Source organism: Campylobacter showae (assembly GCF_004803815.1).
GTDB lineage: Bacteria > Campylobacterota > Campylobacteria > Campylobacterales > Campylobacteraceae > Campylobacter_A > Campylobacter_A showae.
The window spans coordinates 574,107-631,777 of the sequence record NZ_CP012544.1 but is presented as its reverse complement, the minus strand read 5'-3'; the positions used below and the strand labels follow the sequence as shown (position 1 = coordinate 631,777).

The following is a 57,671-nucleotide window of genomic DNA, read 5'->3' as shown; positions in this document are numbered from 1 at the left end:
TAGCGGAGCTCGCTAAACGCGCGGGTTTTGAGTACAAGATCGTAAATATGAGCTTTGACGGCCTAATCCCAGCTCTAAAAACTGGCAAGATCGACGCCGTAGCAAGCGCGATGAGCGCGACAGACGATAGACGAAAGTCGGTTGATTTCACGCAGGCTTACTATGCGACCGAAAACATCTACTTGCGCGCTAAAGGTAACGACGCTCTCGCAAGCAAAGAGGCCCTAAACGGTAAAAGAGTAGGCGTACAGCAAGGCACGGTCCAAGAGATCGCCGCTAACGCTATCGCAGGCGCTAAAGTCGTGCCTGCCGAGGATCCGGTTCCGCTAATCATGGGACTAAAAAAAGGCAAGATAGACGCGGTCGTGCTAGATAGCTCGATCGGTTACGGCTTTTTAAAGAAAAACCCCGAGCTTGAGGAGTTTTTCAAAGAAAACGACGGTAGCGAGGGCTTTTCTATAGCATTTGATAAAGACAAACAAGCAGATCTAATCGCTAAAATAAACGCCGCGCTTGACGAAATAAAAAAAGACGGCAGCTACGATAAACTGCTAGAAAAATACGATCTAAAATAATGACAAAAAGCGCATTTTTTACTCTGATTAAATTTTGCGCTTTAGCCTTGCTGTCGGTAAATTCGGTTGCCGAGTTTACCGACATGCAAATCACCCAAACAACCAAATCCAAACGCGAAAAAGTCGCCAAAGAGGTCCTTTTTTTAGAAAAAATTTTAGACTACAATACCTTTGTCTTTAGGCTAAACGCCGCCGTGATCGCTCCTTGCAAGCTTGCAAACGTTAAATTTTACGACGGCTCAAAATGCATAAAAGATAATAAAGAGCTGGAAAATTTCACCAAATCCTACGACAAAGAGATAAAAAAGATATTTCGTCCGGAGCGCAACTACTACGTACTCACGCTAAAAAATCTAGGCGATAGATGGCTGTGCGAAGTAAGCGACGAAAGCAGAATCCTAAACAAAACCCTGGTCAAAAACGGCCTCGCCTTGCCTACTAGCAAAGAGTACCAAAAAATCGAGGTCAAAGAGGACTGGGCCGAGAAAAATCACGCGGAAATTTACGAGTGCCTAACCGGCAAAAAGCTAGAAGAACCGAAGAAAAAAAGTAAAAAAGCCGAAAATAACGCAACCAAAAACGTTCAAACCGAGCAAAACCCTACAAGCGAGCAACCTACTCAAACGCAGCCGCAAACTCCACCGCCGCCGATGGAGTCGCAAGGAAACGGCCCCGTAAATTTAAGAGAGCTTGGAGTCGAGTTCGGCAAGGATTTTGGCGACAAATAAATTCGCTCAAAGATAAATTTAACAACCGCTCAAGGTAAAACAATGAAAAATCCTAAAAAAAATATCCTAATCATCGCAGGCAGCGACAGCGTCGGGGGTGCCGGCGTGCAAGCCGACATAAAAACCTGCGAGGCCTACGGCTGCTACAGCGCGACTGCGATCACTGCACTAACTGCTCAAAACACGAGCGGCGTGAGTGCGGTGATGCCCGTAACGCCCGAGTTTTTAAACGCGCAACTAGAAGCAGTCTGCGCCGAGCTAAAATTTGACGCAGTAAAGATCGGCATGCTATTTAACGAACAGCTCATAGCCTGCGTCAAAGCCTGGCTGGAACAAAACCAGGGCATAAGCGCCGTGATAGATCCCGTCTGCGTGGCGAAATCCGGTGCAAAGCTGCTGCAAGAGGGCGCTATAAACGCGCTAAAAGAGCTTTTAAGCCTCGCCCGTATCGCGACGCCCAATTTAGACGAAGCGCGAATTTTGGGGTTAAATTTTGACGGCGAGCGGTTAAATTTAAGCGCCGATCTACCCTGCGACGTGGTACTCAAACGCACGCGAACGAGCAAGATTTGCGAGGACACGCTTTATAAAAAAAGCGGCGAGATAGTTAAATTTAATGAGCCGCTAGAGCAACCTACGATCATGCATGGCGCGGGATGTAGCTTTGCCACGGCTATCGCATGCGCCCTAGCGTGTGGTGCAGACGAGATAACGGCGATCAGACGCGCCAAAGCCTTCGTCGCAAACGCGATCAAAAACGCCCACGGCTCAAATTTCGGCGTGCGGCTGCTAGATCACAAAGCCGCAGGCGCAAACCGTGGCTGAAATTTACGCTATCACGGATGATATTCTAACGCCAGAGAGTAGCGTGCTAGCGCAGGCCGGGGAGCTGCTAGAGTGCGGCGTAAAGCTTTTACAGTACCGCACTAAAATCGAGCCAAAAAACGAGTGCGTAGCTTTTGCGCTAAAAGAGCTTTGCGAGCGTTACGGCGCAAGATTTATCGTAAACGACGACGTCAAATTCGCCGCCAAAATAGGCGCAAACGCCGTGCACATCGGCAAAGACGACGGCGGAGTAAAGGCCGCTAGAAAGATCCTGGGCGAGGATGCCTTTATCGGCGTTAGCTGCTACGACGATCTAAATTTAGCGCTAAGGGCGCAGGATGAGGGCGCTTCTTACGCGGCATTTGGCGCCTTGTTTGCGAGCCCGACCAAACCAAACGCCCCGCTTTGTAAATTTGAAACGATCAGGCGCGCAAAGGAAATTTTACGTATCCCGGTTTGCGTGATCGGCGGCATAAACGCGGCAAATATCGCGCAAATCGCCGCGCTAAACCCAGACTACGTCGCCGTTATCTCAGCGCTCTACCGCCCAGCATCCATAAAAGAAAATTTGCGAAATTTGCAAGCGTTTTTGTAAAAATGCGCTAAATTTGCGTCGCTAAACTGCGCAATGCTCCGCTCAAATTTAAGCCAAGTTTGCTAAAATTTGCTCCGATGGAGTTTGAAACGATGCATCCGAAGCGGCGCGTCGATAGGCAGCTGCGTATAAATTTACCACGTTGTAGTCTGAAACAGCGTATTTGCGAGCTTAAGGCGGCGCTTGCCGACAGTTAAAATTTACTCGATCAAAAAGGAGAAAAATGAAAACTCTAATCATCTTAGCCCACCCAGACATCAAAAACTCGGTCATAAACAAACGCCTGCTACAAGAGGCTCTCAAAGAGCCGCAGCGCTTTAGCGTTCATGATTTGACGCAGGTTTACGGGGGCGGCGATATCGACGCCGCGCGCGAGCAAGAGCTCATCAGAGCCCACGACGCCCTCGTTTTGCAGTTTCCGCTTCATAACTTCTCCTGCCCTCCGATTTTAAAATCGTGGATCGACGCGGTGATGACGCACGGCTTTGCCTACGGACGCGGCTCGGACGGCATAGCGGGTCGCAAGGTGGCTCTAGCCGTGACCGCGGGCATCAAAAAGAGCGACTACTGCCCGCAAGGACGCTATCATTTTAGCTTGCGCGAGGTTCTTACGCCGTTTGAGCTTGCGTTTAAATACTATTTTCACGCCGATTACCGCGACTTTTTCGCATTTTACGGCGCCGAGGAGACTCCGGGCGTGGACTACGTATCAAGCCAGGACGATTTAGAGCGCGGCGCTAGAGAATACGCGGAGTTTTTGCGAAATTTAGGCTAAATTTGACGGGCGCAGTTAGCCTTGCCGTGCGTACATTTACCTCGCTATAAACCACGGAGATCGCGCTAAATTTAAGCTTTATCGCCGTTATTTCCGCGATTTACCGCCCGGCAAAATTTGCAAGCGTTTTTGTAAGGCTTAAAATTTGACGAGTCTGCTTACGCTACTCAAATTTTAAGCCGAATTTTAGCGTCAAATTTACGGCGATCGAGCTCAAATTTGGAGTCTCTGCGCCAAATTTGCCAAGCCGCACCGAAGGCTAATCTTTTTTATAAAACACGTTAAAGCAGACCCCGCCGAGCAAGATTATCAAGCCGGCAATCCCCGCAAAAGGCGAAAACCAAAAATCCATCGTCCCCGCATAGAGCAAAACAAGCCCCGCGCAAAGGCTGATCGCGATATCGACATTAAACCAAAGCACTCTTTCAAAAAAGCCTTGCGACTTTTTCGCCGTCAGGTTTTTGCTGAGATTTCGTATCTTTATGACCCTGAAATTTTCGTATTTTACGCTCGCTTCGTCGCCGTTTTCTAGCTCCAGGGCGCGCTTTTTAGGGCTGCTACCCCACAAAAACGTATCGCCGATAGTGACGCTAAAATAATTTTTCTCTTTTGCCTCAAAAATCCTTAGGTCGCGCACCGCGCCGCTAGCCTCGCCGCTAGACTTGGGCTCTTTTGCGACGCCAAGCATCAACCTAACGCGCAAGCCCAAAGACGCCTCGCCGTGATATTTAAACCAAGCAAAGGCAAGAGAGCCGAAACCAAAAACTAGCAGCAAAGTGCCAAAAAGCGGCTGCCGTCCGTCAAATCCTGAGAAAATCGCCCAAACGCCGGCCGCGGCAAATAGCAAAAACAGCACGAAAAACAGAGCCGAAAAAAAGGAGCTAGGCTCGTAGGCGTACCAGACCGCGGAGTTTAAAGAGCGGTTTTTTAGCCCCAAAACCCGCCCCTTTTTATCGCAAACCGCCAGCATTTCGTCGCCAGCATTTACCGGCAAGAGCGGACTTTGCAGCGAGCGAACGTTTAAAATTTGTCCGTCCAAGCTAAAGCTATAATCAAATCCGCTTTTGTCTTTATAGACGCACTCAAGCAAGCCAGCGCGGCCGCCGAGCAGGTTTAAACCGTTTTGCGTTTCTTGCAAACTAAATCCCCTTTAAATTTTACGTTTTCGCGCCCGAAATTTGAGCGATATAGATTTGCGCGCCTATAAATTTGATCGCTCGTTTGCCCGTCAAATTTAAAAATAGGCGCCGGATTTGCCGCGTTTGGCAGCGTTTTTGGGCGGGCGAATTTGACGACGAACTACAAATCCGCTTCTTTTAAAAATTTTCTCAAAGCTAGATACGCATTTGCCTTGTCTGTCCGAGTTTTGCCGTCCAAATACAGCAAAGGCAACGATAAAAACAGGCAAATAATAAACGCAAACATAATGACTAAGTATCCAAAATCCGAAAGGTGGCGAGCTAGCCAAACTATCGGCAGAATCATAATAGCACCAAAAACGCTATTGGGCAAAAGCTCCATCACCGCCTCCTCAAAAATCATCAAATGCGCGCGCCAAGCGTAGTTTTTGAGCCACTTGTTTGAGGTTAAATTTTTAAAATTCCAAACCTCGTTTTTCTCGTCGTAAGCGATAGCTAAGCGGTCGTTTTCGCAGGGCACTAGTCGCTCTTTTGGGATTTTGGCGTTAAATTTCGCGCCCGCGATCTCAAAAACGCAGTCATCCGTCGCCGCACTCCATCTCACGTTTTTTACATCGCCCGCTAAAACCTGAAACTCGCGCGAATCTCGCATCTAAATTTTCTCCAAAGTTTTTGTAAATTCGTAAAAATTAACGCCGCGCAAATTTGAGCTGGACACAAAAATACGTCAAATTTGAGCGGGGCAAAACCCGCGCAGGCACGTAAATTTGACCGCGCGCATAAAGCACAAGCAAAGGCTCTAAGCCTGACGACCGAATTTGCTCGAACGCTAGCAAAATTTAGCAAATTTACGCCGTAAAGATAGCTGTAAAGCCCGCCAGGCAAAAACTCGCAAGCCGCAAAATGCCACCAGGAGAGAGCTAAATTTATCCGTAAAAAGCGGTCAAATTTGAGCAAAAGCAAATTATGCACCGCTGGATAAATTTACCCAAAATCGACCCAAATTTAAGCCTAGCAATTGCCGGCGCGTCAAATTTGAGCCAAGTAATCTAAATTTACATGAGACGCAAAGCCGCCCGCAAAAAGAAAAAAGCGCGGACGTTTAAATTTGACGGATCGCCTGGCCAAAAAAGCAAATCTACGCCGCAAAAGCCCGCAAATTTAGCGTGCCGCTAGTCCTTCCAGCTCCTTTGCCAGCGAGTTTACCTTCGAGTCGTCCATGCCGTTGCGCTCGACATCGCTCACGACGATGTCCTCCCACGTCTTGGCAAACTCAGCCTGCGATAGCCCCAGGCCGCCCTCGCCCTTTGGTAGCATACCGCTTATCACCAGCGCGCGGAAGCACACGTGGCGATCGCCCTTGTAGGCTTTGCACTGCTCCAGCGAGTTTTTAAACTCGGCTCCTAGGTGCTGCGTGACCTTATCGTCCGGGTATTTTTCCGCCGCGCGAGCTATGTCAAGTGCGGCTTCGTAGTACTGCGATATGGCCTTAAATTCGTCGTTTTTAGCGGCATACTCGAGTAGTTCGCCCGCCCTTTTGCTATCTCTTGGCGTGCCTAGACCCGTAACGTAGAGCAGCCCCAGATCGCCGCAGGCGTCTCTTAGACCCTCGTCGCAGTATTTTTTGCGAAGCTCGAATTCCTCTTTAAATTTACCGCTTTCAAAGTAGTTGTTCGCGCCCGCGACGGAGTTGTACTCGCGCAGTACTTTTGCGTACTGCTCGGGGCTAAATGGCTTTGCCTGCGTGCAAACGGCGCAAATGGCAAACAGGGCTGCGGCTAAAATTTTATTCATTTCTTTTCCTTTTTGGTTTTAAATTTTTTAATAGTTTTTTTGATCGCCTTTAGCAGATATGCGACGTCTTTTTGCGTATGCGAGTAGTGCAGACTCACGCGAACCCAGCCTGGCTTTTGATCAAATTTCTGATCGTCTTTTAGTCCGAGCAGATCGTGTCCGTACGGACCGGCACACGCACACCCAGCACGAGTCTGCACACCGTAGTCCTCGCTCAGCGCCTCGGCGAAATCATACGGCGAAACGCCCTTAACGTTAAACGCGAAAATCGGCAGTCTCGGCACTGCGCGCGGGCAGTAGCTCACGACCTCGGGGATATTATCCAGCCCCTCGCAAAATAGCCTCGCAAGCTCATCCTCGCGGCTTTTTATGACGTCTAGGCCGACCTCGTTTCGCAGCCTGTATGCTAGCGCGGCTCTTATAAGCCCCATCACGTGCTGGGTGCCGCCCTCCTCTGCGCGCTCGATACTAGGCGCAAAAAAGTGCGAACTACGGCTCACGTAGCTAACCGTCCCGCCCGCGGCGAAGGTCGGTTTGTCTGATTTTACGAGTTCTTTTCTTATCGCGAGCAGTCCGCAGCTACCCACGCCGCCTAAAAGCTTATGCGGCGAGAGAAATAGCGCGTCGAAATAGTCGGCGTCGAGGTTATCGTGCGAGCTAAAACTAGCCGCGTCAAAGGCCACCGTCGCGCCGTATCGCTTCATCATCACGTAGATTTTTTTGTAGTCGCTGATTATCCCCGTGACGTTTGACGCCGCGCTAAAAGAGCCGATGATCTCGCGCTTTGAGTTGATTTTGAGCAGTTGATCGAGTCTGCCGAAATTTATCTCCCCGCTCTTGCTTAGCGGTATGCGCACGACCTCGCACAGCCCCTCGCGTAGGCTAACCTCGTTTGAGTGGTGCTCGTAGGGCGAGACGATGACGAGGGGTAAATTTGCACCCTTTACCGCCTCTTCGCCTAGGCGGTTTGCGCTCATAGGCGGCAGGTAAAGCCCCATGATCTCTTGAAATTTCTTTATCGCTCCCGTCGCACCGCAACCGGCAGAGATCAGATAAAATCGCCCATCAAGCCCCAGCGCGTCTTTTAGGTTCTGCCTTGCTTTTTCGTAGCGTTTTTGCGTTTTTAGCGCGTTTGAGGCGCTTTCTGAGTGCGTGTTGGCGTAGGTTTTTAGGTATTTTGCGATCTTGCGCTCTATTGGCGCGTAGGCTAGACCTGAGGCCGTGTAGTCAAAGTAGCGCACGCCCTTTTTTAAAATAATATTTTTCCTGATTTCGTCGATGCTAACCAAAATTTTTCCTTATAAAAAAAGAGATTATAACCAAAGTTGTGCTAAAATGGGCTAAAAAGGAGCAAAAATCTACGCCTTAAAATCAAGCTACGCGCGCTTTAAGCACCTTGATATCTTGCAGCTTATTTACTTTCATCTAGTCTTTGACGCGCTAAAATTTGAGGCGAATTATTATGATATTTTCGAGGCGATCGAAAAGGAAATTTTAGATAAATTTGAAGATCTGTCGCTCAAATTTAGCTTTGACGCGCCTTTTGAGAGCGAGCTTAAATTTGCTCTTTGCAAGCTTGCTAAAAACGACCGCAAAAAATACGCTCTAAATAAATTTCTGCCCCGTCCTCTCATCCTAAAAATTTACGCCGCCGCGATAAACTCAGGCGTAGTCAGCATCGAAAAGACGCTAGAAAAACCGCGCGTAAAAAGCAAATATCAAAAATCCAAAAAGCTACCCGAGCGCGACAAGGCGCAGGATAAGGTGGTCTTTAACGACAATTTTACTAGATTTTGGTTTTATTTCATCGAGCCAAATTTGACCCTTTTAAAAAACGGCGAAAAGGCCGCGCTGATGGAGATTATCAGACGTGAGTTTGACTCGTACGCGGGCTTTGGCTTTGAGCTGCTTTGCCGCCAAGCACAAGTGCTAGGGCAAAGGAGAGCGCGTAGCCTGCAAATATACGCTTAAAGCTAATAACAGTGTGCGTGACGAGCTCACCGCTTTGTATCATGGATAACATCGTCTTAAAAGTCGTCACTGGGCTTGGCAAGATATATGGCGTGAAAATTTCTAGCTCGCAGACGACCTGCCAGAGGGCAAAGATCACCAAAACTAAAATGCTCTTTTTAAAGATTTCCTTCACAGCCCATCTCCGTTGTGACAGCCGTTTTCGCAGTATAAAAGCTCGATGATCCGGTAGTTTTTAAGCTCTCTAAATTTATACGAAAGAGCGTTTTGTATCTTTTCTTTATTGCCAAGGCTTAGGGTCTTTACGCCCAAATTTGTAAAAAATCCCGGCGGTACCGGGCTTGCTTCAAGCTTTTTTGTCTCTAAATTTATCTCATTTTGCTCTTTGAAGCTTTTCCATGTCAAAAATGTGGTTCGAGCTAAATTTAACTCCCTGCCAAGCTCGGCCAAGTCCTCACAGGGCGTCGTCACGTAGAGCCACTCGTTCTCTTTTAGCCTTGAGCTAAGCTCCATGGCGCTTTCAATCAAAATAGGGTTTAAATTTGAGATGAGAGCGGCCTGCTCTTTGAAATTTGCCCTGATGAAATTTGCAGCCCTAGGACAGCGACTATCAAAGATGAGTTTCTTTTGCGCGAGGTCATTTTTATATGCGTTTTTGACGCTATTAACGTGATCTTTTTCGCACTCCATTACGCTAAAGCCTTTGTCTTGCAAAATTTCTTTAAGCGCCGCAAAGTCGTAGATACTTTTTACAACAGGATTTAGCCAAACCAGTTTTTTCATGAGAGCTCCCGTCAAATTTAAAAGCTATAATTTAATAATTGAAATCAGAATTGTATCATTTGAAAGTAAAAAATGGCTTTGGAAGTTAAATTTATTAAGAAAACGGCTGGACTTTTACGTCCAGATTTTTCTTTTCTGCGGTTTTATCTATGGGTTTTAGTATATTTACGCCGTTTTTTCAAGCTTCATTAGCTTTTTTGGATGGGCAAATTTCTCAACTTTAAATTCAAAAAACAAGCCGTCAAATTTAAACGGCTTGTTTTAGCCCTAAAGCCCTCCCCTCAAACCCATCCCCCACGATAAACTCCGTCGTATAAACCAGCGCGCGGCCTTCCTGCACGTCTTTGATACGGATGATCAGGCGCTTGTTGTTTTTATCGGCTGCAGCGCGGTGTTCGCCGATGGCGGCGCGGTAAATTTGCGTGATGAGATCCTTGCCCGTTTCGTCCAAATTTAGTTCTAACACCAGATCCTCAAGCTCTCTTTTGCCTCTACTTTCGCTAGCGGCTGAGCTGTTTTGGTAGCTGCCGCTGCTACTTTCCTTACGCTGCCTAAAGCTTCTGCTTTGGAAATTCATATCGCGCGCGTCCTCTAGGCTCACGACGTCGATTAGATTTATGCGAGTGCCCTGATCGTCGCGCGAGTAGCGCACCTTAAAGGCTAGTGGAGCGTCCTTTTGCTCGCCCGTTAGGCTCTCGATGAGCCCTTTTTCGGAGTCAAACGCCGCAACCTTAAACGTGCCAAAAAGGTCCATGACGCTTAGCATCATAAACTCTTTGCCGGTTTTTTTACTAGGGATTTTAGCGATCTCGGCGATCTTGCCGACGACTAGGATCTCGCTGGTCTTATCTATCTTGCCAAAGTCCTTGCTAGGAGTGTGTTTTATCTGCTCGATTTGCTCTTTGTATTTTTCGAGCGGATGCGAAAAGTCCATGCCCATAGCCTCGTCAAGAGTTAAAATTTTATCCAAATTTATCCGCATAAACTGCCCGTCTTTGGAGTAGCGAACCTTAAACGCATGCGGTAGATCGCGCTCGTCCGCGCTCATCGACTCGACCGCGCCAAGGCCTCTGTCAAAGACCGCGATCTCGACCGTACCGTGAAAATCGAGCATCTCGATCGTACCCATTTTTTTGCCGTTTTTCTTGCTGATCCTTGTGGTGAGATCCTCTATCTTGCCGACTAACAGCATCTCGCCGTTTTCCGGTAGCTCGTCAAATTTATCACTTAGAGTGTATTTTATCTTTGAGATTTGCTCGCGGTACTCGTCTAACGGGTGGCCCGAGAGGTAGATACCCACGCTTTCTAGCTCAAATTTGAGCTTGGTTTTTAGCTCTAGTTCAGAGTCGTCGCGTACGAGACTAGTTTTAACCGTCGCCATGCTCTCGTCGTCGCCAAATAGGCTCTCGGCCGCGTTTTTCTTGATGGTAGCGGCGTTTTTGCACGCCTCTACGATGTTATCTAGGTTGTTTAGCATCATCTTGCGCGTTAGGCCAAAGCTATCAAATGAGCCAGATTTTATCAGGCTTTCAAAGACTTTTTTATTTACCTTAAAGTTATCCACGCGCGAGACGAAGTCGTCGATGTCCTTAAACTCGCCCTTGGCCTGCTCCTCTAAGATATTTTCTATCGCCGCGCCTCCGACGCCTTTTATCGCGCCTAGGCCGTAGATGATGGCGTCCTTACCCCCTTCGCTAACGACTGAGAATTCTTTGGCAGATTTATTGACCGATGGCGGCAGGATAGCGATATCTAGGCGCTTACACTCGTCGATGTAGCGCGAAATTTTATCGGCATTGGTCTCCTCGCTAGTGATGAGAGCCGCCATAAATTCGGCCGGATAGTAGGTCTTTAGATACGCCGTTTGAAAGGTCACGTAGGTGTAGGCTGCGGCGTGGGATTTGTTAAATCCGTACGAAGCGAAGTGCAAAATAAGCTCAAACAGCTCGTCGGCCTTTTTGCCGTCTAGTCCCTGCGCCTCGGCTCCCTCGATAAATTTGCCCTTTAGCCTATCCATCTCCTCTTTTATCTTTTTACCCATCGCGCGGCGCACGAGATCCGCACCTCCTAGCGAAAAGCCGCCGATAGTCTGCACGATTTGCATAACTTGCTCTTGATATACGATAACGCCGTAGGTGGGCTCTAGTATGGGCTGAAGCTCAGGGAAAATGTACGTGATAGGTTCCAGGCCGTGCTTGCGCTTGATGAAATCTGGTATAAGATCCATCGGGCCCGGGCGATAAAGCGAGATCATCGCGATGATATCCTCGAAGCAGTCGGGGCGCATATCGGCTCCGACTTTTTGCATGCCTTCGCTCTCTATCTGAAACAGCCCAAGCGTCTGGCCGCTACTGATCGTCTCGTAGGTTTTTGGGTCGTTTTTATTGACCTGCTCCCAGATTATCTCTTTACCGAATCTCTTTTTTACGAGCTTAACGGCGTTATCTATCACGGTTAGAGTCTTTAGCCCCAGGAAGTCAAATTTGATTAAGTCAACGTCCTCTAGGTACTTTAGGCTATACTGCGTGACGAAGTGATCCTCCTCGGCGTTTGGCTGGCGGAAAAGCGGTGTTTTGTTCCACAGCTCCTCGTTTGAGATGACTACGCCTGCGGCATGCATACCGGCGTTTCGGTTTAGACCCTCGAGGTCAAGGGCAAATTTCCAGATTCTATTTGCATTTGAGTTGCTTGCTATCAGCTCGCCGATCTTTGGCTCTTTTTCAAAGGCTTGTTCTAGTGTGATGCCTAGCTCGTCCGGGATGAGTTTTGCCATAGCGTCCGCCTCGGCGTAGGGCATATCGCATACGCGCGCGACGTCGCGGATGACGCCCTTTGCCAGCAACTTACCAAATGTAATAACCTGCGCGACGTTAAATTTACCGTACTTTTCGATGACGTAGTCGATGATCTCGCCACGGCGGTTTTGACAAAAGTCCACGTCGATATCGGGCATGCTAACGCGCTCCGGGTTCAAAAAACGCTCGAAAAGCAGGTTATAGGGTAGCGGATCAAGGTCGGTGATCTTTAGACTATACGCAACTAGGCTTCCCGCCGCAGAGCCGCGTCCCGGGCCTACCGGCACGCCGCGCTTTTTAGCTTCGTTGATAAAGTCCCAAACGATCATCATATAGCCAGGAAAGTTCATCTTGTTTATGATGTCTATCTCACGCTGCAGACGGGTGCGATACTCCTCGTGGCGCTCTGCGGTGACGAATTTCAGCCTCTCCTCTAGCCCCTGCCTGCACTCGTGCTCAAACAACACGCTGTCGTTTGGTATGCTGTATCGTTTATCAGGCTCGGGCAGGCTCAAATTTCGCTCGGCGGCGTACTCAAGCGTAAATTTAAAATTGGGCGGCGTAGCGTCGCCTAGCTTGATAGAGAGGTCGCATTTATCAACGATTTCCTGCGTGTTTGTAACGGCTTCTGGGATATCGGCGAAAAGCTCGCTCATCTGCGCAGGCGTCTTGACGTAAAACTCATGCACGCTGTGGCGCAGGCGGTTTGGATCGTCAAGCAGTTTGTTCATCGCGATACACATAAAAACCTCGTGCGCATCGGCTCTTTGCTTAAACGTGTAGTGCGTGTCGTTGGTTGCGATGACCTTGATATTTAGCTCCTTTGCCAGGCGCAAGATCTCATCGTCGATCCGCCTCTGATCGCCGATACCGTGGCGCATGATCTCGAGGTAAAAATCATCGCCGAAGACCTCTTTATACCATAGCGCGGCTTCCTTTGCCGCCTCGTATCCGCCAGCGCCGAAACGCAAATTTCGCTCGCTTTGGTTGAGGTTCCAGTTCACCTCGCCTTGCAGGCACGCCGATGAGCAGATGATGCCCTCGCTGTGCTCTTTTAGTATCTTTTTGTTGATACGCGGATAATAATAAAACCCCTCAATGTAGCTCATGGAGCTCAGATACATCAGGTTTTTGTAGCCGATTTCGTTTTTGGCGATGAGGCAGAGGTGAAAGCGCTGTTTGGTGCTTTTATCCCCGAGCTCCTCGCCGTTGTGGATGTAGGCTTCGATGCCGATGAGCGGCTTTATGCCTTCATTTTTCATCGTTTTATAAAAGTCTATAGCGCCAAACATATTGCCGTGGTCGGTGATGGCTGCGGCTTTGACGCCTTGTTTTTTTAGGGTTTTGGCTAGCTCTTTGATACGGTTGGCGCCGTCTAGCAGCGAATACTCCGTATGCAGGTGCAGGTGCGTAAAATCTGTAAAATCGCTCATTTTTTCGTCCTTTTTAATGTTTTTGATTTTACAAAAACTTTTCTTTTAGGCGGATAAATCGGCCTCGTTTAAATTTAGCTAGGCTCGGAAAATAGGCTGCTGGTGTGGGCTTTTCGTCAAATTTGAGCTTAAATTTGACCCCTGCGGTGCGGGCAGCTTGATTTAAATTTACGGCTCCAAATTTAGCCCAAATTTGAGCGGTAAATTTGACGCAACCTCGTATAAATAAAAATTTGAAGCGCGATTACGAGGAGATTAAGAAAATTTTAGATAGGGCGGATAAAATTTACCGCGCTCTTTAAATTTTAAAAATAATCCAAACAAGAGTGCAAAGCGCCTAAATTTATCGGCTAAATTTCTCTTCAAACATCTCAAGCAAATTTGACAAAGCGTCGCATTTTGACGCGTCGAGCCCGAGCTTAAGGGCGGCAAATTTATAGTGGATTTTGGCGCCGTCCGCTACACTAACCGCCGGTGCACTTGAGCTTTTGGATAGCTTTTTGCCGCCATGCGCTAGCAAGCCGTGATGGATGAAATTTGCGCCCGCAAAATCGTAGCCCAGCATCTGCGCCATATACTTTTGCGCCGCCGAGCACGCGAGCAGATCCTCGCCTCGCACGAGCAAATTTACGCCCAAAATCTCATCGTCCACGAGGCTAGCTAGATTATACGCGGGCGTATCGTCCTTTTTCCAAATGACGAAATCGCCCAGAATTTGCGCCAAATTTACGCTTTGAGCTTGCGCGAATTTTTCCGCCTCAAACGCCGTTTCGTCCGTCAAATTTAAGACGCCTAAATTTGCCGAATTTAAATTTTCCGTGGCATTAAAGCTAAATTTTTCACCGCCAGGTTTCGCTCCGCCCGAGTCGCCCAATTTTTCCAAATTTTTTAAACCGTTTGCCACGCCGTTTTGCGCTTTTTGCTCACTACCCCAAAGCCCGCCCGTCTGGTTTGCCGCTCCGTCTGGTTTGCCACACAAAGCATCAAAATTTATCAAATTTTGCCTGACGCAAATTTCCGCCACATCAAGGACGCGAAGTCGTATAGCCGTTTCGTCTTTTTTAAATTTAAGATTTTTATCCGCACAAACCCGCATGTAAATGCCGTTTTTAAATGAGTTTTTCATCGAATGCGAGCACTCGCAAGCATAGCAAACGCCTTTTTGCTCAAGCTTTTTAAGCGCATTTTGGTAGGCTCCAAGGCGAAATTTGGAGCTAAATTTGGTTTCAAATTCCCCCACTCCGCCAGGTCCGCCGTCAAAATCAATGCCCAGCATATCAAGCACGAGAAAGATATTTTCCACATACTGCCTGCGGTAGCGCGGTAGGTCGTAGTCATCGATCCTTAAGTACAATTTCCCGTCAAATGCGCGAGTAAAAAGATAGGTCAGCAAGAAGTTGTAAACATTGCCCGCGTGCAAAAAGCCGCTTGGAGTCGGAGCGATACGAGAGGTGATTTTTTGGTTCATTTGGAGCGAAAATTGATTAAAAAGCTTAAATTTAAAAATTAGTTAAAAGCCGTCAGATTTGACGGCCGGATTATTCTTTAGGTTTAGATTCGTTTACTCTTAGAGCTCTGCCGCCTACTTCCTTGTTGTTTAGCGCTTCAATCGCTTTTAGCGCGTCTGCGTCGTTTTCTATCTCGACGAATCCGAATCCTTTTGAGCGATTCGTGTCGCGATCTTTGACGATTTTCGCGCGTTTTACTTCGCCAAACGGCGCAAATGTATCCTTAAGCTCTGCCTCAGTCATGCGATATGACAAGTTACCGACGTAAATATTCACAGTAACGTTTCCTTAAATCAAATTCCCGATAAAATCGGTTAATAGATAATACCCGAATTTAAATAAAAAAGCTAGATAAAAATTGATATTTTTATAATTTTTTGTAAATTTAAATTTCGGCTGGCGTTTTTGGAAATTCATTTTTTATTCGGCTGTTTGGGATTGCGTAAAAATTTGCCGTAAATTTAAGATGCATTTGGCGCAAAACGTCGGTCGATCTGCGCAAATAAATTTAAACTAAAGCGCGGCCTTATCGGCAATTTTTTTAATTTCACAGCCGCAAATTTGATATTTGCAGCCTTAATAAAAATTTAAGCCGCACCTTCGCCAAAAACTGGCAAAACGTGCGGCATTTACCAAATTTAAACCCGCAAATCGTTATTTGACAAATAAAAGTCCGCTTTTTACTTCGTTATAAACTTGCTCGCCGTTTAAAATTTTAACAAGCTCCAAGGCAAACTCCATCGCGGTGGCAGGGCCTTTTGAGGTGATGATATTTCCGCTTTGCACGACGTTTTTGTCACTCACGTACGTTCCACCCTCGACGCTAGCCTCGCAGCTAGGGTAGCATGTATACTCGCCGCCCATCACCTCGGCCACCCCAAGAGCTATCGGCGCGGCACAAATGGCGGCTACGAATTTGCCTTTTTTAGCAAACTTTTTGATCGTCTCTCTCATTTTTAGGTTACCGGAGATATTCGTGACGCCCGTATATCCGCCCGGCAAAACCAGCATATCGTAGTCACCCTCCTCAAGGTCATAAAGCGTCATATCACAGACTAATTTCACTCCGTGTGCGCCCGTGATAGGTAGCTTATCAAGCCCGACTACATGGGCCTCCACGCCGCCTCGTCTAAGTACGTCCACGATACTAACGCCCTCTATCTCCTCAAACCCGTCGGCAAAAATCACGGCAACTTTTTTCATAATTTTCTCCTTAAATTTTTTGATAATTATACTGCTATTTGTTAAATTTACGCTATAATCGGCGTACTTTAAATTCGAAAGGAAGGAAAATGGAAGTAAAGATTACATATTGCAATTCTTGAAACTATAGACCGGTAGCTTCTCGTGTAGAAGATGAATTTTTAAGTCAAATCCCAGGTGCTAATATTAGCAAAATCGTCGGTAGCGGCGGAAACTTCATAGTTGAAGTAGATGGAAAGATAGTATTTTCCAAAAAAGATCTCATCGGCACGGAAGTAAATGCCCTGCCAAATCACGAAGAGATCGTTGCTTTGGTCGATAGCGTTAAAAAATCAGCCTAAAGTCTAAGCCGAGGCTTAGGCTTTGGCTTTTATTTTTTCAAATTTTATCTCGTCTTTTCCGTATTTTTTAAGCAAACCATTTATGCGTCGCTCAAAAATTTTCCATCTAACTTTGTTTCCATATTTTTCAAACAAATTTAACGCTTGGCTGGTCAAAATTTCTTGTTCATTCTTTATGAGTAAATATTCAAAAAGCTGATCAATCACCGCTAGACCGTTTCGATCTAACATCAGATCAATCAAATTGCGTTCGCTTTTTATCTCGTCGAAAAATCTAAACACCGCCGTTAGGTCACTTGCTAAATTTTCGCATAGTGCTATCGTGTCGGTATTTTCATTAATTTCATAGTAAGCTGCTTTAGAGTCTATGATAGATGAGATTCTATCCCTAAAATGACATTCGTATTCTTTGGGTTTTGAGATGGTTTCTTTGCCGGTCGCAGCGTCGATAAATGCGCCGTAAATGCCGCAGTTTACGTAAAATCTGGTTTCAAATGCGGTATTGCCGCTACTTTTTTGAAAATTTACGACGTATATAAATTCGGGAGTATTTTTGTAGAAATTTAGCCCGTTTTTGGTAAAGCCGTTATCTTTAAACAGCGGCTTTACTTGGGCTATGAGCTCGTCAAATTTTGCTTTCATCAAATTTGACGGCTGCGATTATTTGTTTGCGCGTTCGATGTACTCGCCGCGGACGGTATCCACGCGGATAACCTCGCCCTCAAGCACGTGGAAAGGTATCTGCACGACTGCACCGCTTTCTAGCGTAGCGGGCTTTTTGCCGCCCTGGGTGTCGCCTTTGAAATTCGGCGGAGTCTCGACGATCTTTAGCTCGACGACTTGCGGTACTTCTACACCGATAGCCTTGCCATTGTGAAACAAAATCTCAACCATCATGCCGTCGATCATCCATTTTTTAACATCGCCTACGTCCTCATCGCTGATCGCTACTTGCTCGTAGGTCGCAGTGTCCATAAACTGGCAAAACTCGCCGTCGTCGTAAAGATACTGCATCTCTTTTTCTTCCAAATTCGGCTGATCGCATTTGTCGCCCGCGTGGAAGGTCTTTTCAAGCACTTTACCGTCGATGAAAGATTTGATTTTCGCGCGAACGAAAGCCGCTCCCTTGCCCGGTTTTACGTGCTGATATTCGACGACTTTATACGGAACGCCGTCTAGCTCAATCTTTAGTCCTTTTTTTAGGTCGCCCATAGAATAGGTTGCCATTTTTTCTCCTTGTAGTTTTAAAGGCTGATTATACCAAAAAAGTTTTTAGTTTAGTTTAAGAAGCGGCGAGAGGGCAAATTTGACCGCGCTCGCCGAAGTAAAACTCAAATTTAAGGCTTAAATTTAAACTCGCCTTTTTCCTTGCTTTGTTCAGACTGCGAGTGGATTTCCCTTTTCATCTGTTCACTTACGCTAGGATCGTCTTTTTGTATCTTTTGAAATTTCTTTTTTTCGGTCAAAATTTTCTCAAAATTTTTCGTAGTTTGCTTTTGCACTTCGCTCTCGCAACCCGCAAGCAAAAACAAAATCGGAATCAAAAGTAAAAATTTCATACTCAAACCCTCCTTAAATTTAAGCCCCAATTCGGGCTTAAATTTAGACAACTGCGTACTTTGCCCATACGCAAACGTCTAGATCGTTTAGCTTAGCCAGCGTCTCTTTGGTTATTTTTTCATCCACAAGCACGACCGCAAGCGCCATACCGTGATCGTCGCGTCCTAGGCGGAAGTCGGCGATATTGATCTTCTCTTCGGCGAGGATAGATGAAATTTTAGCGATAACGCCCGGAACGTCGTTGTTTTTAAAGATAATCATCTTGCCTTTAGGCTTAAAGTCTGTTTTAAAGCCGTTTATCGTCACGATGCGTTGCTGATTTTCGCCAAACACCGTTCCGCCGATCGTTACGACATCATTTTCGGTCGTGATGCGAACAGTGATTTTATTTTTGAAAATACTATTGCCGCCGACGGTGCTTTCTGTCGTTATACCTTTTTCATCGCACAAAAATTTAGCGTTTACGTAGTTTATCGTATCGCCCAAGCTCTCTTTTAAAGCACCCACGATCGCAAATGTAAGCATGGAGTTCGCGTATTCGCTGATAGGACCGTGCGTCTCGATGCGGATAGCTTTGATCGCTTTTTTGTTGATCTGAGCGGCGAGGAAGGCCATCTTGCTCGTAAGCTCGATATAAGGCTCCACAAAAGGCGGTAGATCTTCTGTTTTTATCGGCAAATTTAGCGCGCTAGGATAGCTGATGCCGCGAGCCGCAGAGATAGCCTGTTCGGCTGCTGCGATAGCAATATTGGCTTGAGACTCTAGCGTATTTGCGCCAAGGTGCGGTGTGACGCTGACGTTATTTAACTCAAGTAGCGGATGATCCGTCGCCGGCTCCTTCTCAAATACGTCGATACCCGCAAACGCTATCTTGCCGTTTTTTAGGCCATTATACAGCGCCTCTTCGTTGTAAAGACCGCCGCGAGCGCAGTTTATGAGGCGCACGCCGTCCTTCATCTTTGCGATCTCCGCCTCGCCGATCATGTTTACGGTTTCTTTATTTTTCGGAGTGTGTATAGTGATAAAATCACACGCAAGGATATCGTCGAAATTTCGCGTATAAACGCCGCCCATATCGGTTACTTTCGACGGATCGATATACGGATCGTAAGCAACGATTTGCATACCGAAAGCCGCAGCCCTAGTAGCCACGCGAGAGCCGATGTTGCCAAAGCCGATGACGCCTAGAGTCTTGTTAAAAAGCTCAACGCCGTACCATTTCTCGCGCTTCCAAATTCGGTCGATTTTTAGATCATTGTGAGCGTACGGAAACGAGCGAGCGGCAGCTAACATATGAGCCATCGTTAGCTCTACGGCGGCGATCGTGTTTGCCGTAGGGACGTTCATCGCGATTATGCCGCGTTTTGAGCAGCCGTCGATATCTACGTTATCAACGCCCACGCCCGCGCGCACGAGAGCTTTTAGATTTTTGGCCGCATTTAAAAACGCCTCGCCGACTTCGGTCGAGCTTCGAGTGATGGCCACGTCAGCCTCGCCTAAGATATCTAAAAGCTTATCTTTAGGCACGTTTACTGCGTCGATTACTTTTATATCCTCTTCGCGATTTAAAATTTCAAAGCCGACTTTATGTATTGCGTCGCACACTATTATCGTTTTCATAGCTTGATCTCCTTGAATGTTGAGCGTATATCGTACGCCTTAAGTTCGTTTATAACGCGGTCTAAAACGCCGCTGTCTTGCGTGTTTATGTAAATTAAATTTTGTGAATTTTCTTTTACTACGCTAAAATCTACGGGTATGTTTTTTAATGTTTGAGTGAGGCAGAACATCGAGTATATATCGTTTTTATCGATCACCAGCTGATAGGCGATTTTTACGACGGCTTTTGATTCATCTTTAAATTCTACATATATCTCGTTGCTTGCCAAAGCATATTTTTTAGGAGCCAAATTTGCCATTTCCCCAACCCAAGAAGTAGGGCCAGTAGTCAAATTTTGCTCCTTGTTATTTTGTGATACTTGTAGCTCCGCAGGCGCGGACTCTTTTAAATTTACGTCCGCGTACTTATACAGCAAAGCGCCACATACGCAGACGAAAATCAGCAAAAAAGCAATCGCGCCCCAGAACAAATATCGCTTCATTTACTTATGATAGCTGTTCTTTGATAATATCGCCCAGAGTAACCTTATCGTCGCTATTTATCTCGTTTAGCACCTCGCGCTCTTTTTGTCTTGCAAGGCGCCTTACGCTTAGGCGGATTCTATTTTTCTTCTCGTCGATAAAAGCTATCGCAGCTTCGATATTATCGTTTATGTTTAGGTTTTCAGCGCTTACGCCACCTAGGTCTTCTTTGCGGATGAGCGCATCGACGTTATCGCCGAGCTCTACAAATACGCCAAAATCCTTAATATCGCGAATTTTACCGGTCACGATATCGCCTACGTTAAATTTCTTTGCATAGGCTTGTACAGGGCTTTGTTTTAGATCCTTTTGACTAAGAGAAATTTTTTGCTCGTTAGAGTCGATTTTGATGATTTTTACCTCAACCTCGTCGCCCACTTTAAACAAATCTTTACACTTGTCGTTTCTATCCCACGAAGCGTCCTCGTTATGGAGCAAGCCCTCAACTGCGCCAATCCTAACAAATGCTCCAAAGTTGGTCACGCTAGTAACTACGCCTTTAGTGACGTCCCCTTCTTTAAATTGGGCTTTAAATTCGTCAAACGGTTTTTTGAGTAGGTTTTTCAGGCTCACTCTTAGGCGACGATCTTTTGCGTCTATCTCGATAACCTCGACATCAAGCTCCTCGCCTTCACTGATGTGATCTTTTGGATTTTTGATATTTTTATCCCATGAAATTTCAGAAATGTGCAAAAAGCCCTCTATATCATTGCCAAGATCGACAAATGCGCCGTAAGGCTCTATGTTGCTAACGGTTACTTTTATGGTGTCGCCCACATCTAGTCCGTCTTTTATCTCTTCCCAAGGATCCGGAGTCGCAGCCTTGATAGATAGAGAAAGGTGTTTTTTCTCATTATCGTATTTGATAACTTTTACTAAAACTTTATCACCCTCTTTGTAGATAGAGCCCGGATTTACCGGTCCTTTATAGCTTATCTCGCTGTAGTGTACGAGTCCATCCACTCCGCCTACGTCTACAAACATACCATATGTAGTGATTTTCTTAACCACGCCCTCTATCACGTCCGTATTTTCAGCGACTGCAGATATCACTTCTCTTTTTTTCTTTCTATCTTCGTCAAGCAGTTTTTTTCTCGATACGATAATGCTTTGCTCGTCTTTGTCTATTTTTATGACTTTTACTTTAAATGACTTTCCTACCACCGCGTTTGCGTCTTTAAAGCCGCCTTGCGAGCGAGGCAAGAAAAACTCGATACCGTCGCTGTTTTGAGCAACAAAACCGCCTTTATTTTTACCGATTATTTTTACGTCAAATATGTCTTGATTTTCTTCATTATATGAGTCTATATAGGCTTTTACTTTTTCTTTTCTAAGCGCTTTTTTATGAGATACGATCGGCTTTCCGCCTCTTGAACCGGTTATGACGACTTTGATCGTGTCGCCAGCTTTAAATTTAAGCTCTCCGTTTTCGTCTTGGATCTCAGAAATATTTAAAATTCCCTCTGATTTTTTACCGACGTTTACAAAAACCTCGTCGCCTTTAATATCGACGATTATTCCGTCGCTATCCTCTTCAGTCTTTTTAAAAGACTCCTCTAACATCGCGGCAAAATCGTCGTCTTCGATACCGTCGTTTGCCTTACTAAGCTGAACTTTTTTGTTCACCGCAGCCATCTTGTTCCTTTTGTATATATTTTGCTTTTAACACAATTAGTCTTAATTTTACTTAATATTAACTTATTTGTAGATTAACTTGCGAAATTTCAGGGTCAAATTTGAAATTTTGTTTAAAAAAGTAATGGGTATTTATTAAATTTGAAAGCTCTCCAGCCTATCAATCACTTTTTGGATAATCCAATCAGGCGTAGACGCTCCTGCACTCACTCCGCAGAGATTTTTCCCTTCAAACCATGCGCGCTCGAGTTCCAACTCATTTTCCACGAGATAGCTATCCTCGCAGGCGGTTTTTGAGATGAGATAAAGCTGCTTTGTATTTGAGCTGTTTTTGCCGCCGACTACAACCATCACGTCGGCTCTAACGGCTAAGTTTTTAACAGCTTCTTGGTTTTCAAAAGTAGCATTACAAATCGTGTTAAAAACACGTACCTCTTTTACGCGTAGCATCAAATAATTTACGATTTGCATAAATTTTTCTACTTTGCGAGTAGTTTGACTGATGACGGCTACTTTTTGCGCTAGTTTTACGCCCTCTAGCTCGCTCTCTTCTAGCACGACGAAAACCTTACCGATGGCATATGATTTCACGCCCTTTATCTCGGGATGTTTTTCATCGCCGAATATCACGATGTCGTAGCCCTCTTTGCTCATTTTCTCGCAAATTTGCTGAGGTTTGGTGACAAAAGGACACGTCGCGTCGATCACTTTTATATCGCTTTTTTTTAGCTCGGCTAGGTCGCCCTTTGTGATACCGTGCGTGCGGATGATTGCCTTTTTTTCGCCGTCGATTTCGCTTATCCCCTCAAGCGTTTTGACGTTAAAATTTTTATTTAGGCGGTTTATCTCGTCGTTATTGTGAATGATGGGTCCGATAGTTACGGCGTCCTTAGCGTTTTCGGCGATTTTTATAGCGCGCTTGACGCCAAAACAAAATCCGTAACTGCTAGCAAGCTCAATCTTCAACGCTAGCTCCAAGTTGTCTTAAAATCCCGCTAAAATTTGGAAACGAAGTCGCGATAAATTCGCTCTTTTCTATAACCATTCCGCATTTTAGCCCAAGCACCGCGAAACTCATCGCGATACGGTGATCGCCGTTGCTATCTATAATAGCGCAGTTTGCCTCGCCGCCTTTTACACTAAAGCCGTCTTCAAATTCTTCGACTTCAAGTCCGCATTTTCGCAACCCTTGCACCATGATCGCGATGCGGTCACTCTCCTTAACGCGAAGCTCTTTTGCGTTTCTCACGCTACTCGTGCCCTGCGCGTTTGCAAATGCGATGGCGAGCGCTGGCACCTCATCGATCAGCCACGAGATATTTTCGCTCACGTCCACAGCCTTTAGCGGCGCGTACTTTATCTCGATCTCGCCGATACTTTCGTATGTGCCGGAAGTCTCTTTAAACGTTACTTGCGCGCCCATTTTGGCTAAAATTTTAAAGGCCTCCACGCGTGTTTTATTTAACAGCATATTTTTTAGCACGATGTGGGAATTTGGGATTATCGCTGCGGCTACGGCAAAGAAAAATGCCGAGCTAGGGTCGTTTGGAACGCAAATTTCAAGCGGTTTTAGCGGCGCGTTCATCGGTTCAACCTTGACGCCGCAGGGTAAAATTTGCAAACTAGCACCCATGCCTTTTAGCATGCGCTCGGTGTGATCGCGACTAAGCTCGGGTTCGCTAAGCTCGCAGCCGTTTGACTTTAGTCCCGCCAAAATCAGAGCCGATTTTACCTGCGCGGAGGCGATTTTGCTATCAAATTTAAAATACTCCAGCTTCTTGCCGCGGATCGCCAAAGGCGCGTGATCTCCGCCGTTTGCACCGTCTATCTTAGCGCCGACGCTGATCAGCGGTTTAGCCACGCGCGCCATCGGACGACGATTTAAAAACTCGTCCCCGCTTAGCACGAAAAAACCCTCGCTAGCAGCCAAAAAGCCCATAAAAAGCCTCATAGCCGTACCCGAGTTTCCGCACTCTAAAACAACGCTAGGCTCTTTTAAATTTGCGCTCGGAGTTATGATTAGCTCGCCCTCTTTTTCCTCGATATGCGCGCCCAAATTTTTTACGATCTCTAGCGTATTTAGCGTATCCTCGGCCTTTAGATAGTTTTTCACGCGGCTTGGCTTATCGCTTAAAAGCGAAAATATCGCGCATCTATGCGAGATAGATTTATCGGCAGCGATGTTTTCCAGGCTCGCGCTTATCGGCGTTCTTAATGCGTAAACTTTCATCTTAGTCCGATATTTAAATTTTGCTTTAAAGCGTCCAAAATTTTATCCATTATCGCCGCTACTTCCTCGTCTTCAAGCGTTTTTTGTATGTCTTGGAAGTTAAATTTGACGCTGAGACTCACGTCGTCTCCGAGCTTTTCGTCTGAATATATATCAACCGGCGCAAATTCTTTTAGGCACTCGATTTTTAGCGCGTTTATGCACTCTTTTATCGCTTCAAATTTCATGGTTTTAGGCACGATTAGGCTTAGGTCTCTACTGATAGCCGGGAATTTCGAGTAAGCCTTGACGACCGCGCCTTCAAATTTAAGCTTTTCAAACTCTATCTCGCAAAGATATGTTCGCGGTAGGTCGCGCGCAGCCTCGACTCGCACGTCCACGCGGCCGATATAGCCCACGCAAAGGCCGTTTTGATAGATTTTCGCTTGTTCAAATTCGCTTAGATATTTTACGTCGTCGCACACTTTTAGCTCAAATTCGCCGACCGCGTTTCTAACGGCCGTTGCAAAGCCTAAAAAGTCGATATCGGCAGGTTTTGCGCCGTTTAGTAGGCTAGGCTCCCTCGTTAGTCCGCTAGCTACGAAGCCAAATCTCTCGCTTTGCTCGCCATCCTCGCTAAATACGCTACCGAATTCAAAAATTTTGACCGATTTTCGCTGATTTTTTACGTTTCGCTCGGCCGATTTTAGCAAGTGATTTGCAAGCGTCGACCTTAACGTGTTAAGCTCGCTATTTATCGGGTTAGCTATCTCGGCTTTGCAAGGCGCAAAACCGAGCGAGGCTAGCTCGCTCGCATCGTCAAATACATAATGCACGCTCTCGAAAAATCCGGCCGCAGCGGCTTTTTTACGCAAATTTAGCGCATTTTTGTAGCCTACAAAGGTATCGTTCATACGGTTAGCTTCGCTGAAATTTAGCGGCTTTGAGGCGATATTATCGATACCGACCATTCGCACGATCTCCTCGCACACGTCCTGCGCATTTACGATATCGTGGCGAAATAACGGAACTTTGGCATTCGCGCCCTCTTTTTCGGCGTTAAAAGTTAGGCTAAATCCAAGCTTTTTAAGTATCCTTACGACGTCGTTTTGAGCGACTTCTTGACCGATCATTTTTTGCATTTCGCTCATCGTAAAGCTCACGACCTTGGGTTCGCGCGTCATTACGCTTTGCTGAGAGCCCGCATAAAGCGCGACCGATTTTAGCGCGGCTAGTTGTTTAAATAAAAAATCGGCTCCAAAACCTACGTTTGGCTCGCTACCTCTTAGCGAGCGGTAAGTCTGCGCTTGGCGCGGCATTTGCTTATTCTCGTAGACGGTGGTCGCGATGACTTCCGGGTCTGTGTAGCTAGCCTCAACTATGATTAGTTTGCTGTTTTCGTCAAGTCTGGCCGCATCCGTCTGATACACGCCGCCAATGCCCAAAAGCTCGCCGCCGGCTAAAATTTCAGTCGCCAAATTTGCGCCCTTTTGCAGATCAAAAACCACACGCTCGTCGTCCTTTTTGAGCTTGGCGTAGTCATACGCGCTAAAAAGCACGCCGGTTGAATGCGTAGCGTAGTCTAGCAGGCGCTCGATGCGGTTTTGTTTATCGCACTCAATCAACGCCAAACGGATCTTCATCAGCAAATTTTCGTCAAAATACTCTTTTATCTCAAAGGCTCGGTATTGAAAGCTACTTTGTAAATTTTCCTCGGCGTGGATAGCTAAAATACGCCCGATACCAAGCAAATTTTCACCCTCTTCGTATCTGGCGGCATCTTTTAGCGGCAGATCAAGCGCAGCCGATAGATCCCTCGCTACGCCGTATACGCTCAGGCAGTCGCCGCGGTTTGGCGTTAGCTCGATCTCGATGATGTCGTCGTTTAGTAGCGGATATTCGCAAATTTCCTTACCAAGTTTTAGCTCGCCGATACTTTCATCCAGCGGCATTATACCGTCGTTTGTTTTTACGAGGCCTAGCTCGACGGATGAACAAATCATACCGTTTGACTCGACGCCGCGTAGTTTTGCCCTCTTTATCTCTAGGCCGCTTGGCATAACGGCGCCTGATAGCGCCACCGGCACGAACTGTCCGGCCTCGACGTTTTTAGCGCCGCAGACGATTTGTAGCGTCTCGCCGCCTACGTCTACTTGACAAACGCTTAGTTTCTCGGCGTTTTCGTGTTTTATCTTGCTTTTTACGTAGCCTACGACGATGTTTTTAGGTACCCTGATCTCTTTAAAGCTATCGACCTCAAGCCCGATCGAATTTAACGTCTTTAGCAGAGTTTCGCTCGTTACGCTTGAGATGTCCAGCCATTCATTTAGCCAATTTCTTGAAATTATCATTTAAACTGCTCCAATAATCTTAAATCTCCCTCGAAAAGCGAGCGCAAATCAGGAATTTGATGAAGCAGCATCGCAAATCTCTCGACTCCAAGCCCAAATGCGTATCCGCTCACGTTTTTGTAGCCCACAGCCTTAAAGACGTTCGGATCTACCACGCCGCATCCTAGTACCTCGAGCCAGCCCGTTTGCTTGCATACGCGACATCCGTCGCCGTGACAGAAAATACAGCTGATATCGACCTCCGCGCTAGGCTCCGTAAACGGAAAAAAGCTAGGGCGAAAGCGCACTTTAACGTCGCCGAACATGTATTTTAAGAAATTTTCAAGCATTGATTTTAAATTTGCAAAGCTCACCGCGCCGCCCTCCTCGACTACGAGGCCTTCTACCTGATGAAACATCGGCGTGTGCGTTAGATCCATATCGCGGCGAAATACCGTTCCCGGCGCTATCATGCGAATCGGCGGCTTCTTGCTCATCATCGTGCGCACCTGCACCGGGCTAGTATGCGTGCGAAGGAGTCTAAAATCCTTAAAATAAAACGTATCTTGCATATCGCGCGCAGGGTGATATTTAGGCAAATTTAGCGCCTCGAAGTTATGAAAATCATCTTCTATCAGCGGTCCCGTCTCGAGCGAGAAATTTTGCATCATAAAGTACTCGATGATCTTATCCATCGTAGCCATCACGGGGTGCAGTGCGCCGGCACCCGAAGGCTCGTTAAACAGCGTTATATCGATGGCCTCGGCCTTCATCTTGGCTTTTATCTCGCCGCTTTCAAGCTCGGTTTTTTTAGCCGCTAAAAGCGCTTCAAATTCGTCTCTTAGCTTGTTTAAATTTGCCGCAAATTCCTTCTTGGTCGCTTCGTCCATATCCTTAAGCTTAGCAAACTCCGACGTGATCGCGCCCTTTTTGCCCAGTAGCGCGACGCGAATCTTGTCTAAATCCGCCAAATTCCCGCATTTTGCGATACTTTCTCTATACTCTTGCAAGTTTTTACCTTTACTGAATTTTAGGATAGATTGTAGTCAAAATTTAATAAAATCTGCCTAAAAGGCGGGAAATTTTAACTTTTACTTGTTATAATTAAGCCAAATTTTAACCAGGAGAAAATCATGACGATATTTGAAAAAATCGTAGCGGGCGAAATACCTTGCAACAAAGTACTAGAAAACGACAAATTCCTAGCCTTTAACGACATAAATCCAAAGGCTCCGATTCATATTTTGATCATCCCGAAAAAGCATTTTGAAAATTTCCAGGAGATGGACGGGACGCTGATGGGTGAGATGACGAAATTTATCCAAGAGGTCGCGGTGCTGATGGGCGTGGATAAGAGCGGATACCGCCTAGTTACAAACTGCGGCGAAAATGGCGGTCAAGAGGTCATGCACCTGCACTTTCACTTGCTAGCCGGAGCAAAACTAGGCTGGGTAGATACCGCGACCGATCCGCAAAGCACGTTTTAAATTTTTAAAATTTACGCTCTAAATTTGAGCTTAATTTTGACTTAGCGAGCCGGCCGCAAGCACGGCAAGCTCGCTAAATATCCAAAAAGACCGCCGCTTCTGCTAAGTCGAGCGGTCAAATAATATTATTTCCTAGCCGCTCTAACCGCGTCTAAAAGCGTTTCAAAGCCAACTTTGCTCGAATTTTCCACGTCTTTTAGGATTTCTACTCCGGCGGCGTTATCCTTGCTGCTGTCTGCGAAAATTTTGATCGCCTTATCAAGTCCGCTATGGACGTTTTCGTGGTCGTGCGAGATGTCTTGGATGATTTTTACGTCTTTTACTATGACGTTTTTAACCTTCTCGTTAAACCACCTACCGAAACGGCAGCTACCAACGCTTGGTACGCCGTCAAATTCGCCGTTTAAAACGGCTCTATAGCCATTTAGTTTCATATTTATATGGTCGATTTTGCCGTTACTGACGTTTACTTCGCTTGTTACGTTTAGGGCTTGATTTAGGATGTTTTGCGTATTTTCGTTCACGCTTGCGATAGTGCCTTGAAAATCGCTCAAAACGCGCATCACGTCGCCCGAAATTTTAGAGAAATTTTCGCTCATTCCTATCATCGTATTTGAGCTTTGTTTAAGTCCGTTTATATTCACCTCGACTTCGAGAGTGGCTTTTTGCGTGCGTTCGGCGAGCTTTCGCACCTCATCGGCCACCACGGCAAATCCGCGTCCGTGTTCGCCCGCGCGAGCCGCTTCGATAGCTGCGTTTAGAGCTAGCAAATTCGTCTGATCCGAGATGTCTTTGATGAGATTTATAATCTCCACGATCGACATCACGCTGTTATTTAGCGACGAGGCGTCGTTTTGCAAGTCGCCGCTCATTTGCTGGACGTTTTGCATAGAACTAACGATAAAGCTCGTCTGCTCGCGCAACTCGCCCGTCTTAGTAAACGTTAGGTTATTTAGCTCGTTTATGTCTTCTAGTATTTCTAAATTTTCTTCCATCGTGCCTTGCAAGAAATTCATACCGTCGGCATAGCTGGCTATTAGCAGCTTGACTGCTTCGGCTTGCGGTTTTGGCGCGTTTTGCTCGCTCGCCGCACTTGATCTTGCCGCTTCCAGCTCGCTTTGCAGTTGCTTTATCTGCGCTTTTAGATTTTCGTTTTCCTGCGATAGAGCCGCATTTTTGCTCTCTAGCTCTTTTTTATAGCCGCTTCCAAACATCCTTTCCTCCTTAAAATTTTCGTAATTATAATTAAATTTTTGCCAATGGGTGATAAAAATTTAAATTTATTTTATAATATTTTTACTCCTTAATCCATTTTTTAATTTCATCAATCCATTCTGGTGTTTTAAAATTATCCTTCTTAGAGGCTATTTTAACATATTGTTTAGCAAATTCTATTTTTCTATATCCGTTATCTTGATCAAAAAAGTCTTTTAATATCTGCCTATCATCATCTCTTAAATTAAAACAAAAATACGAATTTAATGATATGTCTTTAAAATTCTTTTCATCTTCAAGTATGGCTACGATATGTTTATTTTCGGTATACGTTTTTAATGTTTCAATAAAAACAGTACCGTCCAAACATTCCTCTATTTCCGTTTTCATTTCATAATCATTGCTGCTTACATCAACCAAAGATGTTCTTTGATTTTTACTGTTATTCAAAATTCTTTTTGCTACCATATTTTTTATACTACTATCGCAAATAAATTGCTCACTCTTTCCGTCACTATCTATTAAACAACATATTTTACCCTTCATATTGTCTTTTTCTGACGTCGGTAGCCTTAGATAGTTATAAATTTTTATAACTTCAGAAGCTCCACCAACCGGCAATATTCTTAAATTATTCTTTTTCACCAAGTCTTTAAAATAGAAGTCAAAATAAATTTTATCGGAACTGCCCTCACAAATTAACCAATTATATGGTTCATCAAGCCTTACCGATGAAACGATTGATTGAACTAAATCGTAAATGCTTTTAAGCTGGATATCGCTTGGCATTTGAGTATAGTCTTGATTTCTAATTTGCCTTAACTTCTCCCTATAATTATATAAATCAAATGTATTAAATTTAAATTCAAGACTCTCACTTGCATTTTTCTTTGTTAGAAAGTGTGCATTTGCATTAATTGCAACCGGCAAAAAACCGTACCAATGAGTAGTTACGACAACTTGTGCTTTGCATTGAGAAATTTCTATTAGTTTTTCAAATTGAGTAAAATTTTTTGATAGATTCAAAGATGCCTCTGGTTCATCTATGGCTAGTATAACCTCTTTATGCTCTATGATTTGACTGTCCAATAAAGCCGCAGCTACATCTATAAGTGCCTGTCTTTTTTCTCCTGAACTTAGTCTTTCTGCTTTTATTTTGTCGTCATCAACTATTTTGTGTAAAATTCTTATCGAAAAAAATAACTCAATTACCTTATCTATTAATTCTTTCATAGTAATATTAATTCTATTTGATGGGCTCTTATAAGCATAAAGCTTAAGTTTTTTCTCCAAGTCATCGACAAAATTATTCAAATCTTTATTAATACCCTTTAAATTTCCCTCTCCAATGATTTTTGCTATTTTAGTACCAATGTCTGTTCCAATTAATTTTTGCATATTATCAGTTTCAAGTTTTGTAAACTCTTCTATTCCAGCTTCAACAGGCATATAAATATATGAGTAATAGTCCCAAGCAATATAGTTTAAATACTTAAAATCTTCTCTAAATTTTTTATTTTCATTTTCTTTTTGGCTATTAAATTTAATATCAAACAATTTTGCAATAATGCTATCAAAAGAACCAAAATAAGCATTATAATCATCCTTATAGGCATTACCTGAAATGATTAAATAATGACTTTCTTGATATGAGCGATCAATTTTTCTTAAATCATTAACCAAATTTTTTGCCTCAGTACTTTTGCTACCAAGATCATTCTCAACACTTTCAAAATTCCACAAATATGCATTAATCTCCTTTACTTTGCCAACAAAGTCATTATGTATATCTTTGTTCTCTTTAATGATTTTATCAACTATATCCTTTTTTAATAGTTGTACAATTACCACATACGGCGTATTTGCATCTGTAGTACTTGCGCCCTTTGTAATATTCCACTCTCTGCCATTAAAATATGTATCAAGCGCTTCTAAAATTGAGCTTTTTCCTACACCATTATCACCAATATATGCTATAAAATTATGATTAGTAGTAACTGGTATGTATTTAACCCCGCCATATATCTTGTAATTCTTTAATAAAATCCCAATAATCATCTCAACCATCCTTGATTTTTCAGCCACCCGTTTAAAATTTCAATCTGCGCGGCGACGCTCTCATTTGCCGTGCCTCCTTGCGACTTGCGCGCCTCCTTAGAAGCGTTTAGATCAAGAAATTTAACCGCATCGCCGCCCAAGCTCTCATCCACGCTTGCAAGCTGCTGCGCATTTAGCTCGCTCAAATCCAGACCCAAATTTTCCGCATACGCCACGGCTTTACCCGTGATGAAGTGCGCCTGGCGAAACGGTACGTTTTTCTCCCGCACGAGAAAGTCCGCCAGATCGGTTGCCGTGAGGTGCCCTCGGCGCGTCATTGCTAGCATATTTTGCTCGTTAAATTTAGCCGTTTTTAGCATCTGTCTTAAAATTTCAAGGCTAGCAAGCGCGGTGGCGACGCTATCAAAAACCCCCTCCTTATCCTCTTGCATGTCCTTGTTGTATGCTAGCGGCAAGCCCTTCATCACCGTTAGCAGCGCGACGAGATTGCCGTTTACGCGCCCAGTTTTGCCTCGTATTAGCTCGGCGACGTCGGGGTTTTTCTTCTGCGGCATGATCGAGCTGCCCGTGCTGTAGGCGTCGCTGATCGTGACAAAGCCGAACTCCTGCGAGCTCCACAAGATTAGCTCCTCACACAGACGCGATGCATGCGTCATCAGCACGCTTACGTTAAACAAAATCTCAAGCGCAAAATCGCGGTCGCTGACGCTATCCATTGCGTTTGGCGTCACTCCCGCAAACCCGAGCTCCTGCGCGACCAGCTCGCGGTTTATCGGATGCGGCGTGCCGGCAAGCGCGGCGGAGCCCAGCGGACAGAGGTTGTTTCGCTCGCGCGAGCTGGCAAAGCGCTCGTAGTCTCGGCGAAACATAAACGCATAAGCGAGCAAATGATAGGCAAGGCTCACGGGCTGGGCGTGCTGAAGGTGCGTGTAGCCTGGCATCAGCGTGTCTGCGTGCTCGCTTGCGATATCTCGCAGAGCCTCTACTAGCTCGCGGATTTTTTCGGCAACCTGCGCGCCGCTTTTGAGCACGTAGAGGCGAAAATCAAGCGCGACTTGATCGTTTCTGCTGCGCGCAGTGTGCAGCCTACCGCCAAGATCGCTTCCGATAAGCTCGCTTAGGCGCTTTTCGACCGCCATGTGGATGTCCTCGTCGGCGGTTTTAAACTCAAATTTACCGCTTTTTATCTCCTCAAACACGGCGTCAAGCCCCACGACGATCTTTTCGCTCTCCTCAGGCTTTAAGATCCCGCAGGTACCTAGCATCCGAGCATGAGCTTTGCTGCCCGCGATATCCTCCTGCCAAAGCGTCCTATCAAAGCCGATCGAGGCGTTAAACTCCTCCAAAAGCGCCGAACTCGCCTCGCTAAAGCGCCCCTCCCACATTTTTTTCACGCTCGCTCCTTCGTTTAAATTTTCGGTGATTTTATAAAATTTAAGCTAAAATAGCGCAAAATTTCGGCCTTTTGAGAGGAAAAACGATGATCGAGATGTTTTTATGTTCCTATTTTGCGGGCGCGGCGACGCTTTTTGAGGACTATGCGAAGCAAAATATCCGCGCTAAAGAGGTGCTTTTTATCCCGACGGCGGCAAACGTAGAGGAGTACCGAGACTACGTGGACGAGGCGAAAGAGGCGTTTGTCAAAATGGGGTTTGAAGTCCAAATTTTAGACGTTTCAAAAGCGAGCGAGGTCGAAGCAAAGGCAAAGATCGGCGCGGCGAGGGTGCTTTACGTAAGCGGCGGCAACACATTTTATCTTTTGCGCGAGCTCAAAAAGAAAGGTCTAGCAACCCTCATCACCGGTCGCGTCCGAAACGGCGAGCTCGTATACGTGGGCGAGTCGGCGGGCGCGATGATCGCGGCGCCTAGCATAGAGTACGCGAGCGTGATGGACGATGCGGGCGACTACGGAGCTGCGGCGCAAACGGGGCTTGATCTGGTGAAATTTTACCCCGTGCCGCACTACGGTGAGGAGCCGTTCGTGCAAAGCGCGGCTGAAATTTTAAAAGCTTACGGCGGCACGCTAAATTTGACGCCGATAAATAACGCCGAAGCGATCGCGGTGCACGGCGATAAATTTGAAATTTTAGGACGGTAAACTGCGGCGCTAAATTAAAATTTACGCTTGCGTTCGCGCATAAGGCGCAAGGCAGAATTTAAATTTATGCGCGACAAGCCGCTAACGGATAAATTTAATCAAAAGGGTCAAAATGAAAATATTACTGATTAACGGCGGAGCGCCGTTTAACGGCAATGGCGGCAAGCTAAGCAAAACATTGCACGATCTAGCAAAAAGGACGCTAGAGTCGCTAGGACACGAAACGCGCGAAACTACGATACATGAGGGCTACGACCTAGAGGGCGAGGTGGAGAAATTTCTATGGATGGATGCCGTGATCTGGCAGATGCCCGCGTGGTGGATGAGCGAGCCTTGGCTAGTCAAAAAGTACGTAGACGAGGTGTTTATGGGCGGCATAGGCAAGATCGTGGCAAACGACGGACGGCACAGCGCGAGTCCAAACGACGGATACGGCACCGGCGGGCTGATAAAGGGCAAATCGCACATGCTAAGCGTCACATGGAATGCGCCGCTTCAGGCGTTTGACAGGCCCGGAGATTTTTTCGAGGGCGTGGGCGTGGACGGCGTTTATTTACATTTTCATAAAGCCAACGAGTTTTTAGGCACGAAAAGGCTGCCTACATTTATCTGCAACGACGTCGTTAAAAATCCCGACATTGAGCGTTTTACGAGGGATTACGAAGCGCATTTAAGAAAGGTTTTCGGCTAGAGAGCGATAGGCTACCAAGCGATCTTTTTGATGCGGTTTTGGCTAATGAGTAAAGTCGATAGGTTTTTTACTCGAAAGTACGGCGAGGCGTTTAGCGCGTTTTGGATGAAATTTAAGTTTAAGGAGCATTTATGGAGTATTTCAAGCCGTTTTTCGTAAAGATCGGAGAGCGCGCCAGAGATGACGATCGTACGAGTGCGCACGAGCAGATCATCGTGCCGCTACTGCAAAACGTGCTCGCCGCCTACGTCTATAACGGGCGCAAAGATAGTATCGTGGGGGCATTCGGTAGCGTTGAGCACCCGCTAAACTTAAGCGAGTTTAGTTTTATCGTGCGCGAGCGGAGCAAATTTCGCCTCGATCTAGCGCGCGAATGCGTAAACGGTGCCGAGATTTTTTGGAACGCCTGCAGCTTTAGGCGCGGCTCAGTCGTCGTTTTGCTTGAGGGCGAGTTTGATCCGGCGCCTATTTTACGCCGCTGCACCGAGATAAGCATAGACGAAACGCCAAATATGGGTAACAGCCCCGCGGCGACCAAGCTTGCCAAGCGTGCGATGAGCGAGGGGCGGATCGCCGTGCTTTTTAGCGCGTCAAACGGGATAGAGTGGATGGACATCTACGCTCCTGAGGCTGTTCAGGATAAAATTTCAAAGCTTGCGGATGAGATAAACGGGGACGAAATTTAAAATATACGCTTTACGACCTTGCAGGAAAACGAGTCGTCAAATTTAATGACGCAAGCACAACCGTATGTAGCTATAAGCTTTAGACGAGCGGCAGGCGGCAAAAACTCAAACAAAACGCACCATTTAGAAAAAGCTAAATTATCGTGCCTCAAGCATTATCAGATTTAATAAAAGCAATGTCTGTGGGAGGGCAGTCGTCAAATTTGCAGATAAATTTCTTTTGCCTCTTGTGCCGTTAAATTTACAAAGCAAAATTTGCCGCCCAAAGCTCAAATTTGAAGGCCCGATCCGAAAAACAGTGCGGCTTAAATTTACCGCCTCATCTTTCTGCCGATTAGCGCAAAAATCACGATCACGCCGGCGATCATCAGCCCAGCCTTGACGTAAAACGCCCTCCTCTCGCGCACGGCTTCAGGCGAGCTGGTTTTGAGCCGCACCTTGACGCTCATGCCGCCCGCGACGATGCTTAGCGTATCGCCAGCCATGCCTTTTAGCTTCACGCTTAGCGTGTTCGTGCCACTTTGCGCGACCGCAGGCGTCATAAAGCCCGAAGCCTTGTAAGAGTAGCGCGTCATGAGGTCGTTGCAGTCTTTGGGGCGGAAAAATATCTCGTAGGTCTTGTCCGCATCCACGCCCAGCACGTCGCCGTCACGCGCGTCAAAATACGGATTTTGCGGAGTTTTGGTTTTAAAGATCCATTTTATCTGCTTTACCTGCGAGCCCGCATTTTGCGCGCTTTGATTTCGCGCACCTGCTTGCTCATAGCTAAAAACCGCCTCATACTGCGCGCCAAAGTCAAAAACCTCTCGCGAAAAAGCGGCAAACTGCTTGGACGAAAATTTGGAGTTTATGTCGTTGGCGCTCGTGATGACGTGCAAATTTTGGATCTTTCGGCCGTCTTTAAATATCTCGAAATCTTTAAATTTGACCTCGCCAGTGTTTGCGTTAAACTCGATACTGACGGGATTTGCCGTGATCTTGCACTCAGGGAAAGGATCCGGGATCTCGCCGCTAAAATAAGGCGTTACCGCGGTGGCGTCCGGAAATTTGACGTAGGACTTCATCGAGCCCGTGAAGTTGTCAAATTTGGAGTCTTTGATTTTTAGATTTTTATCGGCACAGACGTTGGTATAAAACCGCCCTGCGCCCGTATCGCTCGCACCCCTAGTGCAAAAGGCGTTAAGCCGCGAGTTGCCCATCTCAAAGACGAAGGCGTTAAATTTGTCCTTGGACGCGAGCGCGTAGCCGACCTCATCGACGCTCAAATTTAAAAACGCAAAGCGGTGATAGATCGCCGCAAACAGCCCGTCCACCGCCTCTTTAAAGTCACTTTTATAGGCGATATTTTCAAGCACTAGAGTTGATTTGTAGCCTACGGCCAGGGCTCTATCGGCCGGAGTCGCGCCGCTAAATTTCGTCCGGCCGGCCGCCTCGTCGTGCCCCATATATTCGTTTTGGGCACTGTATTCGGCGTGATTTTTAGCCGCCTGGCTTAAAATTTGATTTGGTTTTAGGGAGGAGAGTCCGGAGCCGCGGCGGTACTCGTTTAGATACGCGACTGCATCGGAGTCAGGAACAAAAGAAAACTCGGGCTGCTTGGCGGACTTTAGCGCGGAGCTTTGACTCTGCCCGCCAAAGATATCGCAACCCGAGAGAAAAAAGGCGCAGGCTAAAAGGCCGAATTTAAGCCCGCGTTTTACAAAGTAAATTTTCAACCAGCGCCCTTTAAATTTAAGCCTTAGGGCCGGCTTTTGCGTATTCTACGCCCTCTTTTACGTCCTCGTAGCGTTTGAAATTCGCCTCAAACATGCTCGCTAGCTTATCGCGAGTAGCGACATATTCGCTCTTATTTTCCCACGTGTTGATAGGATTTAGCAGCTTTGTCTCGACGCCTGCGAGCTCTTTTGGGATCGCGAGGTTAAATTTTTCGAAATTTTCAAATTCGCACTTTTTGATGCTGCCGTCAAGGATCGCGTTTATGCATGCGCGAGTGGCTTTGATGCTCATTCGCTTGCCCACGCCGTACGCGCCGCCGCTCCAGCCTGTGTTTACCAGATAGACGCTGACGTTATGTTTATCGATCTTTTCGCCCAGCAGCTTAGCGTAAACGGTCGGGTGTAGCGGCATAAACGGCTCGCCAAAGCACGCGCTAAATGTCGCCACGGGCTCGGTGATACCGCGCTCGGTGCCTGCGACTTTGGCCGTATAGCCACTTAGGAAATAATACATAGCCTGCTCTTTAGTAAGCTTTGCGACCGGAGGCAAAACGCCGAACGCGTCGGCGGTTAGGAAGATGATGTTTTTCGGATGGCCGCCCGCAGAGCTTGGCTCGTAGTTATCGATGTGATAGATCGGGTAGCTAACGCGGGTGTTTTCGGTCTTGCTGCCGTCTTTGTAGTCCACGACGCCAGCCTCATCTGCGACCACGTTTTCAAGCAGCGCGTCGCGTTTGATCGCGGCGTAAATTTCAGGCTCGCTGCTCGGATCTAAATTTATGCACTTCGCGTAGCAGCCGCCCTCGAAGTTAAATATCCCTTCATCGTCCCAGCCGTGCTCATCGTCGCCGATTAACTTGCGGTTTGGATCGGTTGATAGCGTCGTTTTGCCCGTGCCGCTTAGACCAAAAAATAGCGCCGTGTCGCCATCTTTGCCCACGTTTGCCGAGCAGTGCATGCTTAGCTTGCCCTCAAGCGGCAACCAGTAGTTCATCATCGAGAAAATGCCCTTTTTCATCTCGCCGCCGTACCATGTGCCGCCGATAACGGCGACGTTTTCCTCGACGTTAAAGATAACGAAAACGTCAGAGTTTAGCCCCTGCTCTTTGCACTCTTCGTTTTTGCATTTGCACGCGTTGTAAACGACGAAATCAGGGCTAAATTTAGCCAGCTCCGCCTCGCTTGGACGGATGAACATATTTTTAACAAAATGCGCCTGCCACGCGACTTCGGTTACGAAGCGGACCGATTTTTTGCTCTTTTCGCTAGCGCCGCAAAATGCGTCCTGGATAAAGATTTCCTTACCGCTTAGTTGGGCTTTTGCCTTAGCTAAAAGCTTATCGAAAAGTTCTTTTGAGATAGGCTGATTTACCTTGCCCCAAGCGATATATTTTTGGCTCGGGTCTTGCTTTACGAAGTACTTATCCTTTGGGCTGCGACCCGTAAAGATGCCGGTATCGACCATAAAGGTACCGTTGCTTGACACGCGTCCCTCGCCCATAGCCTTTTCAAGCTCGAAAAGCTCGTCGTAGCTTAGGTTGTGGTTGATTTTTTCGATATCCTTAAGACCTAATTTTTCTATTTCGTTTACCATTTTTCTTCCTTTTTTGGATTAAATTTTCGCTAAAATTTGACCGTTTGCTACGGTTTGTCCTTGCTGTACCTCGATAGACGTTACCAGCCCGTCTTTTGGGGCGTTTACGTCTATTTCCATCTTCATGGCCTCTAGCACGAACATCCTTTGCCCCTTTTTCACGCTATCGCCCACTGCGACTAGGATTTTAAACACGTTTCCAGGAAGCGTGCTTTTCACCGGCTCGCCGCTGCCGCCGGTCGTTTTGGCCGGAGAGAGCTCCGGAGGCGGCATGTGCGCTACGCTTGCGGGTTCTACGCTTTTTATCTCGGCTTTGCCGTCAGCGTCCGCGACCTCGACGTCAAATTTTTTGCCGTTTACGGTGACGCTGTATTTTTCGTTTATCGGAGTTTTCGCGCGAGGGGTCGGCACGCTCGTTTCGCCCGCGTTTGTCGATTTTTTTCGGATATTTACTTTGCCTTCGCCTTTTAAAAACGCGATGCCTTTTTCCTTGCACGCCGCAGCGATAAAGATATTTTCCTCGCTAGGCTCGATGCCCTCTTTTTTGAGTAGCTCGCGCGTAAATTTAAGCGACTTGCTCTCGTCTTTGTCCGCGATATCCATGGCGTGCTCTTTGGTCGGCTTTAAATTTAGCTGCTCGCTAGCTAGCTTAACCACGCTCTTATCTGGCTCCACAGGCGTTTTACCGAAATAGCCTAGTACCATTTTGCCGTAGCCCTCGGCGATCTTTTTCCACGGACCAAACATCACGTTGTTAAACGCCTGCTGGAAATAAAACTGACTAACCGGCGTCACGCTCGTGCCGTAGCCGCCCTTTTGCACGACTTCGCGCATAGCAAGGATAACCTCTGGAAATTTATCCAAGATATTATTATCACGCATCATTTGGGTATTTGCCGTTAGCGCGCCGCCTGGCATCGGGCTAAACGGGATGAGCGGGCTAACCTGCACGGCCTCTGGCGGCAGGAAATAGTCTTTCAAGCATTCACTGAGCACGCTTTCGTATTTTAAGATTTTCTCCACGTCAAGCCCACCCAGATCGTAGCTTTTGCCCTTAACGGCATGCAACATCGTTAGGATATCTGGCTGACTGGTGCCGCCGCTAACAGGGCTTGCGGCTAGATCTATGCCGTCTGCGCCAGCCTCTAGAGCGGCCATATAGCAAGCGACGCTAACGCCTGCGGTTTCGTGAGTGTGGAGTCTGATGTGGGTATTTTGAGGGAGGAGTTTGCGAGCCATTTTGATGGTCTCATATACTTTTTGCGGACTAGAGGTGCCGCTGGCGTCCTTGAAACAAACGCTGTGATACGGTATGCCCGCGTCTAAAATTTCGCGCAAAATCCGCTCGTAAAACGCCACGTCGTGCGCGCCCGAACAGCCCGCGGGCAGGTCCATCATCGTGACGACTACTTCGTGCTTTAGTCCGTGATGAGCGATACGTTCGCCAGAGTATTTTAAATTTTCCACGTCGTTTAGCGCGTCGAAGTTTCGTATCGTGGTCGTGCCGTGCTTTTTAAAGAGCTTTGCGTGCAGATCGACTAGCTCGCGGCTGCCCGTATCTAGCGTCACGGTATTTACGCCGCGGCTTAGAGTTTGCAGGTTTGCCTCAGGTCCGACCGTTTCGCGAAATTTATCCATCATCGCAAACGCGTCTTCGTTTAAATAAAAATAAAGGCTCTGAAATCGCGCCCCGCCGCCAAACTCAAAGTGTGTTATACCGGCCTCTTTAGCCGCGCTAACCGCGGGCAAAAAGTCCGCCATCGCCACGCGCGCGCCGAAAACCGACTGAAAGCCGTCTCTAAAGGTAGTATCCATAACGTCTATAAATTTTTTCGCCATTTTGCCGCCTTATAAAATTTCAAAATCGTGCTAATTTTACCTAGTTTTAGATTAAGTGGATATAATAAAATCAAAGCATTATCACAAAAATGTTTAACGAAGGGAGCAAATGCAAGAGCGCACGCTAGAAGAGCTTTATAAAAAGCTAAAAGAATTTGATAGATTGGCCGACAAAGAAGAGTTTTTGTTTGACGAGATAAGAGACGCCGTAGAGGCGCAGGATTTGGCGTTTGCCGCGCAAATTTGCGACTTTGTTTTAAACGACGAATTTGAAAAATTCGGCGCGTTTTTAAGAACCAGAGCGCTAATGTGGCTCACGGACTATATCGTGCAAAATTCAAAAGAAAACAAGAGCGAATACCCAAATTTCGACGACTTTGTAGACTGCCTGTGGAAATTTAAATGGATCGTCTCGGGCGTCGCTCAAAGCTCTGTGATAGAAAAGGAGCTCATAGACGAGGCAAACGAAGCGATGCTATTTTACTACGAGCGCATGGAGCTCTCGCTAGCCTCATACTACAAGGCCTTGATGAATCAAAACATCGATATGGGCGATGCTAGAGAGGCAAGGGCAAACTACGAGCTGTGGAAAAAGCTAGCCAAAGACGATATGGCCGACTGCGAAGCATGCGAGGCCAGCGACGAGATCGCGTATTTAAATTTTGCCGGCGAGCATGAGGCCGCGCTGGAGCTTGCCGCGCCGATACTCTCGGGCGAACTAACCTGCGGCGAAGTGCCTCACACGACCTACGCGCCGATACTTTTTAGCATGATTAAAACAGGCAAGATAGAGGAGGCGAAAACCCTGCTACCCAAGGCCGCGGCGACGATCGAGTCAAATCCTCGCGTCATAAATCAGATCGCGCCGCTAATCGAGATCGCCGTTAGGCTGGACGAGCGCGAGACGGCGCTAAATTTGGCTCACAAACACTCCGCGGCGATACTTGAGGGCAACGACGATCTAAACGACCTGCGATTTTTTATCGCAGTTAGCGCGTTTGGCGACGAAAACGACTATAAAATAGCCGTAGAGATAGCGGGCAAATTTGACGCTAGAAACGGCAACACATACTACTCGGACTACCTGAACGAATTTTACGCAGAGTTTGGTTTTTAGCTTTTGCGGGTTAAATTTGGCGGGTAAATTTGGAGTTAAATTTATAAAATTTGACGCGCTGAGACCCGCATCTTGAAAACTCAAAAATTTGGTTTTTAAATTTGACGCTATGCGTTTAAATTTCTCTAAACAGAAATAATTCTTTGAAATCGTCTTACTTCTTTGTTAAGGGGGAAGGGGCTTGAATTACGAAGTCGCTCCCTTCCCCCTTAACGGATCCCCCAACCCCTACGACGTGAGAGGTTGCTGCACTACGTGCAGGTTCAAATTTGCGCTATCGCGCCGTATGTTTTTAAATTTGGGCTTTCAGGGTGCGGGTCTCGGTGAGTAAAAATTTGAAGTTAAATTTGCAAATTTGACTTCAAATTTGAGCGTAAAATGATAAGGCGAAGTATTTTTGTTCTAGACGAGGCGCTTTTAAATTTGGCGACGGGAGTTACCATATGGGTAATGACCGAGCCAAATTTAAAAACAACGAAGTATAGGGCAAAAAGACAAGCCGCAACAAGAAATTTACAATCTTACTCGCTCGGCTTAGTTAACTCATATGAGAAATTTACTTCCTTGCTCTCGTTCGGCTTAAGCGCAAATTTCCACGTTATCTTGCCGTCTTTGCCGATTTCGTTTTCTTTCGGGTCATTTTTCACGCTCACGCTTACGCTCTCATGCGTGCTAACTGGCACTTGCTCCTCTAAAACCACGTCCCAAGCGAGTTTCGAGCCGTTTTTGACGCTATATTTATACCCGCGCGAGATCTTGTTTTTCGAGCCGAAAAACGACTCTTTCGTATATTCGCCGTTGGCTTCTTTTTTCACGCTAACAAGCTCGTTTTTGCCGAAAAACTCCTTCGCCTCCTCGCCCGCGGCGTAGCCTACGTATCTTTTGCCGATATTTATACCGTCAATCTTAAACTCGCTTTGCGCGCCCTCGATGCTTCGCTCCGGCTTAAACGCAGCTCTAACAAAAGCGCCCGCGCTGCCGTAGCCGTCGATCACGAGGTCAAATTTAGCATCCAGGCTCTGCTTGTCGTAGGCAAAATCAGCCGTTTCGTCCGCTTTTAGACTCACGCCCTCGATGCGCCATGCGTTTGCGAGCGCGTTTTGCTCGTTGCTCGACTGCACGTCTTTGACGCTACTTTTCTTTGCGGGTGCCCTAGTCACGGCCATATCGGCGCTCGCCTCCATCATCGGCGCGGCTGCTAGCGGCATCATATTTCGCGGCTTTGGCTTACCCTCATAGCGCGGATAAAACGGCGCTGGCGTCAAATTTGACGAGTAGTAAAACGGATAAAGCGCGATCGTTAGGGAGTTTAGATCGATACCCAGAGGATTTGTCACGGTTAAATTTTGCGAGATTTCGACCTTGCCTTTTGCGACGTCGGCATGGATTTTATTTTTCAAACTTACGCTAACGCCCACGGGATAGGAGATCTTGACCTGTTTTGGGTCGCATTCGAATTTCAAATCAAGCTTTTGGAAATTTTTAACCTCGGTCGCGCCCATTTTCTTTTTCAGCTCATCGATTTGCTTTTTGGTTTGCGAAATTTGAGCTAGATTTTTTAGCACCGCTTCGTAAAATTTATCGCCGTCGGCGTCCAAATTTGCGACGCTTTGCTCTTTAAAAGCGGGAAAATTATTTAAAAAAGCGTTTTTGGAGTTTAGCGCGTTTAGCTTGTCGTTTAGCTCTTCAAGCTCTTTTTCGTTTTGCTTAAATTTAGCGTAGGTCTCGTTTTCTGCAGGCTTTGCTTCGTTTAAATTTAGGCTCACTAGCTCGCACGACGCGGCCACGTCGATATCCTCAAGCTCGACGAAATCGGGCAAATTTAGGCTAAATTCGCTTTTTTGGTTAGTGAAATTTTGATGGATAAATGAGGCGTTTTTGTAGATTTCTATCAGGTTGCTTTCGGCGCTCGCCATCAGCGCAAACGCCGAAACTAAGGCTATCTCTCTCATTTTCTCTCCTTTGAGTGAATTTAAGAGATTATAGCCTTACAAAGATAAATTTTAGCCTAGCAAGATAATCGTAAAGATGATCAAAACTAAAATTTGCAGTCCGATAAAAGGCACCACGCCGCGGTAGATGTCGGAGGTCTTGACCTCGGCGGGCGCCACACCTTTTAGATAAAAGAGACTAAAGCCAAATGGCGGCGTGAGAAACGATGTCTGTAAATTCATTGCGATAACGATAGCAAAATAGAGCGGATTTATGCCTAAATTTACGGCTATCGGCGCTAAGATCGGTAGCACGATATACGAAATCTCGACAAAGTCTATAAAAAATCCTAGCGCAAAAATCGTAATCATCGATAAGACGATAAAGCCCCATTTTTCGCCCGGCAAATTAGACATCACTTCTTCAACTATCTCGTCGCCGCCGGTGTAGCTAAACACCATCGAAAACGCCGTCGCGCCGATAAGGATAGTAAAGACGATGGCCGTGGTTTTGACGCTCTCTTCGAGCGCTTCTTTTAGCATTTTAAACGAAAAAGTTTTGTAAAAAACCGAAAGCAAGATCGCGCCCACGCAGCCAAACGCCGAGCTCTCGGTCGGCGTAGCGATGCCCTCAAATATCGAACCAAGCACTAACACGACAAGTACTAGCGGCGGCAAAATCGCAAGAATAGCGTTTAAAATTTGCTTTGATTTAGGCATATCGCTCTCTACTACGACAGGCGGCGCGTAGTCTTTTTTAACGTAAGAGACGATGAGGATATAAGCTATATAAGCGCCAACTAGCGCAAGACCCGGATATATCGCCTCACGGAAAAGATCGCCTACAGGCACCGTAAATACGTCGCCTAGGATAATCAAAACGATCGAAGGCGGTATGATCTGCCCAAGCGTACCCGAAGCACAGATAGTGCCGCAGCCTAGAGCCTTGTTGTAGTTGTACTTTAGCATCACGGGCAAGCTCATAACGCCCATAGCTACGACGCTAGCGCCCACAACGCCCGTAGATGCGGCTAGCAGCGCGCCCACCAAAACAGTACTAATCGCCACGCCGCCGCGAATCTCGCCGAATAAAAACGCCATAGACTCGAGCAATCTCTCGGCTAGCTTGGTCTTTTGTAAAATAATGCCCATAAAAACGAAAAGCGGCACGGCGATGAGGATTTTATTTTCCATTATCGAGTAAATGCGGTAAGGCATAAAGTTAAACGTCTCTTTAAATATCTCAAGCCCGCCCATAAAGCCGTTACCGTCGCCAAAGCTCTCGACCATACCGCCGATGAGTCCGAAAATAACGGCTATCGCGCCAAAGGTAAATGCGACGCTAAAGCCGATAGCAAGCATAAAAAGCGCGGCTAAAAACATTACGATGCCGGTCATTTTCTATCTCCTTGTTGCGCGGTTTTGCTTAAATTTGCGTCAAATTTGCCTGCCTCGCTTAAATTTGACCCGGCGTCCAGATAGACGTTTAGCCACTTTATAAAGTATCCGACGCTAAAAAATATAAGTAGCCAAAAGCTAAACGGTATAAATGCCTTGATAACCCAGCGATACGGCAAACCGCCGGGATCGGCGCTACCCTCGCCGCTCTCATACGCCTCTATGACGTAGTCCCAGCTCAGCCACGCGACCAAAAGCGCAAGCGGCAGGATAAAAAGGATAACGCCAGCCATATTTATGAGCGCTCTTTTCTTTACGCTCATCTTTTCGTAAAATATATCCACTCGCACGTGCGCGTCGTCTTTTAGCGCGTAGCTCATGCCAAGCAGGATGATGATGCTAAAAAAGTGCCACTCGAGCTCCTGAAGGCCTACGTTGCCGTATTTGAAAAAATATCTCGCCGTAACGTTAAAAAAAACATCCGCAATCATCAAAAACATCACGAGTATACAGACGTAGCCCACGATGTCGCCTAATTTATCGAAAAACCTCTCTACTTTTTTTAAATTTCGTTCCATTTAACTCCCCAAAATTTGTCTTATCATTATCGCTAAAATGCAAATCGGCGCGACGAATCGCAGTAAAAAATACCAAATTTCAAAAACCGCCCTACCCATATATGGCAAAAATAGCTCCTCTAGGCTGCCTCTTTTCATCGCGTAGCCGACAAATACGGCAATCACGATACCGCCCAGCGGCAGCATGATATTTGAGCCAAGATAGTCTAAAACGTCAAAAAATCCCTTGCCGAAAAAAGTGAGCGCATCTTTAAATTCAGTAATATTTGAAAGCGCACAAAGCGTGCCCAGGCAATAAACGCAAACGCCAACGATCGCGATAGCGCCCAGGCGAGGGATCTTAAACTCGTTTATTAGATAAAAAACGAGCGGCTCGACCATCGAAATAGCCGACGTAAGCCCCGCAAAAATAAGCGCGGTAAAAAAGGTAAAACTTAGGACGTTTCCCATCGCTCCTAGCTTAGCAAACAGCGTCGGTAGCGATATAAACGCAAGTCCCACGCCCTGGCTAGGCTGCTCGCCGTACTCAAAAACAAAGGTAAAAACGATGAGGCCGATGACGACGCTAACAATGATATTTAGCGCGACGACGTAGAGCGAAGAGGTGAAAAGATTTGTCTTATCGTCTAGACTTACCGAATATGTCGCGATCGCACCGATACCAACGCACATCGTAAAAAACGCTAGCCCAAGAGCCACAAACACCGCCTCGCTCGTGATCTTAGAAAAATCAGGCACTAGCAAAAACTCCGCCGCCTGCGAAAATCCGCCCATCTGCATCGAGTAAATCAGCATAAAAATAAGCAATAAAAAAAGCGTCGGCAAAAGCCATAAATTTATGCGCTCGATGCCGCCTTTTATGCCCTTTGAGAGGATGAAAAAATAGGCAGCGAACGCGATGCTAAAGTATAAAATTTGACCCGAGATATCAGAGCTTATAAATTTGCCGAAATTTTCGCCCGAAACCGCGATACTTTGCGGAAGCTCGCCCAGCGACAATACCGAGTACCTAATAACCCAGCCGATGATGACCGTATAAAACGACGCGACTAAAACGCCGGTTATCATTATGACGCCGGCATACCCCCAAAATTTGCCGTTTTTAGGAGCGAGCGAGCGAAAGGCGTTAACCGGATCGGCGTTTGAAATTTTACCCATCGCCATCTCGGCAAAAAATATACTAAGCCCGACCGCAACGGCAAAAACAAGATACAAAAGCACGAACGCCGAGCCGCCGTTTGCGCCGACCATGTATGGAAATTTCCATGCGTTGCCAAGTCCGATAGCGGCACCCACGATGGATAATATAAATCCGATTTTAGAAAATTTATCGCTTGCCACGCTTAGCTCCTTAGCGCATTTATCGTGATGATGACGATACTGATGGGAGCGACAAATCTAATCATAAAATACCAAATTTCAAATACGGCCCTGCTCATATACGGCCCAAAAAGTATGTAAAGCGCGTCTTTTTTGATCACAAAGCCAACGAAAATCGACACCGTGATGCCGCCTATTGGCATGATAATGTTTGAGCTAAGAAAATCAAGGCAGTCAAAAAAGCTCTTACCGAAAAATACCAAATTTTCTTTTATACCCTCGATGCTTGAAAGTATGCACAAAATGCCCATGCAGTAGATAAAAACGCCGATTAGCGCGAGGGCTTTTTTACGAGAAAAGCCAAACTCGCGGATGAGATAGTGCGTAAACGGCTCTAGCATCGAGATGGCCGAGGTAATGCCTGCAAAAAGCAGAGCCGAGAAAAACGCGAACGCGAGCACGTGTCCGAGAGTACCGAGTTTCGCAAACAGCGTCGGCAGCGAGATAAACACGAGCCCCACGCCTTGACTAGGCGTCGCGCCAAACTCAAACACGAAAGTAAAGATAACAAGCCCCATCAAAATGCCCATCACGACGTTTATCACGACGATGATGATCGAGGAGCTAACTAGATTCGTATTATCAGGCAGCGACGCAGAGTAGACGATGATGACGCCGACACCAAGAGACAGCGTAAAAAACGCAAGCCCAAGCGCGGTTAGAATACTGCTCACGCCCAGTTTTGAAAAATCAGGAACCAGCAAAAATTTGGCCGACTGCACGAAGCCGTCCATCGTAAACGAGTAGCCAAGCATGATGATAAGTAAAATAAGAAGCGAAGGCATCATCCAGACGTTTACGCGCTCGATGCCGCTTTTTATGCCCTTTGATACGATAAAAATACAGAGAAAAAATACGATCGTGAAGTAAAAAATTTGAGACGCAGCGTCGTTAGCGTAAAAACTGCCAAAAATTTTCTCCGAGGCCTCAACATCCTTTGGCAGCTCGGTTATTACCATAACTGCGTATTTTAGTATCCATCCGATGATGACCGTGTAAAAAGAGGCGATGATGATCGCGCCAATCATCGTAAAACCTGCAAATTTCCACGCTTCTTTGCGCTTTGAAGCAAGCTTTTTAAAGGCGTTTACGGGGTCAGATTCAGAAAGCTTACCGATAGCTATCTCGCCGAAAAATATCGCAAGCCCGATAAAAAACGTCATAAAAAGATACAAAAGCACGAAGGCCGAACCGCCGTTTTGACCGACTAGATACGGGAATTTCCACGCATTTCCAAGCCCCACCGCAGAGCCTGCAACGGCTAAGATAAAGCCGATTTTAGAAAATTTATCCTGCGCCAAATTTAACCTTAGTATTTAAAATTTCAGAAGCGAGGCTAGCATAAAAAAGCTTTTAAAATTCTAATTTTTAAATAAATTCGTGGAAAAACGAAACATCGCTGAAATTTTTTGTAAATTTGTAGCACTGCGCGTGGACAAATTTGACGAACAGAAAATTTATGAAAATTTTTCTCGGTTTTAAGTAACTCAAAGCTAAATTTTTATAAAATGCGCTCTCAAAGCTTCAAAGTAGGGGTCTGATCCGAAATGGCTTAAATTTACAAGGAGACTTTATGAAAAAAGTTGTTTTCTTAATGATGGCAATTGCCAGCTTCGCGTTTGCGGACGGCGGCGAAATGCTAAAATCTTACTCTGTTCTTGCAGCAGCAGTTGGTCTAGGCCTAGCGGCTCTTGGCGGCGCTATCGGTATGGGAAATACCGCATCTGCGACAATCTCAGGCACAGCTAGAAACCCTGGTGTGGGCAGCAAGCTAACTACGACGATGTTCGTTGCTCTTGCGATGATCGAAGCGCAAGTTATCTACGCACTAGTTATCGCACTAATCGTTCTTTACGCAAACCCAATGTTATAATCTCGGGCGGGCTCGTCCCGCTCTTTCTACTTTAATTTAATCTACGTGCGACCTTGGTGGAACGGTAGACACGCTACTTTGAGGTGGTAGTGCCGAAGGGTGTGCGAGTTCAAATCTCGCAGGTCGCACCATTATGATCTTATCAATCCCAACAAAAACTCTTCAAGCTATCAATGATTGAATACTGATTATATAGAACAAGTATATACATGCAATCATTTTTTGTTCGTATTTGCCATCACTCACGATCAAATTTAAAAAAACAGTTTTCAAATTTGAAATATATTTTATTAAATTTAGCGCCTTAACACTTTAGGCAACCGCAAAATATCAAATCAAAAAATTAGGTTGAAAAATTTCCAAAAAAGGCAGTTGTCTCGCAAGATAAATTTAATCTGCTTATTCATATTTAAAATTATAATAATAGTAAAGCATGGAAAACGGAAAGTATCAAATTTAATCGGCAAGAGCCTGGAGTCAATTCTAAAATAAAAAAGCAATCGAACTCCTATAAGAAGCTGATCGCTTAAATTTACCTCGGAACCAAACGTCAAAATTTAAAAATTCAGCTCCGAATTTTGTCTTACATAAAGACCGGTATCGTCGTATTTTTAAGGAAATATCTCGAAGTACCACTCAAAAATATCTCCAAAAAGCCGTTTTCGCCGTATCTACCAGCCACGATCAGGTCAAATCCACCATCTTTAGCGTTTCGCAGCAGAGCTTCGCCTGGTACCGAAGTCGTGCTAACAACCTCGTAAGTCGCCTGTATGCCGTGCAGTTTTAGATACTCTTCTAGTTTTTTTAGATTTTCCTCTGCGCTACCGTCGCCCGAATGCGGCATGCAAGTGATACAATGCACCTTTTTAGCCTTTTTTAGTAGCTCGATGGAGCTGCTCACGGCGCGAGAGTTTTGCGTCGAGCCGTTCCAGCTAACTAGGATGTTATCAGCCTTAAAGCTCGTTATGCGCCTTGGTATCGTGATGGCCGTTTTGCCGCTTTTTAGCACCGCCGCCTCAAACGTGCCAGTGATCTTACCGTCAAGCGGCACTGCGGCAACTACCATATCGCAAAATTTAGACTCCTGCTCAACCACCACGCTTCGCTTGCCGCTTTTTGTTGTAAATTTAGCCGTCGTCTTGCCCTCGATCGGCTCGTCGCTGACCTGCACGTCAAGCTCTTCGCAAAGTTTATGAAAAATGGTCTCGTTGCGCTCGTGCTCGACGCCAAGCTCCGCTTTCGCCGCCTTTAAAAACTCGTCATAAAGCACGCCGCCTCGAAGCGTCATTTTCATATTATAAACGACGCCTGATCTAGCTGGCAAGCCAAAATCTCGATGTGACTCTTGAAATGCTTAGCGACCAGCAAAGCCCCTCTGATACGCTCTTTTACGTCGTCGCCCGCGCCGATTGGGAAAAATATTTTTTTATACTGCATCGTTTCTCCTTTAAATTTATTGCGCTAGAGAAAGGGAGATTTTGTGCCCTTTTTGCTCGCTGATTTTTACTTTAACCTTATCGCCTGCTTTTAGAGGCGTTTTGATCTTTGAGATGTGCAAAAGTCCGTCCACGCCGCCTGGAAGCCCGATAAAGGCGCCAAATTCTACCACGCTTTTTACCTCGCCCTCAAATTCGTCTCCGATATTAAACTCAGGCGTCTTGTGAGGCTTGCCGTCTTTGCCGCCTCTTTTGCCGCCAAAGCCCTTACCGTTATCTTTTGAAACGATTTGGATAATGTAGTCTTTAGCCGCGTCAACGCTTGATTTTTGCGCGCCGGCGATCTTTACCTCACCTTTTTCGCGGTCTAGATCGATGGCGACGTCAAATTTTTCGATGATCTCTTTTATCGTTTTGCCCGCTTGTCCGATGATGTCAACGATCTTGCCAGGATCAACGCTGAAAAGCTCTAGTTTAGGCAGTATGTCTTCGTTTACGGAGATATTTTCGTTTGCTTTTTCCATCAAATTTAATATATGAAGCCTGCCTTCGCGCGCCTGCAAAAGCGCTTCTTTAAGCACGTCAAGGCTGATACCGCCTAGCTTTATATCCATCTGAAGCGCGGTTATGCCGTCTTTGCTGCCCGCGACCTTAAAGTCCATATCGCCGTCGTGATCCTCTAGTCCCATGATGTCGGTTAGCACAGCATGCTTATCGCCCTCGAAAATTAACCCCATCGCAACGCCCGCAACTAATTTTGGCGTATCGACGCCTGCAGCCCTCAGCGCTAAAGAACCGCCGCAAACGCTGGCCATCGAACTTGAGCCGTTACTTTCTAAAATTTCGGACACGAGTCTGATCGTATAAGGCGAATTTACGTCGATACTAGGCGCAAGGGCACGCTTAGCGAGGTTGCCGTGTCCTAGCTCGCGTCTGCCCGGAGCCTTTAGCGGACTAGCCTCGCCGACGCTAAAGCCGGGGAAGTTGTAGTTAAACATAAATTTATCCGTCACGGCGCCTTTTTCCGTTAGCATATCATACATCTGCGCGTCGCCGTCGGTACCTAAAGTCGCCACCACGAGAGCTTGCGTCTGGCCGCGGGTAAAGAGGCAGCTACCGTGAGCGTTTGGCAGAATATTTGTCTCGATGCTGATCGGGCGGACCTCTTTAAGCTCCCTACCGTCGGCGCGCACGCCCTCGTTTATGATCTGCTCGCGGACGATTTTTTTCTTAAATTTAGCCAGGACGTTAGAGACGACCTCCTCCTCCCAGCCCTCTTTTTGCGCTACTTCGTCGGTTAAAATTTGCTTTGCGATCTTGGTTAGCTCGCTGGCGCGCTCACTTTTAGCCATCTGATTTATCGCAGCTTTTACGTCATTTTTGTAAAATTCGTTTAGATAGACGGCGACGCTCTCGTTTTCGATCTCCGGTTTTAGCTCGAGCTGCGCGTCTTCTTTTTTATGCTTGCTAAATGCCTCTTCATAAGCGTTTGAGGCGCGAAGTATGGCTTTACCGGCTTCTGCGATCGCCTCCACGATGAGATCCTCGCTAAATTCGTTCATATCCTGCATCGCTATCACGCCGCTTAAATTCGGATCCATCATAGGATCTAGCGCGATAGGCACTATCTCGTCTTTTTCGGTCGGGATGCTTCTCATCTCGATCATCAAAAGCTCGTCTTTAACACCCGCCACGTAAAGATCGAGCGCCGAAGTTTTTAGCTCGGAGTTGCTAGGGTTTATCACGAATTTGTTATCTATATATCCCACGCGTACGCCGCAAACAGGCGCATTTACGGGGATGTCGCTAAGATAAAGCGCGACTGAGGCTGCATTTAGAGCGACGACTTGCAGATCAACCTCGGGGTCGCAGGATAGCACCATTACGACGATTTGCGTCGGATACGCGTAGCCCTTTGGAAAGAGCGGACGAAGCGAACGGTCGATGATACGCGAAGTTAGCGTCTCAAAATCCCCCGGTTTAGTCTCTCTTTTTACGTAGCCGCCGGGAATCCTACCCGCTGCGTACGTTTTTTCGATATATTGCACCGTTAGCGGTAAAAAATCCTCACTAACTTGCGTGTCCTCGCGAGCGACGGTGGCTAAAACGACGGTATTTTTTACGCGTAAGAGCACCGCACCGCTAGCTTGTTTGGCGACCTTGTTTATATCGTAAATTTCAACTTGATTATTGACTTCTATTGAATACTGCATGTCCTGATATCTCCTTGTTTTTGTAATGGTATATAAAATGGACTCTCCTCTAATATGGAAAGCACGGTTTCTGGTTTTGGTTCGATTTTGTTTTCGTAATAAAAATCCACCTCGATAAAATTTGCGATCTTGTGTACGGCGTAAATTTCATCCACCAGCGGCGCGATAGCTGCGGCGACGTCGGTAGCGATGAGCGGCGTGGCGTAGGTGACTGATTTTACTCGCTCGCGCATGAGTGTTTTTAGGCAGGTTAGCGCTGTAAGACCCGTCTCGCAGCCCTCATCGACGAGCAGGATATTTCTATCCTTTAGATCGCCGATTAAATTTCCTTTTCTAAATTTATATACGTTTTTTAGGATTTTTTCGTCATATTTGCGATCCGCCTCGCCATAAACGAAATCGTAACTAATACCAAAGCTCTTAATCAGCTCATCGTTTAGCACCACGTCATCCTTTTCGCTAACCATCGCGATCTCACACTCCGGGTTATTCGGCGCAAAAATGTGCTCGCAGAATAAAATCTCGTAGCTCAAATTTAGCCCGCGAGCTATGCTGTCGACCATGATAACCGATTCTATGGATGCGCATATCATCAGATATTCGCCTGCAACCAGCTCCTTCTTGGGCAAAATTTCGAGCAACTTTTCGGCTGCTTCGAGCTGGTTTTCAAACATAAGATCCCGGTAATCGCTCATCAGCTACCTTGCGTCGTCTGTCCTACCGAAAAGTCGTAATGCACGCCGCCCATCGGATAGAAATTTATAAAGAAGTAAACGCCTCTTGATTTTTTGGCGGCCGTTCCGCTGGTGGTCGTGGTCGGTTCAAGCTCCTCTTCGTAGACAAACGTGTAGTTCCAGCATTTTCTGCGGTGAGAGACGCCTAGCTGCCACTGCTTGTTATAGTCGCGCTCAAGGTCATACTGAGTACCGCTAAATAGCCTATAGTTATGCGGAAGCTCGACGTAGCCGTTTAGGTGCAGATAGTTTTGCTTTTCCTGCGCATTTTTTCTTTGCATCGTGTGCCAAAGGCTAGCGCCGAATTTATCGTGCGTATAGCTCGCGCCGCTTTGAACTTTTTCAAAGTATTTATTGTCATAAGAGTACTCAAGCCTGTTGTAAAAAGACAAATTCGGTAGCGGATACCAGCCGATGATGTTTTTCAAATTTGAGCGCTTGTTCTCTTTCGTGTAATAACCCTGCGAAATCGTATGGCGCAAAAATTTTCTTCCGTCTTTGTTAAAGAAATACTGCGTCGCTCTGGCCGAAACCTCGTCTCTAGTGTGCTGAGGATTTATAAAGCTCTGATATTTTCGTCCGAGCATATCGTATACGTATACGTTGCCGTCATCTTCGGCCGTCTCGTATCTGTCTGGCAAGTCGCCTTCATTATAAGCCTTAACTACGTAATCTACGCCCAAATTTAAACTATGATAAAAGCTCTCGTAAGCCTTAGCTAGATCTGTCTGGAGAGAAAATTTATGATAGTTTTCTATATAGTTTGCGCTCTTGTCCTCGTCTCCGGTCGGACGGTACATTTTCTTTGCATAGTCCACGTGGGTAGCGTATAAATAGTGATAATACGAGAATTTAAGATAATCGTCCGCTAAAGGCAAATGAAAGGAAACCGGCAGATTAAATTCGTACTGCGTCGCTTTTACGCCGATTTTTCTCGTGTAGTTATGCGAGTAGAGATCGACAGAATAAAGCACGTTCGGCAGGATAAAACTATCGGTAAATTTATGATACTGAAAGCTCGGATACTCTTGAAGCGTATCTTTGTTTTCATTTGGGCTACCGATTTTTGAGGTGTCCGTGTAGTACCTCGCATATGCGCCGAAATAGTGCTTGTCGCTACTTAGAAAATAGTTTAGTTTTGAGGTTACGAGGGGATTGTCGTCGCTACCCGAGCCTCGTTTTTTCAAATTTATATAGTCGATATCGTTTAGCGCCGTCGCATCGAGCCACAAGCCCTCCTGCAAATCCTCGTTTATCAGGTGCTTAACGAGCCTATCTCGCTCATATTTTACATCAGCGCCCTTATGCGTTTTGTTTTTAAGAGGGAGTCTTAGCGAGTTTTTCTCGATCTGTCTTTGGCGGTATCCCTCAGTATCTCTAAAAACACCGAGCGTCACCGAACCCTTAGAATAAGGCGAATCGGCAAATCTAAACGTACCGTATATGCCTGTACCGCGTCTAGTGCGAATTTGCGGATCAAACTGTAAGTCCCAGCTGTCGTATTCGGCGATATAGATCGGTTGTTTGTAGTAAAATCCGTCGTTTTTGCCGTAACCAAACTCAGGCGGTAAAAGGCCTGTGCGTCTGCGAGTGTCTGTAGAAAAGCCAAAATACGGCAGATAAAACACAGGGACGTTTCCTACGTAAAACACGGGATTAAAAAGGTGTAAAAATTTACTCTCGCGGTTTAGCTTGCCGCTGCTAAATTTGATCTTCCAGTCGGGGTCTTGGACGTTACAGCTCGATACGACCGCGCCGTTTACCTCGTAAAATTTAGACGTGCTGTTACTCTCGTCACTTTGCATCCACACTTCCATGTCGCGGTTCATCATAAATAGCGTCTCGTAGTTACTATCTTTACTATTTAGGTCAATCTTTGCGTACGAGCAGCGCGAGATTTCGTCCTTGTTTCTTATCAAATTTACGTTACCAAAAAGCTCTAAGATCTCTTTTTGCTGATCGTAAACAGCTCTGTCTGCGCTCATCAAATAATCTTGCGAATACACAAGTACGTTTTTATCTGCAGTAACTATACCCTTATCGCGTTTTACGTCATCAGCCAAAAGCTCGAAATTTTGAGCCGCAAAGCAACTAAAAGCCCCAAACATTAGTAACAAAAAAATTCTAGTAAACATTTATAACTACCGTTTTCGCGGCCTTATCTTGCCACGTTTGAAATAATGGATTTGAAAACGCCCATGCAAAACCTAGGAAAAATGCGTTTTCACCGATGATGCGAACCAAAGATCGAGTGAGAGAATTTAGCAAGCCCGGCTTATCGAGCAGATCGATATCCACGCACACGATCTTCATCGCGACCTTGCCGATACTAGCACCGCAATACCACGTAAAAAACGTCTGGTAAATAACCTCGAGCAAGACTATCTGCGGTATCATTTCCATAGCTAGCGCACTAATCTGCTCGTAGTCTAGTCCGTCAAATTTCTCGTAGTAAACGGCATAGAATAAAACCGAGATGAGAAATTTATCTATCCCCCACGCGACGGCTCTTTTGCCGACGCTAGCGAGCGTGATATTTTCGTTTTCGAGCCTGTCGATGACGCTTCTGCTCATTCGCGTCCTTTTAGCATTTGCCAGGCGATATCTTTTCGGTACTGCGCGCCGTCAAATTCTACCTTTTCGCAAAGCTCATAGGCCTTTTGTTGCGCTTGTTTTATACTTTTGCCAAGCCCCACACACACGAGCACTCGTCCGCCGTCGGCATATATCTCGCCGCCCTGCTCGCTCACGCCGGCAAATGCTATGTGCGAGTTTTCAGGCACGTTTTTTACGCTGATTTTGGCCCTAGGCGAGCTTGAAAAAGGATAATTTTTACTAGCCATCACAACCCCGACGGCAAATTCGTCTTTTAGCTTTACGGGTTTTAGATCGCCTTTTGCCGCGTTTAATAAAATTTCGCCCAGATCGCCATCTATTAACGGCATTAGCACTTCGCACTCAGGATCGCCGAAACGCACGTTAAACTCAAGCACGTACGGCATACCTTTAACCACCATAAGTCCCGCAAAAAGCACGCCGCAGAAAGGATTTCCCTCGGCTTTCATGCCTTTTAGAGTCGGTTTTACGACCTCTTCTTCGACCTGCTTTATTAGCTCCGGACTCGCTAGCGGACTAGGAGCGTACGCACCCATACCGCCCGTATTTGGTCCCGCGTCGTTGTCTTTTAGGCGTTTGTGATCCTGCGCTACGGGCAGACTAACGAAATTTTCGCCGTCGCAAATCGCAAAAAAGCTAAGCTCAAATCCGTCTAAAAACTCCTCCACTACCACGCGTTTGCCAGCCTCGCCGAAGCTCTCGCCGCTTAGCATATCGCGAGCCGCTGCTTTGGCCTCTTCGCGGCTTTGCGCGATTATCACGCCTTTGCCAGCGCACAGCCCGTCAGCCTTGACGACGACTGGAGCGGTAAGACAGTCTATAAATTTAGCCGCAGAATCGTAATCGTCGGTATTTAGATAAGCAGCTGTTCGGATAGCGTTTCTAGCTAAAAAGTCTTTCATAAACGCCTTACTGCCCTCAAGCCTAGCCGCAGACTTGCTCGGTCCAAAAATGTTTAAATTTCGCGCCTTAAATATATCCACGACGCCGGCGCTTAGTGGAGCCTCGGGGCCGACGATAGTTAGCTCTATTTGCTCTGATTGGGCAAATTCTGCAAGCTGATTATAGTCTTTGATTTTTAGATTTGTGCCGAGTTTTGAGGTGGCTCCGTTTCCTGGAGCAAAGAAAAGCTCGTGTTTGCGGGATTGTTGAAGCTTTAGAGCTATGGAGTACTCGCGCCCGCCGCTTCCGATTATCAAAATTTTCATAATTTCTCCAAAAATAAAAACCCAAGTGAGCGGTGCGCATATAAGTGGCCCGAAAATTCAAAGCCAACCTTGCAAATAGGCGGTTCCTTTAGGTCGCAACTTCTCGCGCTCGCACGCTCAAACGAAGCCGCGTCGCACGGTCGCCGCACATCTTCGCCGAAACTAATGTGTTGGACCCTATAAAAATACGCTGCCAAATCACTCAGGCAAGGCTATTATATAAAATTTTAGCTTAAAGTAGCGTTTTTGCGAGGTTTACGCAGGAATTTATATTTTGCTGGGCGCTCACTGCGGGCGCCGTAAAATTTCCCAGCTCTTTTGCCGTCGTAAATCCGATAGCGACGGCTTTATAGCTCTCATCCCAGCCGAAATTTCGAGTAAAATTTCGCACCGCCGAGGGAGCCGTAAAAATAATCACGGAGTTTTTGGGCGGTTTTTGCTCTTTTTCAAGCGGTTTAAAAACGTTTTCGTAAGCGATTATTTGCGTCAAATTTACGCCGCTTTCTCTCAAGATTTCGCCCACGCTCGAAGCCGTCTCGCGCGCTCTTAAAAATAGCGTTTTTTTACCTTTTAGAAACGGTGCGATCTCGGCGGCAAAGTCGTTTCCGTGAGCATTTTTTGCGGTGTAAATTTGAGCAAAACCAAACTCCATAGCCGCGCAGCTAGTGCCGTCGCCGATGGAGTAAATTTGCAAACTAGCGGGCAAAATTTGATTAAATTTTAGCGCGTTTACGGAGTTTTTAGAGGTTAGAACCAGTGCGTCAAATTCGGCTAAATTTACGCTAAATTTATTAAATTTGATCTTGTTTAAAACCAGCGTTTTTACGCCCTCAAATTCCAAATTTGACCCGACCAGATAGATCATTTTCGCCCTTAAATTTATGATTTCGCGTCCGAATTTTACCGCAAATCCTTAAAATTTAAAAGCCGTAGCCAAAAACGCTAACTCTATTTCGCCGCGTCGCGCCTGCTTAGGTACTCTTTTGCCTTTTGTTTTAGCGCTTTATACAGCTTGCCGGCGTCCTCTGCTCCGTATTTTTTTACCAGTCCGTTGTGAAAATCACCCAAATTTTTACTCTCAAACGCGATTTTTCTAATCTCTTGCTTTTTAGTCTCGTCTATCTTGAGCGATGGTTGCGATTTTACTGTATTTTCAGCTTTATTTTTTGCTTCGTTTTGCGGTGCGTTAGCTTGCTTTGATTTTTGCGGCGGACGCTTGTTTGATAAATTTTGCCCTTTTTCATCCGCTTTAAGATCCTCGCTAGAAGCTTTGTCGCTTAAATTTTGCTCCGCGTCTTTTGGCTGCTCGGTAGAACCCGGATCATCGCTCAAATTTGCTTCTACGGCTTTTGCCTCTTGTAAATTTTTCTCCTCTTTTGCCGCCGCGTCGTTTTCGCTCTCTAAGGGTTGCGATTTTTCGGACTCCGTATTTTGCACTATTTGCGAGCGATTTTCTAAATTTT

49 protein-coding genes, 1 tRNA gene and 2 pseudogenes (2 of these 52 cut by a window edge) are annotated in these 57,671 nt (G+C 46.3%); 14 read left to right on the top strand and 38 right to left on the bottom strand.

Annotation, left to right across the window (positions count from 1 at the left end; genetic code table 11):
* The 5 genes from CSHOW_RS03090 to CSHOW_RS03070 all read left to right on the top strand — a co-directional run.
* Nucleotides 1-575 carry the 3' portion of a basic amino acid ABC transporter substrate-binding protein gene (locus CSHOW_RS03090; RefSeq protein ID WP_002948419.1) on the top strand. 142 nt of this gene lie to the left of the window's left edge, so the window shows 575 of its 717 coding nt (coding positions 143-717); its start codon lies off the left edge, out of view; the stop codon is at nt 573-575.
* The gene (locus CSHOW_RS03085; RefSeq protein ID WP_002948418.1) at nt 575-1,303 is read left to right on the top strand and encodes a hypothetical protein; all 729 of its coding nucleotides are present in this window, start codon (nt 575-577) and stop codon (nt 1,301-1,303) included. Before CSHOW_RS03090 ends, CSHOW_RS03085 begins: the two co-directional genes overlap by 1 nt.
* A gap of 42 nt (nt 1,304-1,345) precedes the next feature.
* On the top strand, nt 1,346-2,128 hold the full coding sequence (thiD, locus tag CSHOW_RS03080; RefSeq protein WP_002948417.1) for a bifunctional hydroxymethylpyrimidine kinase/phosphomethylpyrimidine kinase: 783 nt from the start codon (nt 1,346-1,348) through the stop codon (nt 2,126-2,128).
* Nucleotides 2,121-2,723, top strand: a complete 603-nt coding sequence (thiE, locus tag CSHOW_RS03075; RefSeq protein ID WP_002948416.1) for a thiamine phosphate synthase — start codon at nt 2,121-2,123, stop codon at nt 2,721-2,723. The genes thiD and thiE overlap by 8 nt, the downstream gene beginning before the upstream one ends.
* A 223-nt stretch (nt 2,724-2,946) precedes the next feature.
* On the top strand, nt 2,947-3,498 hold the full coding sequence (locus CSHOW_RS03070; protein ID WP_002948411.1) for an NAD(P)H-dependent oxidoreductase: 552 nt from the start codon (nt 2,947-2,949) through the stop codon (nt 3,496-3,498).
* A gap of 259 nt (nt 3,499-3,757) precedes the next feature.
* On the opposite strand, the gene CSHOW_RS10400 is transcribed toward CSHOW_RS03070, so the two are convergent.
* The 4 genes from CSHOW_RS10400 to CSHOW_RS03050 form a co-directional block, all read right to left on the bottom strand.
* Entirely contained in the window at nt 3,758-4,636 is an 879-nt protein-coding gene (locus CSHOW_RS10400) for a hypothetical protein (protein WP_002948410.1), read from the bottom strand.
* Between the two features lie 161 nt (nt 4,637-4,797).
* Entirely contained in the window at nt 4,798-5,289 is a 492-nt protein-coding gene (locus CSHOW_RS03060; protein WP_002948409.1) for a hypothetical protein, read from the bottom strand.
* 509 nt (nt 5,290-5,798) lie between these two features.
* Nucleotides 5,799-6,431 carry an SEL1-like repeat protein gene (locus CSHOW_RS03055; RefSeq protein WP_002948405.1) on the bottom strand — a complete coding sequence of 211 codons (633 nt, stop codon included), beginning with the start codon at nt 6,429-6,431 and terminating at the stop codon, nt 5,799-5,801.
* Nucleotides 6,428-7,720 (bottom strand): aminotransferase class V-fold PLP-dependent enzyme, encoded by a 1,293-nt coding sequence (locus CSHOW_RS03050; RefSeq protein ID WP_002948401.1) that lies wholly within the window; start codon nt 7,718-7,720, stop codon nt 6,428-6,430. The genes CSHOW_RS03055 and CSHOW_RS03050 overlap by 4 nt, the downstream gene beginning before the upstream one ends.
* Nucleotides 7,721-7,835: 115 nt before the next feature.
* Between CSHOW_RS03050 and CSHOW_RS03045 the strand changes: the two genes are divergently transcribed.
* Nucleotides 7,836-8,402: a DUF234 domain-containing protein gene (locus CSHOW_RS03045; RefSeq protein ID WP_002948400.1), complete on the top strand. Its 567-nt coding sequence runs from the start codon at nt 7,836-7,838 to the stop codon at nt 8,400-8,402.
* 171 nt (nt 8,403-8,573) lie between these two features.
* Here the strand turns inward: CSHOW_RS03045 and CSHOW_RS03040 are convergent, their stop codons facing one another.
* From CSHOW_RS03040 to CSHOW_RS03015, 5 genes are all read right to left on the bottom strand, one after another.
* Nucleotides 8,574-9,185, bottom strand: a complete 612-nt coding sequence (locus CSHOW_RS03040; protein WP_002948399.1) for a hypothetical protein — start codon at nt 9,183-9,185, stop codon at nt 8,574-8,576.
* A gap of 247 nt (nt 9,186-9,432) precedes the next feature.
* Nucleotides 9,433-13,413 (bottom strand): DNA polymerase III subunit alpha, encoded by a 3,981-nt coding sequence (gene dnaE, locus CSHOW_RS03035; RefSeq protein ID WP_002948397.1) that lies wholly within the window; start codon nt 13,411-13,413, stop codon nt 9,433-9,435.
* A gap of 343 nt (nt 13,414-13,756) precedes the next feature.
* Nucleotides 13,757-14,881: a tRNA glutamyl-Q synthetase gene (locus tag CSHOW_RS10395; protein WP_002948395.1), complete on the bottom strand. Its 1,125-nt coding sequence runs from the start codon at nt 14,879-14,881 to the stop codon at nt 13,757-13,759.
* Nucleotides 14,882-14,951: 70 nt separating this feature from the next.
* Entirely contained in the window at nt 14,952-15,197 is a 246-nt protein-coding gene (locus tag CSHOW_RS03020; RefSeq protein WP_002948394.1) for an RNA recognition motif domain-containing protein, read from the bottom strand.
* 378 nt (nt 15,198-15,575) lie between these two features.
* A complete protein-coding gene (locus CSHOW_RS03015) occupies nt 15,576-16,124 on the bottom strand; it encodes a DJ-1 family glyoxalase III (protein WP_002948390.1) in 549 nt (182 codons plus the stop codon).
* An 89-nt stretch (nt 16,125-16,213) separates the two neighbouring features.
* On the opposite strand from CSHOW_RS03015, the gene CSHOW_RS10520 reads away from it, so the two are divergent.
* The gene (locus tag CSHOW_RS10520; protein ID WP_255349573.1) at nt 16,214-16,465 is read left to right on the top strand and encodes a SelT/SelW/SelH family (seleno)protein; all 252 of its coding nucleotides are present in this window, start codon (nt 16,214-16,216) and stop codon (nt 16,463-16,465) included.
* Between the two features lie 15 nt (nt 16,466-16,480).
* Here CSHOW_RS10520 and CSHOW_RS03005 read toward each other — a convergent pair whose 3' ends face one another.
* From CSHOW_RS03005 to pheS, 10 genes are all read right to left on the bottom strand, one after another.
* On the bottom strand, nt 16,481-17,107 hold the full coding sequence (locus CSHOW_RS03005) for a DUF4304 domain-containing protein (RefSeq protein WP_002948379.1): 627 nt from the start codon (nt 17,105-17,107) through the stop codon (nt 16,481-16,483).
* 18 nt (nt 17,108-17,125) lie between these two features.
* A complete protein-coding gene (efp, locus tag CSHOW_RS03000) occupies nt 17,126-17,692 on the bottom strand; it encodes an elongation factor P (protein WP_002948377.1) in 567 nt (188 codons plus the stop codon).
* A gap of 110 nt (nt 17,693-17,802) precedes the next feature.
* The gene (locus CSHOW_RS02995; RefSeq protein ID WP_039895184.1) at nt 17,803-18,024 is read right to left on the bottom strand and encodes a hypothetical protein; all 222 of its coding nucleotides are present in this window, start codon (nt 18,022-18,024) and stop codon (nt 17,803-17,805) included.
* 43 nt (nt 18,025-18,067) lie between these two features.
* Nucleotides 18,068-19,645, bottom strand: coding sequence for a phosphoglycerate dehydrogenase (serA, locus tag CSHOW_RS02990; RefSeq protein WP_002948372.1), 1,578 nt, complete (start codon nt 19,643-19,645; stop codon nt 18,068-18,070).
* Nucleotides 19,642-20,127: a hypothetical protein gene (locus tag CSHOW_RS02985; protein ID WP_050770749.1), complete on the bottom strand. Its 486-nt coding sequence runs from the start codon at nt 20,125-20,127 to the stop codon at nt 19,642-19,644. The genes serA and CSHOW_RS02985 overlap by 4 nt, the downstream gene beginning before the upstream one ends.
* 4 nt (nt 20,128-20,131) lie before the next feature.
* Nucleotides 20,132-21,802, bottom strand: coding sequence for a 30S ribosomal protein S1 (locus CSHOW_RS02980; RefSeq protein ID WP_002948361.1), 1,671 nt, complete (start codon nt 21,800-21,802; stop codon nt 20,132-20,134).
* A gap of 135 nt (nt 21,803-21,937) precedes the next feature.
* Nucleotides 21,938-22,768 (bottom strand): 4-hydroxy-3-methylbut-2-enyl diphosphate reductase, encoded by an 831-nt coding sequence (locus CSHOW_RS02975; protein ID WP_002948360.1) that lies wholly within the window; start codon nt 22,766-22,768, stop codon nt 21,938-21,940.
* The gene (gene aroA, locus CSHOW_RS02970; protein WP_002948358.1) at nt 22,758-24,032 is read right to left on the bottom strand and encodes a 3-phosphoshikimate 1-carboxyvinyltransferase; all 1,275 of its coding nucleotides are present in this window, start codon (nt 24,030-24,032) and stop codon (nt 22,758-22,760) included. Before aroA ends, CSHOW_RS02975 begins: the two co-directional genes overlap by 11 nt.
* The gene (gene pheT, locus CSHOW_RS02965) at nt 24,029-26,362 is read right to left on the bottom strand and encodes a phenylalanine--tRNA ligase subunit beta (RefSeq protein ID WP_002948357.1); all 2,334 of its coding nucleotides are present in this window, start codon (nt 26,360-26,362) and stop codon (nt 24,029-24,031) included. The genes aroA and pheT overlap by 4 nt, the downstream gene beginning before the upstream one ends.
* Nucleotides 26,359-27,351 carry a phenylalanine--tRNA ligase subunit alpha gene (gene pheS / locus CSHOW_RS02960; protein ID WP_002948353.1) on the bottom strand — a complete coding sequence of 331 codons (993 nt, stop codon included), beginning with the start codon at nt 27,349-27,351 and terminating at the stop codon, nt 26,359-26,361. Before pheS ends, pheT begins: the two co-directional genes overlap by 4 nt.
* A gap of 123 nt (nt 27,352-27,474) precedes the next feature.
* On the opposite strand from pheS, the gene CSHOW_RS02955 reads away from it, so the two are divergent.
* The gene (locus tag CSHOW_RS02955) at nt 27,475-27,828 is read left to right on the top strand and encodes a histidine triad nucleotide-binding protein (protein WP_002948350.1); all 354 of its coding nucleotides are present in this window, start codon (nt 27,475-27,477) and stop codon (nt 27,826-27,828) included.
* 125 nt (nt 27,829-27,953) lie between these two features.
* Here CSHOW_RS02955 and CSHOW_RS10635 read toward each other — a convergent pair.
* The 3 genes and pseudogenes from CSHOW_RS10635 to argH all read right to left on the bottom strand — a co-directional run.
* Nucleotides 27,954-28,649 (bottom strand): annotated as a pseudogene (locus CSHOW_RS10635) (methyl-accepting chemotaxis protein); the annotation flags it as partial.
* A gap of 475 nt (nt 28,650-29,124) precedes the next feature.
* A complete protein-coding gene (locus tag CSHOW_RS02945; RefSeq protein WP_002948346.1) occupies nt 29,125-31,101 on the bottom strand; it encodes an AAA family ATPase in 1,977 nt (658 codons plus the stop codon).
* On the bottom strand, nt 31,098-32,486 hold the full coding sequence (argH, locus tag CSHOW_RS02940; RefSeq protein ID WP_039895217.1) for an argininosuccinate lyase: 1,389 nt from the start codon (nt 32,484-32,486) through the stop codon (nt 31,098-31,100). The genes CSHOW_RS02945 and argH overlap by 4 nt, the downstream gene beginning before the upstream one ends.
* 95 nt (nt 32,487-32,581) lie before the next feature.
* On the opposite strand from argH, the gene CSHOW_RS02935 reads away from it, so the two are divergent.
* From CSHOW_RS02935 to CSHOW_RS02925, 3 genes are all read left to right on the top strand, one after another.
* Nucleotides 32,582-33,199 carry a Type 1 glutamine amidotransferase-like domain-containing protein gene (locus CSHOW_RS02935; RefSeq protein ID WP_002948343.1) on the top strand — a complete coding sequence of 206 codons (618 nt, stop codon included), beginning with the start codon at nt 32,582-32,584 and terminating at the stop codon, nt 33,197-33,199.
* 112 nt (nt 33,200-33,311) lie between these two features.
* Nucleotides 33,312-33,890 (top strand): NAD(P)H-dependent oxidoreductase, encoded by a 579-nt coding sequence (locus CSHOW_RS02930; RefSeq protein ID WP_002948341.1) that lies wholly within the window; start codon nt 33,312-33,314, stop codon nt 33,888-33,890.
* Between the two features lie 131 nt (nt 33,891-34,021).
* Nucleotides 34,022-34,576: a hypothetical protein gene (locus CSHOW_RS02925; RefSeq protein ID WP_002948335.1), complete on the top strand. Its 555-nt coding sequence runs from the start codon at nt 34,022-34,024 to the stop codon at nt 34,574-34,576.
* Between the two features lie 311 nt (nt 34,577-34,887).
* On the opposite strand, the gene CSHOW_RS02920 is transcribed toward CSHOW_RS02925, so the two are convergent.
* Genes CSHOW_RS02920 through CSHOW_RS02910 form a run of 3 tightly spaced genes read right to left on the bottom strand, consistent with a single transcriptional unit; the run spans nt 34,888 to nt 39,724 of the window.
* Nucleotides 34,888-36,291, bottom strand: coding sequence for a CAP domain-containing protein (locus CSHOW_RS02920; RefSeq protein WP_002948326.1), 1,404 nt, complete (start codon nt 36,289-36,291; stop codon nt 34,888-34,890).
* A gap of 16 nt (nt 36,292-36,307) precedes the next feature.
* Nucleotides 36,308-37,885, bottom strand: a complete 1,578-nt coding sequence (pckA, locus tag CSHOW_RS02915; protein ID WP_002948323.1) for a phosphoenolpyruvate carboxykinase (ATP) — start codon at nt 37,883-37,885, stop codon at nt 36,308-36,310.
* Nucleotides 37,886-37,903: 18 nt separating this feature from the next.
* The gene (locus CSHOW_RS02910; RefSeq protein ID WP_002948321.1) at nt 37,904-39,724 is read right to left on the bottom strand and encodes a biotin/lipoyl-containing protein; all 1,821 of its coding nucleotides are present in this window, start codon (nt 39,722-39,724) and stop codon (nt 37,904-37,906) included.
* Between the two features lie 109 nt (nt 39,725-39,833).
* Here CSHOW_RS02910 and CSHOW_RS02905 point away from each other — a divergent pair, with 109 nt between their 5' ends.
* Nucleotides 39,834-40,841: a hypothetical protein gene (locus CSHOW_RS02905; RefSeq protein WP_002948318.1), complete on the top strand. Its 1,008-nt coding sequence runs from the start codon at nt 39,834-39,836 to the stop codon at nt 40,839-40,841.
* 521 nt (nt 40,842-41,362) lie between these two features.
* On the opposite strand, the gene CSHOW_RS02900 is transcribed toward CSHOW_RS02905, so the two are convergent.
* The 5 genes from CSHOW_RS02900 to CSHOW_RS02880 are packed head-to-tail and all read right to left on the bottom strand — an operon-like array spanning nt 41,363 to nt 47,429.
* The gene (locus tag CSHOW_RS02900; RefSeq protein ID WP_002948316.1) at nt 41,363-42,793 is read right to left on the bottom strand and encodes a DUF4139 domain-containing protein; all 1,431 of its coding nucleotides are present in this window, start codon (nt 42,791-42,793) and stop codon (nt 41,363-41,365) included.
* A 51-nt stretch (nt 42,794-42,844) separates the two neighbouring features.
* The gene (locus CSHOW_RS02895; protein ID WP_002948315.1) at nt 42,845-44,170 is read right to left on the bottom strand and encodes a TRAP transporter large permease; all 1,326 of its coding nucleotides are present in this window, start codon (nt 44,168-44,170) and stop codon (nt 42,845-42,847) included.
* The gene (locus tag CSHOW_RS02890; RefSeq protein WP_002948313.1) at nt 44,167-44,748 is read right to left on the bottom strand and encodes a TRAP transporter small permease subunit; all 582 of its coding nucleotides are present in this window, start codon (nt 44,746-44,748) and stop codon (nt 44,167-44,169) included. The genes CSHOW_RS02895 and CSHOW_RS02890 overlap by 4 nt, the downstream gene beginning before the upstream one ends.
* Nucleotides 44,749-46,089, bottom strand: a complete 1,341-nt coding sequence (locus CSHOW_RS02885; protein ID WP_002948312.1) for a sodium-dependent transporter — start codon at nt 46,087-46,089, stop codon at nt 44,749-44,751. It abuts the gene before it with no gap.
* Between the two features lie 2 nt (nt 46,090-46,091).
* Nucleotides 46,092-47,429: a sodium-dependent transporter gene (locus CSHOW_RS02880; RefSeq protein WP_002948311.1), complete on the bottom strand. Its 1,338-nt coding sequence runs from the start codon at nt 47,427-47,429 to the stop codon at nt 46,092-46,094.
* Between the two features lie 272 nt (nt 47,430-47,701).
* Here CSHOW_RS02880 and CSHOW_RS02875 point away from each other — a divergent pair, with 272 nt between their 5' ends.
* Nucleotides 47,702-48,001, top strand: a complete 300-nt coding sequence (locus tag CSHOW_RS02875) for a F0F1 ATP synthase subunit C (protein ID WP_002946023.1) — start codon at nt 47,702-47,704, stop codon at nt 47,999-48,001.
* Nucleotides 48,002-48,048: 47 nt separating this feature from the next.
* A tRNA-Leu gene (locus tag CSHOW_RS02870) sits at nt 48,049-48,132 on the top strand.
* A gap of 452 nt (nt 48,133-48,584) precedes the next feature.
* Here CSHOW_RS02870 and CSHOW_RS02865 read toward each other — a convergent pair.
* The 8 genes and pseudogenes from CSHOW_RS02865 to CSHOW_RS02830 form a co-directional block, all read right to left on the bottom strand.
* Nucleotides 48,585-49,438: pseudogene (locus tag CSHOW_RS02865) on the bottom strand (universal stress protein).
* 16 nt (nt 49,439-49,454) lie between these two features.
* Nucleotides 49,455-51,650, bottom strand: coding sequence for a polyribonucleotide nucleotidyltransferase (locus tag CSHOW_RS02860; RefSeq protein WP_002948304.1), 2,196 nt, complete (start codon nt 51,648-51,650; stop codon nt 49,455-49,457).
* A complete protein-coding gene (locus tag CSHOW_RS02855; RefSeq protein WP_039895183.1) occupies nt 51,635-52,345 on the bottom strand; it encodes a phosphoribosyltransferase family protein in 711 nt (236 codons plus the stop codon). The genes CSHOW_RS02860 and CSHOW_RS02855 overlap by 16 nt, the downstream gene beginning before the upstream one ends.
* On the bottom strand, nt 52,345-54,519 hold the full coding sequence (locus CSHOW_RS02850; RefSeq protein WP_002948301.1) for an LPS-assembly protein LptD: 2,175 nt from the start codon (nt 54,517-54,519) through the stop codon (nt 52,345-52,347). The genes CSHOW_RS02855 and CSHOW_RS02850 overlap by 1 nt, the downstream gene beginning before the upstream one ends.
* Nucleotides 54,509-54,958, bottom strand: a complete 450-nt coding sequence (locus CSHOW_RS02845; protein WP_002948300.1) for an RDD family protein — start codon at nt 54,956-54,958, stop codon at nt 54,509-54,511. Before CSHOW_RS02845 ends, CSHOW_RS02850 begins: the two co-directional genes overlap by 11 nt.
* Nucleotides 54,955-56,208 carry a phosphoribosylamine--glycine ligase gene (gene purD, locus CSHOW_RS02840; protein ID WP_002948299.1) on the bottom strand — a complete coding sequence of 418 codons (1,254 nt, stop codon included), beginning with the start codon at nt 56,206-56,208 and terminating at the stop codon, nt 54,955-54,957. The genes CSHOW_RS02845 and purD overlap by 4 nt, the downstream gene beginning before the upstream one ends.
* Nucleotides 56,209-56,440: 232 nt before the next feature.
* On the bottom strand, nt 56,441-57,073 hold the full coding sequence (locus CSHOW_RS02835) for a uroporphyrinogen-III synthase (protein WP_002948296.1): 633 nt from the start codon (nt 57,071-57,073) through the stop codon (nt 56,441-56,443).
* Nucleotides 57,074-57,156: 83 nt separating this feature from the next.
* Nucleotides 57,157-57,671, bottom strand: the final stretch of a protein-coding gene (locus CSHOW_RS02830) for a PIN domain-containing protein (protein WP_002948291.1). It continues 706 nt past the right edge of the window; only the last 515 of its 1,221 coding nucleotides appear in the window; its start codon lies beyond the right edge, outside the window; its stop codon occupies nt 57,157-57,159.

What these genes read in the sequence shown, in the direction of transcription:
- CSHOW_RS03085 (WP_002948418.1), top strand. Translation starts at nt 575, where the DNA reads ATGACAAAAAGCGCATTTTTTACTCTGATTAAATTTTGCGCTTTAGCC.
- thiD (WP_002948417.1), top strand. Translation starts at nt 1,346, where the DNA reads ATGAAAAATCCTAAAAAAAATATCCTAATCATCGCAGGCAGCGACAGC.
- CSHOW_RS03070 (WP_002948411.1), top strand. Translation starts at nt 2,947, where the DNA reads ATGAAAACTCTAATCATCTTAGCCCACCCAGACATCAAAAACTCGGTC.
- CSHOW_RS03060 (WP_002948409.1), bottom strand. Translation starts at nt 5,289, where the DNA reads ATGCGAGATTCGCGCGAGTTTCAGGTTTTAGCGGGCGATGTAAAAAAC.
- CSHOW_RS03055 (WP_002948405.1), bottom strand. Translation starts at nt 6,431, where the DNA reads ATGAATAAAATTTTAGCCGCAGCCCTGTTTGCCATTTGCGCCGTTTGC.
- CSHOW_RS03040 (WP_002948399.1), bottom strand. Translation starts at nt 9,185, where the DNA reads ATGAAAAAACTGGTTTGGCTAAATCCTGTTGTAAAAAGTATCTACGAC.
- dnaE (WP_002948397.1), bottom strand. Translation starts at nt 13,413, where the DNA reads ATGAGCGATTTTACAGATTTTACGCACCTGCACCTGCATACGGAGTAT.
- CSHOW_RS10395 (WP_002948395.1), bottom strand. Translation starts at nt 14,881, where the DNA reads ATGAACCAAAAAATCACCTCTCGTATCGCTCCGACTCCAAGCGGCTTT.
- CSHOW_RS03015 (WP_002948390.1), bottom strand. Translation starts at nt 16,124, where the DNA reads ATGAAAAAAGTTGCCGTGATTTTTGCCGACGGGTTTGAGGAGATAGAG.
- CSHOW_RS03005 (WP_002948379.1), bottom strand. Translation starts at nt 17,107, where the DNA reads ATGAAAGCAAAATTTGACGAGCTCATAGCCCAAGTAAAGCCGCTGTTT.
- efp (WP_002948377.1), bottom strand. Translation starts at nt 17,692, where the DNA reads ATGGCAACCTATTCTATGGGCGACCTAAAAAAAGGACTAAAGATTGAG.
- CSHOW_RS02995 (WP_039895184.1), bottom strand. Translation starts at nt 18,024, where the DNA reads ATGAAATTTTTACTTTTGATTCCGATTTTGTTTTTGCTTGCGGGTTGC.
- serA (WP_002948372.1), bottom strand. Translation starts at nt 19,645, where the DNA reads ATGAAAACGATAATAGTGTGCGACGCAATACATAAAGTCGGCTTTGAA.
- CSHOW_RS02985 (WP_050770749.1), bottom strand. Translation starts at nt 20,127, where the DNA reads ATGAAGCGATATTTGTTCTGGGGCGCGATTGCTTTTTTGCTGATTTTC.
- CSHOW_RS02980 (WP_002948361.1), bottom strand. Translation starts at nt 21,802, where the DNA reads ATGGCTGCGGTGAACAAAAAAGTTCAGCTTAGTAAGGCAAACGACGGT.
- aroA (WP_002948358.1), bottom strand. Translation starts at nt 24,032, where the DNA reads ATGAAAGTTTACGCATTAAGAACGCCGATAAGCGCGAGCCTGGAAAAC.
- pheT (WP_002948357.1), bottom strand. Translation starts at nt 26,362, where the DNA reads ATGATAATTTCAAGAAATTGGCTAAATGAATGGCTGGACATCTCAAGC.
- CSHOW_RS02955 (WP_002948350.1), top strand. Translation starts at nt 27,475, where the DNA reads ATGACGATATTTGAAAAAATCGTAGCGGGCGAAATACCTTGCAACAAA.
- CSHOW_RS02945 (WP_002948346.1), bottom strand. Translation starts at nt 31,101, where the DNA reads ATGATTATTGGGATTTTATTAAAGAATTACAAGATATATGGCGGGGTT.
- argH (WP_039895217.1), bottom strand. Translation starts at nt 32,486, where the DNA reads ATGTGGGAGGGGCGCTTTAGCGAGGCGAGTTCGGCGCTTTTGGAGGAG.
- CSHOW_RS02935 (WP_002948343.1), top strand. Translation starts at nt 32,582, where the DNA reads ATGATCGAGATGTTTTTATGTTCCTATTTTGCGGGCGCGGCGACGCTT.
- CSHOW_RS02930 (WP_002948341.1), top strand. Translation starts at nt 33,312, where the DNA reads ATGAAAATATTACTGATTAACGGCGGAGCGCCGTTTAACGGCAATGGC.
- CSHOW_RS02925 (WP_002948335.1), top strand. Translation starts at nt 34,022, where the DNA reads ATGGAGTATTTCAAGCCGTTTTTCGTAAAGATCGGAGAGCGCGCCAGA.
- pckA (WP_002948323.1), bottom strand. Translation starts at nt 37,885, where the DNA reads ATGGTAAACGAAATAGAAAAATTAGGTCTTAAGGATATCGAAAAAATC.
- CSHOW_RS02910 (WP_002948321.1), bottom strand. Translation starts at nt 39,724, where the DNA reads ATGGCGAAAAAATTTATAGACGTTATGGATACTACCTTTAGAGACGGC.
- CSHOW_RS02905 (WP_002948318.1), top strand. Translation starts at nt 39,834, where the DNA reads ATGCAAGAGCGCACGCTAGAAGAGCTTTATAAAAAGCTAAAAGAATTT.
- CSHOW_RS02900 (WP_002948316.1), bottom strand. Translation starts at nt 42,793, where the DNA reads ATGAGAGAGATAGCCTTAGTTTCGGCGTTTGCGCTGATGGCGAGCGCC.
- CSHOW_RS02895 (WP_002948315.1), bottom strand. Translation starts at nt 44,170, where the DNA reads ATGACCGGCATCGTAATGTTTTTAGCCGCGCTTTTTATGCTTGCTATC.
- CSHOW_RS02890 (WP_002948313.1), bottom strand. Translation starts at nt 44,748, where the DNA reads ATGGAACGAAATTTAAAAAAAGTAGAGAGGTTTTTCGATAAATTAGGC.
- CSHOW_RS02875 (WP_002946023.1), top strand. Translation starts at nt 47,702, where the DNA reads ATGAAAAAAGTTGTTTTCTTAATGATGGCAATTGCCAGCTTCGCGTTT.
- CSHOW_RS02860 (WP_002948304.1), bottom strand. Translation starts at nt 51,650, where the DNA reads ATGCAGTATTCAATAGAAGTCAATAATCAAGTTGAAATTTACGATATA.
- CSHOW_RS02855 (WP_039895183.1), bottom strand. Translation starts at nt 52,345, where the DNA reads ATGAGCGATTACCGGGATCTTATGTTTGAAAACCAGCTCGAAGCAGCC.
- CSHOW_RS02850 (WP_002948301.1), bottom strand. Translation starts at nt 54,519, where the DNA reads ATGTTTACTAGAATTTTTTTGTTACTAATGTTTGGGGCTTTTAGTTGC.
- CSHOW_RS02845 (WP_002948300.1), bottom strand. Translation starts at nt 54,958, where the DNA reads ATGAGCAGAAGCGTCATCGACAGGCTCGAAAACGAAAATATCACGCTC.
- purD (WP_002948299.1), bottom strand. Translation starts at nt 56,208, where the DNA reads ATGAAAATTTTGATAATCGGAAGCGGCGGGCGCGAGTACTCCATAGCT.
- CSHOW_RS02835 (WP_002948296.1), bottom strand. Translation starts at nt 57,073, where the DNA reads ATGATCTATCTGGTCGGGTCAAATTTGGAATTTGAGGGCGTAAAAACG.